Origin of the sequence: Pseudoduganella ginsengisoli (assembly GCF_009720865.1) — a bacterium.
GTDB classification, from domain to species: Bacteria; Pseudomonadota; Gammaproteobacteria; order Burkholderiales; family Burkholderiaceae_D; genus Rugamonas; species Rugamonas ginsengisoli.
Map to the genome: position 1 here is coordinate 114471 of NZ_WNLA01000011.1, position 57671 is coordinate 172141.

53 protein-coding genes (2 of these 53 cut by a window edge) are annotated in these 57671 nt (G+C 60.2%); 40 read left to right on the plus strand and 13 right to left on the minus strand.

Translation table 11 applies throughout. The features are described 5' to 3' along the window. The 6 genes in view from GM668_RS16820 to tssA are tightly spaced (at most 22 nt apart) and all read left to right on the plus strand, a layout consistent with a single transcriptional unit that may run on beyond the window. Positions 1–480, plus strand: the 3' portion of a protein-coding gene (locus GM668_RS16820) for a hypothetical protein (RefSeq protein WP_155440107.1). It extends 21 nt beyond the left edge of the window; the window shows 480 of its 501 coding nt (coding positions 22–501); its start codon lies off the left edge, out of view; its stop codon occupies positions 478–480. A 10-nt stretch (positions 481–490) separates the two neighbouring features. Further along, complete coding sequence (gene tssK / locus GM668_RS16825) at positions 491–1816, plus strand: type VI secretion system baseplate subunit TssK (protein WP_155440108.1); 1326 nt, start codon at positions 491–493, stop codon at positions 1814–1816. Between the two features lie 7 nt (positions 1817–1823). Then, a complete protein-coding gene (locus GM668_RS16830) occupies positions 1824–2591 on the plus strand; it encodes a DotU family type IV/VI secretion system protein (RefSeq protein WP_155440109.1) in 768 nt (255 codons plus the stop codon). Between the two features lie 18 nt (positions 2592–2609). Beyond that, entirely contained in the window at positions 2610–6755 is a 4146-nt protein-coding gene (locus GM668_RS16835; protein ID WP_371868723.1) for a type VI secretion system protein, read from the plus strand. A 22-nt stretch (positions 6756–6777) separates the two neighbouring features. After that, the gene (locus tag GM668_RS16840) at positions 6778–7413 is read left to right on the plus strand and encodes a formyltransferase family protein (RefSeq protein WP_155440110.1); all 636 of its coding nucleotides are present in this window, start codon (positions 6778–6780) and stop codon (positions 7411–7413) included. 12 nt (positions 7414–7425) lie between these two features. Continuing rightward, complete coding sequence (gene tssA, locus GM668_RS16845; RefSeq protein ID WP_155440111.1) at positions 7426–8658, plus strand: type VI secretion system protein TssA; 1233 nt, start codon at positions 7426–7428, stop codon at positions 8656–8658. Between the two features lie 5 nt (positions 8659–8663). Here the strand turns inward: tssA and GM668_RS16850 are convergent, their stop codons facing one another. Further along, positions 8664–9284: a flavin reductase family protein gene (locus GM668_RS16850; protein WP_155440112.1), complete on the minus strand. Its 621-nt coding sequence runs from the start codon at positions 9282–9284 to the stop codon at positions 8664–8666. Between the two features lie 44 nt (positions 9285–9328). Here GM668_RS16850 and GM668_RS16855 point away from each other — a divergent pair, with 44 nt between their 5' ends. From GM668_RS16855 to GM668_RS16865, 3 genes are all read left to right on the plus strand, one after another. Beyond that, positions 9329–9883 carry a hypothetical protein gene (locus GM668_RS16855; protein WP_155440113.1) on the plus strand — a complete coding sequence of 185 codons (555 nt, stop codon included), beginning with the start codon at positions 9329–9331 and terminating at the stop codon, positions 9881–9883. A 90-nt stretch (positions 9884–9973) separates the two neighbouring features. Continuing rightward, positions 9974–10588 carry a DUF2799 domain-containing protein gene (locus GM668_RS16860; protein ID WP_155440114.1) on the plus strand — a complete coding sequence of 205 codons (615 nt, stop codon included), beginning with the start codon at positions 9974–9976 and terminating at the stop codon, positions 10586–10588. Positions 10589–10745: 157 nt separating this feature from the next. Further along, on the plus strand, positions 10746–11783 hold the full coding sequence (locus tag GM668_RS16865; protein WP_155440115.1) for a S41 family peptidase: 1038 nt from the start codon (positions 10746–10748) through the stop codon (positions 11781–11783). Positions 11784–11802: 19 nt separating this feature from the next. On the opposite strand, the gene GM668_RS16870 is transcribed toward GM668_RS16865, so the two are convergent. Together GM668_RS16870 and GM668_RS16875 are read right to left on the minus strand one after the other, a co-directional pair. Next, positions 11803–14061, minus strand: a complete 2259-nt coding sequence (locus GM668_RS16870; protein WP_155440116.1) for an OPT family oligopeptide transporter — start codon at positions 14059–14061, stop codon at positions 11803–11805. A 6-nt stretch (positions 14062–14067) separates the two neighbouring features. Continuing rightward, entirely contained in the window at positions 14068–14499 is a 432-nt protein-coding gene (locus tag GM668_RS16875; RefSeq protein WP_371868724.1) for an acyl-CoA thioesterase, read from the minus strand. Between the two features lie 96 nt (positions 14500–14595). Here GM668_RS16875 and ychF point away from each other — a divergent pair, with 96 nt between their 5' ends. From ychF to GM668_RS16890, 3 genes are all read left to right on the plus strand, one after another. Then, entirely contained in the window at positions 14596–15687 is a 1092-nt protein-coding gene (gene ychF / locus GM668_RS16880; RefSeq protein WP_155440117.1) for a redox-regulated ATPase YchF, read from the plus strand. 132 nt (positions 15688–15819) lie between these two features. Further along, entirely contained in the window at positions 15820–16260 is a 441-nt protein-coding gene (locus tag GM668_RS16885; RefSeq protein ID WP_155440118.1) for a hypothetical protein, read from the plus strand. A gap of 101 nt (positions 16261–16361) precedes the next feature. Then, the gene (locus tag GM668_RS16890; protein ID WP_155440119.1) at positions 16362–16931 is read left to right on the plus strand and encodes an SRPBCC family protein; all 570 of its coding nucleotides are present in this window, start codon (positions 16362–16364) and stop codon (positions 16929–16931) included. Positions 16932–16983: 52 nt separating this feature from the next. Here GM668_RS16890 and GM668_RS16895 read toward each other — a convergent pair whose 3' ends face one another. Both GM668_RS16895 and GM668_RS16900 read right to left on the minus strand, forming a co-directional pair. Beyond that, the gene (locus tag GM668_RS16895) at positions 16984–18099 is read right to left on the minus strand and encodes a WD40/YVTN/BNR-like repeat-containing protein (RefSeq protein ID WP_155440120.1); all 1116 of its coding nucleotides are present in this window, start codon (positions 18097–18099) and stop codon (positions 16984–16986) included. A gap of 42 nt (positions 18100–18141) precedes the next feature. Next, positions 18142–18624, minus strand: coding sequence for a nuclear transport factor 2 family protein (locus tag GM668_RS16900; RefSeq protein WP_155440121.1), 483 nt, complete (start codon positions 18622–18624; stop codon positions 18142–18144). Positions 18625–18741: 117 nt separating this feature from the next. On the opposite strand from GM668_RS16900, the gene GM668_RS16905 reads away from it, so the two are divergent. The 3 genes from GM668_RS16905 (at position 18742) to GM668_RS16915 (ending at position 22656) form a co-directional block, all read left to right on the plus strand. Then, complete coding sequence (locus GM668_RS16905) at positions 18742–20490, plus strand: NYN domain-containing protein (RefSeq protein WP_155440122.1); 1749 nt, start codon at positions 18742–18744, stop codon at positions 20488–20490. 162 nt (positions 20491–20652) lie between these two features. After that, entirely contained in the window at positions 20653–21504 is an 852-nt protein-coding gene (locus GM668_RS16910; protein ID WP_155440123.1) for an MOSC domain-containing protein, read from the plus strand. Positions 21505–21513: 9 nt separating this feature from the next. Next, complete coding sequence (locus GM668_RS16915; protein WP_229499438.1) at positions 21514–22656, plus strand: GGDEF domain-containing protein; 1143 nt, start codon at positions 21514–21516, stop codon at positions 22654–22656. Positions 22657–22660: 4 nt separating this feature from the next. Here GM668_RS16915 and GM668_RS16920 read toward each other — a convergent pair whose 3' ends face one another. Next, complete coding sequence (locus tag GM668_RS16920; protein ID WP_155440125.1) at positions 22661–24640, minus strand: monovalent cation:proton antiporter family protein; 1980 nt, start codon at positions 24638–24640, stop codon at positions 22661–22663. A gap of 110 nt (positions 24641–24750) precedes the next feature. Here GM668_RS16920 and GM668_RS16925 point away from each other — a divergent pair, with 110 nt between their 5' ends. From GM668_RS16925 to hpf, 7 genes are all read left to right on the plus strand, one after another. After that, the gene (locus GM668_RS16925; RefSeq protein ID WP_155440126.1) at positions 24751–25749 is read left to right on the plus strand and encodes a KpsF/GutQ family sugar-phosphate isomerase; all 999 of its coding nucleotides are present in this window, start codon (positions 24751–24753) and stop codon (positions 25747–25749) included. Beyond that, complete coding sequence (locus tag GM668_RS16930; protein ID WP_155440127.1) at positions 25749–26288, plus strand: KdsC family phosphatase; 540 nt, start codon at positions 25749–25751, stop codon at positions 26286–26288. The genes GM668_RS16925 and GM668_RS16930 overlap by 1 nt, the downstream gene beginning before the upstream one ends. 16 nt (positions 26289–26304) lie before the next feature. Then, complete coding sequence (lptC, locus tag GM668_RS16935) at positions 26305–26901, plus strand: LPS export ABC transporter periplasmic protein LptC (protein WP_155440128.1); 597 nt, start codon at positions 26305–26307, stop codon at positions 26899–26901. Positions 26902–26932: 31 nt separating this feature from the next. Next, positions 26933–27511, plus strand: coding sequence for a lipopolysaccharide transport periplasmic protein LptA (lptA, locus tag GM668_RS16940; RefSeq protein WP_155440129.1), 579 nt, complete (start codon positions 26933–26935; stop codon positions 27509–27511). Position 27512: 1 nt separating this feature from the next. Then, on the plus strand, positions 27513–28286 hold the full coding sequence (gene lptB / locus GM668_RS16945; RefSeq protein WP_155440130.1) for an LPS export ABC transporter ATP-binding protein: 774 nt from the start codon (positions 27513–27515) through the stop codon (positions 28284–28286). Positions 28287–28291: 5 nt separating this feature from the next. Continuing rightward, the gene (locus GM668_RS16950) at positions 28292–29791 is read left to right on the plus strand and encodes an RNA polymerase factor sigma-54 (RefSeq protein ID WP_155440131.1); all 1500 of its coding nucleotides are present in this window, start codon (positions 28292–28294) and stop codon (positions 29789–29791) included. Between the two features lie 70 nt (positions 29792–29861). Next, positions 29862–30218, plus strand: a complete 357-nt coding sequence (gene hpf, locus GM668_RS16955; protein ID WP_155440132.1) for a ribosome hibernation-promoting factor, HPF/YfiA family — start codon at positions 29862–29864, stop codon at positions 30216–30218. Between the two features lie 52 nt (positions 30219–30270). Here the strand turns inward: hpf and GM668_RS16960 are convergent, their stop codons facing one another. Then, positions 30271–31236 (minus strand): CE1 family esterase, encoded by a 966-nt coding sequence (locus tag GM668_RS16960; RefSeq protein WP_155440133.1) that lies wholly within the window; start codon positions 31234–31236, stop codon positions 30271–30273. Positions 31237–31350: 114 nt separating this feature from the next. Here GM668_RS16960 and GM668_RS16965 point away from each other — a divergent pair, with 114 nt between their 5' ends. Continuing rightward, entirely contained in the window at positions 31351–32436 is a 1086-nt protein-coding gene (locus GM668_RS16965; RefSeq protein ID WP_155440134.1) for an enoyl-CoA hydratase/isomerase family protein, read from the plus strand. A gap of 32 nt (positions 32437–32468) precedes the next feature. Here GM668_RS16965 and rapZ read toward each other — a convergent pair whose 3' ends face one another. From rapZ to ilvA, 6 genes are all read right to left on the minus strand, one after another. Next, entirely contained in the window at positions 32469–33332 is an 864-nt protein-coding gene (gene rapZ / locus GM668_RS16970; RefSeq protein ID WP_155440135.1) for an RNase adapter RapZ, read from the minus strand. A gap of 53 nt (positions 33333–33385) precedes the next feature. Further along, positions 33386–34321: an HPr(Ser) kinase/phosphatase gene (gene hprK, locus GM668_RS16975; RefSeq protein ID WP_154375133.1), complete on the minus strand. Its 936-nt coding sequence runs from the start codon at positions 34319–34321 to the stop codon at positions 33386–33388. A gap of 33 nt (positions 34322–34354) precedes the next feature. Next, the gene (locus GM668_RS16980) at positions 34355–34837 is read right to left on the minus strand and encodes a PTS sugar transporter subunit IIA (RefSeq protein WP_155440195.1); all 483 of its coding nucleotides are present in this window, start codon (positions 34835–34837) and stop codon (positions 34355–34357) included. Positions 34838–35274: 437 nt separating this feature from the next. Beyond that, the gene (locus tag GM668_RS16985; protein WP_155440136.1) at positions 35275–35787 is read right to left on the minus strand and encodes a hypothetical protein; all 513 of its coding nucleotides are present in this window, start codon (positions 35785–35787) and stop codon (positions 35275–35277) included. Positions 35788–36143: 356 nt separating this feature from the next. Next, complete coding sequence (queF, locus tag GM668_RS16990) at positions 36144–36977, minus strand: NADPH-dependent 7-cyano-7-deazaguanine reductase QueF (protein ID WP_155440137.1); 834 nt, start codon at positions 36975–36977, stop codon at positions 36144–36146. A gap of 132 nt (positions 36978–37109) precedes the next feature. Beyond that, the gene (ilvA, locus tag GM668_RS16995; RefSeq protein ID WP_155440138.1) at positions 37110–38642 is read right to left on the minus strand and encodes a threonine ammonia-lyase, biosynthetic; all 1533 of its coding nucleotides are present in this window, start codon (positions 38640–38642) and stop codon (positions 37110–37112) included. Positions 38643–38828: 186 nt separating this feature from the next. Between ilvA and GM668_RS17000 the strand changes: the two genes are divergently transcribed. The 17 genes from GM668_RS17000 to GM668_RS17080 all read left to right on the plus strand — a co-directional run. Next, complete coding sequence (locus tag GM668_RS17000) at positions 38829–39323, plus strand: YqaA family protein (protein ID WP_155440139.1); 495 nt, start codon at positions 38829–38831, stop codon at positions 39321–39323. 213 nt (positions 39324–39536) lie between these two features. Next, entirely contained in the window at positions 39537–43541 is a 4005-nt protein-coding gene (locus tag GM668_RS17005) for a DUF3683 domain-containing protein (RefSeq protein WP_155440140.1), read from the plus strand. Beyond that, positions 43541–43975, plus strand: coding sequence for an HIT family protein (locus GM668_RS17010; protein WP_155440141.1), 435 nt, complete (start codon positions 43541–43543; stop codon positions 43973–43975). The genes GM668_RS17005 and GM668_RS17010 overlap by 1 nt, the downstream gene beginning before the upstream one ends. Positions 43976–43978: 3 nt before the next feature. Further along, positions 43979–44395: a gamma-butyrobetaine hydroxylase family protein gene (locus tag GM668_RS17015; RefSeq protein ID WP_155440142.1), complete on the plus strand. Its 417-nt coding sequence runs from the start codon at positions 43979–43981 to the stop codon at positions 44393–44395. A 98-nt stretch (positions 44396–44493) separates the two neighbouring features. Beyond that, positions 44494–46950: an ATP-binding protein gene (locus GM668_RS17020; protein WP_155440143.1), complete on the plus strand. Its 2457-nt coding sequence runs from the start codon at positions 44494–44496 to the stop codon at positions 46948–46950. 10 nt (positions 46951–46960) lie between these two features. Further along, entirely contained in the window at positions 46961–47350 is a 390-nt protein-coding gene (locus GM668_RS17025; RefSeq protein WP_155440144.1) for a response regulator, read from the plus strand. Between the two features lie 58 nt (positions 47351–47408). After that, positions 47409–48143, plus strand: a complete 735-nt coding sequence (gene ubiE / locus GM668_RS17030; protein ID WP_155440145.1) for a bifunctional demethylmenaquinone methyltransferase/2-methoxy-6-polyprenyl-1,4-benzoquinol methylase UbiE — start codon at positions 47409–47411, stop codon at positions 48141–48143. A 12-nt stretch (positions 48144–48155) separates the two neighbouring features. Then, positions 48156–49112: a Tim44 domain-containing protein gene (locus GM668_RS17035; protein WP_155440146.1), complete on the plus strand. Its 957-nt coding sequence runs from the start codon at positions 48156–48158 to the stop codon at positions 49110–49112. A 70-nt stretch (positions 49113–49182) separates the two neighbouring features. Further along, positions 49183–49818, plus strand: a complete 636-nt coding sequence (locus tag GM668_RS17040; protein WP_229499440.1) for a ubiquinone biosynthesis accessory factor UbiJ — start codon at positions 49183–49185, stop codon at positions 49816–49818. A 9-nt stretch (positions 49819–49827) separates the two neighbouring features. Then, positions 49828–51393 (plus strand): ubiquinone biosynthesis regulatory protein kinase UbiB, encoded by a 1566-nt coding sequence (ubiB, locus tag GM668_RS17045; RefSeq protein ID WP_155440147.1) that lies wholly within the window; start codon positions 49828–49830, stop codon positions 51391–51393. Then, positions 51393–52013 carry a methyltransferase domain-containing protein gene (locus tag GM668_RS17050; protein ID WP_155440148.1) on the plus strand — a complete coding sequence of 207 codons (621 nt, stop codon included), beginning with the start codon at positions 51393–51395 and terminating at the stop codon, positions 52011–52013. Before ubiB ends, GM668_RS17050 begins: the two co-directional genes overlap by 1 nt. A 53-nt stretch (positions 52014–52066) precedes the next feature. Continuing rightward, on the plus strand, positions 52067–52378 hold the full coding sequence (locus tag GM668_RS17055) for an FmdB family zinc ribbon protein (protein WP_155440149.1): 312 nt from the start codon (positions 52067–52069) through the stop codon (positions 52376–52378). Between the two features lie 16 nt (positions 52379–52394). Next, the gene (locus GM668_RS17060) at positions 52395–52982 is read left to right on the plus strand and encodes a DUF502 domain-containing protein (protein WP_155440150.1); all 588 of its coding nucleotides are present in this window, start codon (positions 52395–52397) and stop codon (positions 52980–52982) included. A gap of 32 nt (positions 52983–53014) precedes the next feature. Continuing rightward, positions 53015–54820, plus strand: a complete 1806-nt coding sequence (gene aspS / locus GM668_RS17065) for an aspartate--tRNA ligase (RefSeq protein ID WP_211923407.1) — start codon at positions 53015–53017, stop codon at positions 54818–54820. A gap of 103 nt (positions 54821–54923) precedes the next feature. Next, on the plus strand, positions 54924–55388 hold the full coding sequence (nudB, locus tag GM668_RS17070) for a dihydroneopterin triphosphate diphosphatase (protein WP_155440151.1): 465 nt from the start codon (positions 54924–54926) through the stop codon (positions 55386–55388). A gap of 109 nt (positions 55389–55497) precedes the next feature. Continuing rightward, positions 55498–57087, plus strand: coding sequence for a methyl-accepting chemotaxis protein (locus GM668_RS31460; RefSeq protein ID WP_308506826.1), 1590 nt, complete (start codon positions 55498–55500; stop codon positions 57085–57087). Positions 57088–57131: 44 nt separating this feature from the next. Next, positions 57132–57671, plus strand: the 5' portion of a protein-coding gene (locus tag GM668_RS17080) for an amino acid ABC transporter substrate-binding protein (protein WP_170305672.1). Its footprint extends 375 nt past the window's final position; only the first 540 of its 915 coding nucleotides appear in the window; the start codon lies at positions 57132–57134; its stop codon lies beyond the right edge, outside the window.

Consider the following 57671-nt stretch of genomic DNA (forward strand, 5'->3'; position numbering starts at 1 on the left):
ATGCTTGGTGTGGTGTGCGTGCTGCCTGGTTGCGGTGTGACCGCGACAATGCGCGGCTTGCTGGGCCTGGATCCGAAGCCAGTTGAGCCGGACTGGAAATCCGTTGCGTTGCGCACGGATGATGATGCCAATGGCAACAGTGCCGTCGCGGTGGACGTGGTGCTGGTCAAGGAAACCGCCATGCTGGAATCGCTGTTGAACATGACAGCCAGCAAATGGTTTGCCACGCGGTCGGATTTGCGTAAAAGCTTCCCGGAAGCCATGACGGTGTTTTCGTATGAACTGGCGCCGTCCCAGTCAATCAAACTCAGTAACAAACTGTGGGACGGCCAAAAAGCCTGGGCCGCGCTGGTATTTGCCAGCTACGGCACGCCCGGCGACCACCGTGCCCGCATGCTCCTCAACACGGCCGGCTATGTCGTTCAGTTGCGCGCCCAGAATTTCAGCGCCAGTGAAATCAAGTCCGGTTCGGCCCAGTAAGTAGACGACAATGACCGCAGCCAAACTTCTCGACCGTATCCAATGGCACGAAGGCATGCTGCTGACGCCGCAGCATTTCCAGCAAGAGGGCGCCCGCGTGGATGCCCAGCTGGCCTGGCAATCGATGGCCACCAACCCTTATGGCTGGGGCGTGCGCAAGCTGGCCATTGATGAAGCATTGCTGGCGACGGGCGTGCTGCGCGTGCGCGAGATCGAAGCGATTTTGCCGAACGGGATGGCGGTCTGCTATGACAGCGCCACGGCGCAGGGACACGGCATTGAAATCGACCTGGCGCCATGGGCCAATGACATGGCGCAGGAAGATTTATCGATTTATCTGGTGCTGGGCAATACGCGCTCGCTGCGCCAGCCGGGCCAGCCGTCGATGTTCCGCGGCATAGAAAGCATGGCCGTGGAAGATGAAGTGTCGCACGCGCTGGCGGCGGATTTGCCGCGCATGGTGGTTAATCTTGGCCTGGCTGCGGGCAAGGTGCCGACGGCGGCCTACACGCATGTGCGCCTGATGACGGTCAACAAGCTCAATGAAATCGTGCGGCGCGGCGCCTTCCTGCCCGCCATGCTGGAAGTGCCGCTTGACTCTGCCGTGCGCCAGCGCGCGCAATTGCTGGCCACGCACATGCGGGCCAAGGCGCTGTTCCTGGCGCGCCAGAGCGCGACGCCGTCGTCGCGCACGGAAGACCGCTTGAATTTGCTGGAACAAAAAGCGCGCCTGAACAGTTTGATCCTGAACTTGCCGCAGCTGGAAGCCGTGCTGCGCTGCCCCGTCGTACAGCCGCTGCCGTTGTACCTGGCGCTGTGCGCGCAACTGGGACCGCTGGCCACGCTGCGTCCCGGCGCTGTGCCATTGCTGCCGCCCGCGTATGACCATGCGGATGCGTGGCCATGTTTCGATGCCGTGTTAAGTGCGCTGTCGGACCTGGTGGCGGAAGTGAGCCAGGAATGGAAGACGTGCACGTTTGGCTTCGATGGCGAAGTGTTTGCGCTGGCGCTGCAGCCGGAATGGGTGGGATCGCGCCTCGTGATCGGCTTGCGCGGCCAGCCGGACCGCGATGCGATCCAGTGGATGGCGGGCGCCGTCATTGGTTCGAAGAATATGTGGATTTCGCTGAGCGACCGCCGCGTGCTGGGGGCGCCCCGCACGCCGATCAGCGAAGCGCCGGAACTGGGCTTGCGCGCCAGCGCCGGCTACACGCTGTTCAGCATTGACGTGTCTGACAGTTTTATCGTGCCCGACCAGCCACTGTTGATCAGCAACGCCAATGAAAGCCTGCAGTCGCAGCGGCCGCAGGAAATCGTCTTGTTCATCAAAGGATGAGGTGCACATGCAAATGAGTCCGGCCGGTCCGGTGTCGCCTCCCGTTGCACCAGGCGGCAGCACCAGTGAAGGCGTGGACCTGGCGTCGACCCAGTTCCGCGATTTTTATGACGTGCTGACGCGTGCGGCGCACGCTGCCACGCAAGTGCCCGATGGTGAAGCCAAGGCGGCAGCGGAAGGCATCAGCCGCCAGCTGTGCCAGCTGATTGAATTGCAAACACTGGAAGCGCGCCGTGTCGGCGGCAAGGTCGGCATTGAAGCGGAAGTGCAGGGGCGGTTTTTAAAAGCCGCGCTGGCCGATGAAGTCATGCTCAATACGGATTGGGCGGGGCGCACGTTTTGGCGCCACGTGCTGATTGAAACGCAGCTGTTCAAGTCCAGCTATGCGGGTGAACGCGTGTTTGATGACCTCGACCAGTTGCTGCGTGAACGGGAAGCGTCGCGCCGCAATGTGGGCAGGTTGTACCTGTACCTGTTGTCGCTGGGTTTCCAGGGCCGCTACCGGGGCCAGAAGCAAGACAAGATTGCCGAATACCGCCGCGAGCTGTTCCAGTTCGTGTACTTGCGCGCTGCGGATTTGCAGGGGCGCGACCGCACGCTGTCGGAACAGGCGTATGCCAGCACGCTGTCGCATTTAACGGCGGCCCGCTTGCCGCGCCTGAACCGTTTTGGCTTGATTGCGCTGGTGGCCTTGCTGATGTTGCTGGGATTGTCGGAATTGCTGTGGTTATGGCAATCGTGGCCGGTGCGCACCGCGCTGGCCGGAACCGTTTAACGCACAGGGCCCTGAATCGTGCTGAACTTCTTATCGGACAATACGGCCATCGTGACACTGCTGCTGCTCACGCTGCTCGTGTTGCTGTTGCTGGGCGTGGTGATCTGGGCGGCCATGAAAGGTGCGCAGGCAGCAGACCGTCCTGCCGCGCAGCAGCCGCGCCTGATCAGTGCCGATACGCTGAAGCAGTCGTTCAAGGTCGCCGTCGAACTGATTGAAAATAACCTGGCGGCGCGTTCCGAGCGCTATAACCTGAACTGGACCCTGATCCTCAACGAAGGGGCGCCGGGGCGGCAACTGCCGCTGGCGCAATCGGGCCTGCAAAGCGCGCTCAGCGCCGACAGCACCCTGACGGCAGGCGGCCAGGGTATCAGCTGGAATTTCTTCGACAAAGGTGTCGTCGTGCAGCTGCAGTCGGGCTATCTGGGTTCGCCCGATCCGGATGCGCCTGATCACAACAAGACGTGGGATGACTTCCTTGGCCTGTGCAGCAATTACCGCCAGGACCGCCCATTTGACGGCATCGTGCTGGCAATTCCCGCCGCCGCCTTTATCCATGGCGATGGTGAAGGACAGATGGAGTTGCTGGCGCGCGCCAAGGCTATCCACCGCCGTCTATGGCTGGCGCAAAACCGCCTGGCCTTGCGCTTCCCGATCTACATCATGCTGTCCGACTGCGAAACCATCCCCGGCTTCGCGCGCTTTGCCAGCGCCTTGCCGGAAGCGCTGCGCCGCTCCATGCTGGGCTGGTCGTCGCCATATGAATTGACGGCGCCATTCCAGTCGAACTGGGTCGACAGTGCGATGAATGAAATCGTGCGCAGCGTGTCGGACAGTTGCGCGGAATTGTGTGCGCTGGAACCGGCCGGTTCCGACAGCAGCGATTACTTCCTGTTGCCGAGCCAGATCGAACGTGTGCGCACCGGTTTGAAAGTGTTTGTCGAAGAATTGATGCGCCCCAGCGCGTATCACGAGCCATTCCTGTTGCGCGGCATGTATTTGACGGGCGATTGCAGCGATGCGGCGGCTTTGCTGAGCGATAACCCGGATGCCGATCCGCTGGCGCTCGACGCACCGGGCAGCGCTACTGCCGGCACGGCATTGGCGCCGGCCGAAGAATTCGCGGAACCTGGCGTGCCGGCTTTGCATGTGGGGCAGGGCAGCAGCGCCGTGCCGGCATTCTTGCGCGATGTCTTTGAACGGAAAGTTTTTGCTGAATCGGGACTGGTGCGTGCTTCGTCCGTGAACCGCATGCGCCGCCCGGCCATGAGCCGCGTGGTGCGCTGGTGCGCGATCGGCGTGCCGGCCGTGTGGGTCATCGGCCTCGTATTTGCCACGGTGCGCCTGCATAACTTGACGGGCCCCGTGGTCAGCTACCTGCACCAGCTGGACCAGGATACCCGCGCCAGCCTGCAGGCGGCGAACAATAACGTAATCGACCCGGCCATCAGCCGCCGCCGCGCGATGGAAGCGCTGCAAAACATTGAGCAAATGGGCGCGGCGCGCCTGGGATCATTCTTCATGCCGGGCTCGTGGTCGTGGTTTGACAGCTTGCACCAGCGCGTCCAGATGCGGCTGGAAAAGGGCTTTGCCGACAATGCGTTCGACCCGCTGCGCCGCGCCGCCTATACGCAGGTCAGCAATTTGACGGGGGTGCCGGTTGAACCGGTGTCCGGCAGCCTGGTCGTGGGTGGGCGCTGTACGTTGCCGGCCAACTGGGCGCAAGCGGCGTCGGTGGGCAACACGGCCCTGAACATGGAAGACTTGCCGGAATTTTCCGCCACGTCGCAATACGTGGCGCGTGTGGAGCAGATGGAAAAGGTGCTGCAAGCGATCATGCGCCTGAAGTCGCCCGCATCCGGTCCCGCGTCTGGCGATGACCTGGCGCTGGTGGTACGCCACTTGCTGGGCGCTGAATTGAATGGCAACTCGGCCCGTACGGCAGGGCTGTTCCGCCAGGTGGCGCAATCGGTGCCATCGCTGACGATGGATCCGCTGCATGATGCGGCTGCCTGCTCGCTGAAACTGGCCGTCAAGGCGACGACGAAACGGCTGTATGCAAACAATGGCTTGCTGCTGGCGGAACGGGCGATCGGCGACAATGCCGCCGCCATCCAGGCCAACGATGCGCGCACGGCCGATCCGGCCGCCATCCTGGCATTGTGGCAAAACCTGCGCGCCGCATTGAAAGCGCAGGAAGCGTACATGGCGCCGGGCAAAGGGGCGTGGATGCGCCGCAATGCGATGGAACTGGGCCCGGCCTGGGATAACTTGCTGCAGAAAGTCCAGACGCTGGCGTTGCTGGGCAAGGCTGCAGCCGATGACGCGCGCAAGCAGGCCGATGATGGGTTCACTGAATTCCTGTCCGCGTGGGATGGCGCGCTGGCGGCCGACAGCCTGGCGGGTGGCATGAATGCGGGCGTCGAATGGTCCGATGCGAATGGCGGCTGGGCCATGTCGCCGGACCGCAAGACCTTGCTGGAAGCACTGAATACCTTGCTGTCGCAGCCTTACATGAAATTCAATGGCGCGCGCCGCTTGCCCGACGTGCCGGTTGAAGCCACGGTCGGCTGGGACCGCGCGCATTTGGACCAGGTGCTGGCGCTGGCCGATGCACGCAAGCGGTTCCAGACCGAGCAAATGAACAAGTTCCCCGCTGCGCTGCAAAACGCGGCGTCCGGGCTGTCCGACGCGGGACTGGTGGCGACGGCGCGCGATTTGCTGTCGCAGGCATTTTACGTGTCGGCCCGCGAAGTGCAGGCGCCGTCCGATGATGGCGACCGTTCGCGCGCCATGCGCGTGCGTGCATGGCTGATCGACATGGGGGCGCCCGGCGCGGCCGATGAACTGGCGTCGGTGCTGGTCAAGGATGCGCTGTCCCGCCTGCAATTGCTGGATGAAACCTTTGCCCGCGCCCAGGTGTTCGTGCCGCGCGACCGCACGTTCCTGAGCTGGGTGGGCGGCAAGGCGCCGCTGATCGATGCGTTTGGCGCGATTGACGCGGGCGGCTTGAATGCTTACGTGTCGCAGCAACAATCGTTTATCGACGCGATCGGCAAGGATGCGGAGTCGCTGCTGCTGCAACTGGGCAGTGGCCACAGCAGCAATCCGCTGGTGGCGCGCTGGCAGGCGACCGTGGCGGACTTGAACCGTTATCGCCTGAAAAGCCCGACCAGCAGCCTGATGGCGCTGGAACAATTCGTGACGATAGGCGCGGCGGACCTGGAACTGGGCAATTGCCTCGACAAGCTGTCTGCCCGCGCGGCGCAGCGCCGTGGTTCCGACATCTTTTCCGAGCGCATGCAACTGCTGCAAGCGGGCCTGTATTCGCGCTGCCGCGACTTGACGCTGAACGTGTACCAGGATAGCTGGACCCGCTTTGCCGACGCGTTCAACCGCGACCTGGCTAACCGCTCGCCATTCCGTACGCTGGCGCTCGACACCGGTGTGCGCGGCGTGCAGGCCGAGCATATTCCCGCCGCGGATGTCGATGAAGTGGGCACCGTGCTGAAACTGTTTGACCGCGCGCATGCGCTGACGGTGGCGTCCGACCGCGACCCTTCGCGTCCGGCGCCGGCGTCGAACTTGCGCAAGGTCGACGACCAGATGCAAAAGGTGCGCGACTTCCTGGCGCCGCTGTATCCGGCCGACGAGGGACAGGCAGCGGGTCTTGACGTGATGGTGGAATTCCGCGCCAATGCGGCGGCGGAATCGGAAGGCAACAAGATTATCGACTGGGCCATGATGATCGGCGGCCAGACCCTGCACCAGCGCGACCCGCAGCGCCCATTGCGCTGGGAGCCAGGCATGCCGGTGGTGCTGTCGCTGCGCTTTGCGCAAGACGGCCTCGTGGTGCCCAAGCCGGAAGCCGGCCGCGCGGGCATGAGCGTGGAAGACCGCACGGTCAGCTACCGCTTCGATGATCCTTGGTCGCTGTTCAGCCTTGTCTCGGCATACCGCGAACCGGAAGGGGCGACGTCAAACGCCGCCCGTTCGCAATTGCTGCGCTTTGACTTCCCCGTGACGGGCACGGGCGGCGACGGCAAGGTTGCCACGCGCGATGGCCGCGCCAAGGTGTTCGTGCGCCTGACTGTCAGCGCGGCCGGCAAGCGCGCGCCGCTGGTGTGGCCCGGCGCGTTCCCTGCAAAGGTGCCGGCCTGGTAAGGCTGGGATGCCGGAGGAACGCATGCCGACTGAGACCACGCCTGTGCGCATTGCCGTATTTGGCAGCTTTTACCGTGGCTTCCATGTATTGAGTGAATTACTCAAGGGGCCGATCGCGCCCCGCGTGCAAGTGGTTGGCGTGGCGACGGACGACGTGGGCGCGCCATTCATCAGCCGCGAGCGGCGCGTGTGGGCGTATCCGCACACGCAGCAGGAAGAAACCATGGTGGAAGAACTGGCGCTGGCGCATGGGCTTGACCTGTACAAGGGCCGCGTCAAGACTGCCGAGTTTTACCGCCGCTATGAAGAACAGTGGCGTCCCGACATCTGCATTGCCGCCACGTTTGGCCAGCGCATCGATGCGCGCCTGTTTCAATTCCCGGCCCGCGGCTTTTACAATTTGCATCCGTGTATCGATGATGGCTGGCCATCGCACTACGCCGGTCCCAATCCGTTCCAGGCTTTGCTGGACAGCCGTTCCGACCACGTCGCCATCGCCATGCATGCGGTTGATGATGGGTTTGATACGGGCCGCCTGGTCGGGCTGTCCGAGAAAATTTATGTTCCCCCCGGCGCGTCCGTGGTCGACTTGCACAAAATATCGTCGCCGCTGGCTGCGAAGTTCTTTGCCCATGAATTGAGCAAAATGCTCACGTAGGTGGATCACTCTATGTCCAGCTTTTCCGGCAATCTCCGCAATTTCGTTGACAAGGCGCGCCAGCTCATTGCTCCCGAGGCTGTCCCTGCCGAGCCACCACCACCGATTGTTCCTATGATTCCAAATCCTATACATCCGCCGACGCCCTATTCGGGAATCACCCAGGCCCAGCAAGATGAACTGGATGCGCTGCTGGCGCCCATTTCCGCCGACGCGCCTTGCGGCCAGGCGTTGCGGTTCGATCCCGTGTTCACGGAAATCCGGCTGGCGCGTGAAGAAGATGATCCGTCGCTGCCGATGGGAGAGTGGGAGCGTCCGCTGAAGCGGGCCGACTGGCCGCTGATTGAAGGGCGCTGCAAGGACATGCTGATGCACCGCTCCAAGGATGTGCAAATTGCCGCCTGGCTGCTGGAAGCGTGGACCCGGCAGTTCGGGCTCGATGGCTTGTACCGGGGCCTGGCGCTGATCGAGCGCCTGCTGCTGCACTACTGGGACGGCGTGTATCCGCTGATTGAAGACGGCGATGCGGATGCCCGCGCCGCACCGCTGGAATGGCTGAACAGTTCCGTCGTGCTGTCGCTGCGCATCCATCTGCCGCTGCTGAAGGTGCCCGGCCGCAAACCGAATGCGCCAACCTTGGCGGACTGGGACAAAATGGTGGCGGCTGAACTGGCGGGCCCCGGCCATACGCCGCCTCTGCCTGCGGGCGAAGAAGCGCCGCTGACGCGGGTCGAAGTCATTGGCTATGCCCAGCGCCATTTGATCCGTGAAATGACGAACAAGCGGGCCGCCATCAAGCGCTGCCTGCATTGCCTGGAATCGCTGTATGCATTCCTGGATTTACAGTTGGGTACCCAGGCGCCTAACCTGTCCAAACTGAAGGCCACGCTGGTTGCCATTGAACGGGTGCTGGCGCAGTTCATTCCAGAACACACAGGTGAAGAAATGGCGCCAGACACTACGCCGATTGACCCCATCCCGCCGGAAAATGGCGACCCGGAACCCGGTACGGAAACGCAGGTGGCGGTATCGGCATCGGTGTGGAAAAACCGCAATGAAGCGTATGCCACGCTGGATGCACTGGCCGATTATCTGAGCCTGGTGGAGCCGCACAGCCCGACGCCGTATTTGCTGCGCCGCGCCGTCAACTGGGGCCGCATGCCGCTGCCGGAATTGATGGCGGAAATCATCCGTGAAGAGGGCGACTTGAACCGCCTCGTCAATATGCTGGGCTTGCGCGAGTAATGCGCTTACGGCGCGGCCTTGTACACGGGCCGGGCCAGGTCGAAACGCTCGCGCGTATTGGCATAGCCATTGCCGCCCATCTTGCCCACGGCATCCAGCAATTGCGGATCGATGACGCCGTTGGCCAGCACGCTGTCCGCTACATGGATGTGCACGACGTCCAGCAGCATCATGGTGCCGCCCGATGGTTCCGGGCTGATTTCAATGACTTCCCGTAAGCGGCATTCAAAGCGCACCGGGGATTCCGCCACGCCATCGGCAGCCACTGCCTGGCCGGGGGCACGGGTGATGCCCACTGCATCGAATTCACTGATGCCGGAAGGGTAATCCGCACACGTGGCATTCATTTGCTCCGCCAGTGCTGCGCTGACGATATTGACTACGCAGGCCCCCGTCGCCCTCAGGTTGGTCAGTGTATCCTTGGCCGGACGGTCGCGCGGATTGACTTGGGTGACGCTGAGGACGGGCGGATTGCAGCTGGCCACCGTAAAGAATGAATAGGGCGCCAGGTTGGCCACGCCATCGGCGCTGACGGTGCTGATCCACGCGATGGGGCGTGGCAGGATGCTGTTGACCATCACGCGGTAGACTGTGTTGGCGTCGAGGGTGGCGGTGTGGTATTCCATGGCGATTAAAGAGAAGCGAGGTAATAGTGAAATTATTCCTGACAATGATGATGTTGGCTATGGGGGCTGCGCTGGCTGCGGAAACGGCGCCAGAACAAGCAATGAAGGAAATGGCCGGTGTGTACAAGCACCGCTTCAGGAATGGCATCATCACGCCTGGCAAAGCGCCAATGGAAGCCGATACGCCCTACGAATCCGAAGATATCGTGGAAATCGTCCCTTACGATGCCACGCATATCTATGTGCGCGCCGAATTGCAGTTCTATAACGGGCATTCCTGTTCGATATCCGGCATGGCCGGCTATGAGCAGGGACGTTTCGTCTACCACGATCCGGAGAAGGCGTACGATGGCGGGCCGCCGTGCACGCTGGCGGTGGCGTCTTCAAAAGATGGCATCACGCTGACGGACCGCCTGACGCCGGATGGCGGCGCGACGTGCCGCAGCTATTGCGGTGCGCGCGGCAGCCTGTCGGACTACACGATAGCCGGCAGCAAGCGGCGGCCCATCCGGTACATGGACCGCCTGCAGAAGTCACGTGAATATCAAAAGGCGGTCGACGATCTCCAGCGCTACGAGGCAGCGCTGCCGAAGCGCTGATGTTGCTGGCTTGAGACATTGAAGGCCCGCTGCCGCCGCAACTGTCAAAGCTGGCTGCTACACTGGCTTATCCCATCACTAGGCGCGCCGATGATGACTAATCTGCTGAAGTTGATTCCTGTGCTTGCCGTGACAGGCGCGCTGCTGTCCGGCTGTGAAACCATGTCCAAGAGTGAATGCGCGACCGCGAACTGGAGCGACGTCGGTCTGCGGGATGGCATGGGCGGCAAAGCCATGTCCGTGCTGGATGACCGCGTGAGCGACTGTTCCAAGGCCGGTGTGAAAGTCGATATGCAGCGCTATATGGCGGGCCGCGAACAGGGCTTGAGGGACTTTTGCAGGCTGGAGAAAGCCGCGCCGCTGGGCTTGAGCGGCACGTCGTATTCCGGCGTGTGCCCGCCGCAAATCGACTTGGAATTCCGCCGCCGCCATCAGATTGGCTACAACGTCTATCAAATGCGCAGCCGCGTCAATGATTTGAACAGCCGCAGCGAACGCTTGCAGCACCGTTTGCGCGAGGCTGACCGCGACGAGGAAAAACAGGTCAAAGCGGCAGACAAAGAAGATGACCGCAAGCGTATCCGCCGCGAATTCGACGACAAGCGCCGCAATTTGCGCAATGAATTGCGCGACGTCGACCGCGATATCCAGCGTGCACGCGATAACCTGCGCGATGCCGAATATGTGCTCGATTCCATGCGCTGAAATGCCGGCATCGCGTTAACCAGCCTGCACCAGCAATACGGCCCGCCCGAAGCGCTGCGGGATGCGTCGTCGCGCCAGCGCCCTTGATTGCAGCATGTGCAACCCCATCTCTGCTGTACCATCGGCCGACGCCGGAACTTCCACTTGAAGGAATTTGATGACGACCTTTTCCCGGCGCGTGGCGCCACTGATCCTTGCCCTCTGCTGCAATGTGCCCGCGCTCGCCGCCACAGAGACCGTAGCTGCGGCCACCGCATCCACGGTATCGGCCAATGCCATCAGCGCGGCGGAACGCAACGAGGCGATCGATACGCTCGTTACGGATTTGACCGGCAATTATGTATTCCCTGATGTCGCAGAAAAAATGGCCGCGTCGATACGGGCCCGCCAGCAGCGGGGCGAATATGACCAGGTGGCAGACGGCAAGGCATTTGCCCAATTGCTGGAGCAGCATTTACGGGAGATCAGCCACGATAAGCATATCCAGATCCGTTACACGCCGGCGCCGGAAGCGGCGGCCCGGCGCGGCAGCGCGGCGCCGGGTGCGTCACAGGCTTCCAATGCATTTGGACGCCGCGTCAATTTTGGCTTTGAAAAATTTGAACGGCTGGAGCCGAATATCGCTTACCTGGAATTGCGCGGATTTGTCGATCCAAGTGGCGGGGCAGAGACGGTTGCGGCAGCCATGGGCATGGCGGCCAATGCGGATGCCTTGATCATCGACTTGCGCCGCAACGGCGGCGGTTCGCCCCGCATGGTGGCGCTGATCAGCAGCTATTTGTTTGACCTGGAACGCGTGCACTTGAATGACTTGTATTGGCGCGACGGGAACCGGACCGAACAATTCTGGACCAACCCGGACGTTGCAGGCCAGCGCCTGGGCAGTAAAAAGCCCGTGTACATCCTGACCAGCAAAGCCACGTTTTCCGCTGCCGAAGAGTTTTCCTATAACCTCAAGCAGTTAAAGCGCGCAGTGATTGTGGGCGAAGTGACTGGCGGCGGCGCCAATCCCGGCGGCGGCTTCAAGTTCAGTGAGCACGTCGGCGGATTTATTCCGACCGGGCGCGCCATCAACCCCATCACCCATACCAACTGGGAAGGAACAGGCGTCCAGCCGGATGTGGTGGTCCCTGCCGATCAGGCACTGCAAACTGCGCTGTCGCTTGCCACGGCGGCGGCGCCGGCGAATCAGTGACGCGCAGTTCACTAGGCCGCTAGACGGATTTGTTTGCAGGCTGCTCGCGCGCGACCCACAGCAGCAAGGCCATGATGACGGCATACGGCAACAGCGACAACCCATCCGATGCGGCGCCTGCAAACAAAGGATTCGCCTGTTCCGCCCACTGCGTGACCATGGTGTCGAAGTCCGTCATGACGCCGGCCGTGATGGCAATGACGATGCCGGCCAGCGCGCCGCCCGCAATATAGCCCGATGCCAGCAGCACACCGGCGCTGCGGTCGCCCGCTGCCTGCAACTGTTCTTCATCGAGGCCCCGGTATTGCGGCAACTGGTTGTTGCGGCGGTCCGCCAGCCAGCGCACCATGCCGCCCAGTGCGACCGGCAATGTGGAGGCGAGCGGCAGGTAGACGCCGACGGCAAATGCCAGCGAACCAATGCCCGACATTTCCAGGATCAGCGCAATCATTACGCCGAACAGCACGAGCGTCCACGGCAACTGCTGGTCCAGGATGCCCTTGATGATGTAAGACATCAGCACAGCCTTGGGCGCATCGTACTTTTTGACTTCCGAACCATCGGGACGCTTGCTGTAGTGGCCATTGATGCCGGGATCGACCAGGTAGGCAATGTGGCCATCGGCAGCCACCAGGTATTTGCCGGCAGGGCCGCCTGCCGTATCCTGTTTTTGCCAGACCCGGTAACTGCCATGATCGCTGGCTGCTTGCGGGCCTTGCAGCTGCACGGGTCCGTCCAGCTGCGCATTGGCGGGTACGCGCAAGTCCGGCGCCACTTGCGCGGCCGGGACGTAAATGGTGCTCGCATCATTGAGTTTGAGCAGGATGGGGCCCAGCAGCAAGGCCGACGCCAGCGAACCGGCGAGGATCGCATATTGCTGCAGGCGGGGCGTGGAGCCGACCAGGTAGCCGGTCTTCAAATCCTGCGACGTGGTGCCCGCGTTGGACGATGCAATGCAAACAATCGCGCCCACGGACAGCGCCGTGACGTAATACTGGCCGCCGGTCCAGCCGATGGCCAGGAAAATCAGGCAGGTAAATAACAGCGTGGCCACCGCCATGCCGGACGTCGGGCTGGACGACGAGCCCACTTCGCCTGTCAGTTGCGATGAGGCGGTGGAAAACAAAAAGCCGAAGACGACTATCAGCACGGCGCCCAGCACGTTCATGTGCAGCGGTGTGGCCAACGTGATGGCGCTAATCAGCGCAAGGCTGCCGATGGCCACCCATTTGAAGGGAATGTCGCGGTCCGTGCGTTTGCCTTCAATGGCCGCGCTGCCTTTGCCCATGCCGGACAGCCCGTCCGTTAAACCGCGCCAGATGGTGGGCAGCGAACGCATCAGGCTGATCAAGCCGCCTGCCGCCACGGCGCCGGCGCCGATATACAGCACGTAGGCGCTGCGCACGTCGTCCGGCGCCATGTCGCGGATCAGCATGGTGCCCGGCGCCACGGGCACCGTCAGGGCATCGCCAAAGAATTTGATCATCGGGATCAACAGCAGATACGACAGCACGCCGCCGCCCGCCATCACCAGCGAAATGCGGGGGCCGATGATATAGCCGACGCCCAGCAATTCCGGCGAAATTTCCGCGCCGATGGAGCCGCCTTTGTAAGGGGCGGAAAACACGAAGTCCACCGTGTCTTTCCACAGTTTCAGCGAAATATTCAACACCTTGTACACGAGCCCGATGCCGAAGCCGCTGAAGATGATCATGGCCCGTGTCTTTGCCTGGCGCGCCGCTTCGGCGTTATCCAGCAGCGATTCGCCCGCTTCCGCGCGCGACGGCTCCGTGGCGGCAGCCTTCAGCACTTCGGCGCACGCGGTGCCCTCCGGGTATTTCAACGTGCGGTGCTGGTCGACAATCATGGTGCGGCGCATGGGGATCATCATCAAAATACCCAGCAGCCCGCCCAGCACACCGACCAGCATGACGCGCGCGATATCGAGGTCGAAGCCGAGAATCATAATCGCGGGCATCGTGACGCCCAGGCCGAATGCAATCGATTCGCCGGCCGATCCGGCCGTCTGCGTGATGCTGTTTTCTAAAATGGATGCATCGGCGCCGCCGGCTTTTTTCGCCAGGCCGAACAGGGTAATGGCAATCACGGCGACGGGAATCGATGCGCTGACCGTCAAGCCGACTTTCAGCACCAGGTACAGCGATGACGCGCCAAACACCATGCCCAGCACGGTTCCCATGATCAGGGCGCGCCACGTCAGCTCGGGCAGGCGGGTGTTGTCGGGGATGTAGGGGCGGAACGCGGAATCGTTGGGCATGGAAACTTAAATGGAATGCTGGATGGATGCCAGTACTGCGCGGGTGGCAGCAGGAATCGGTACGGAACGGTTGCTGCTGCGGTCCACGTAGACGTGCACGAAATGCCCGGCCGCGCAGGGCAGCGGATCGTCGTTGCGGTACAGTGCGATCTCGTAGCGGACACTGGAATTGCCCAGTTTCGCTACGCGGATACCCGCATGGACGATATCCGGAAAGCTGATCGAACTGAAATACGAGCAACCCGAATCCACGACAAAGCCGACCACCTCTCCCAGGTGGATATCAAGCACGCCGCGCTCGATTAAAAACTGGTTCACGGCTGTATCGAAATATGAGTAATAAACAACATTGTTGACATGGCCATAAATGTCATTGTCCATCCAGCGGGTTGGGATGGACAGAAAATGAGGAAATTGCGAACGGCTGGCATCACGCATCGTCAGGAAGCTCCGGTGAATGAGGTACAATGGACCCTTTACGCGCTTGGCAAATACAGCGCAGCAAAACAATACCATCATTAAAGGTTTCCTCCCATGAGTCTCCAATGCGGCATCGTCGGCTTGCCTAACGTCGGCAAGTCCACCCTGTTCAATGCTCTGACCAAGGCCGGCATCCCGGCTGAAAACTATCCGTTCTGCACCATCGAGCCTAACGTCGGCGTAGTGGAAGTGCCGGATCCGCGTATGGCTGCGCTGGCAGAGATCGTCAAGCCGGAGCGTATGGTTAACGCCATCGTGGAATTCGTCGATATCGCCGGTCTGGTGGCAGGCGCGTCGCAGGGTGAAGGCTTGGGCAACCAGTTCTTGTCGCACATCCGCGAAACCGACGCGATCGTCAACGTGGTGCGCTGCTTTGAAGATGAAAACGTGATTCACGTGGCCGGTAAAGTCAGCCCGCTGGACGACATCGAAGTGATCCAGACCGAACTGGCGCTGGCCGACCTGGGTACTGTGGAAAAAGCTATCCACCGCGAAAACAAGAAAGCCCGTTCCGGCGACAAGGATGCTGCCAAGCTGGTGGCCCTGCTGGAAAAAATTGTTCCGCAACTGAACGAAGCCAAGCCGGTGCGCGCCATGGGCCTGGATGCCGACCAGATGGCGCTGATCAAGCCACTGTGCCTGATCACCGCGAAGCCAGCCATGTACGTAGCCAACGTGTCTGACGACGGTTTCACCAACAACCCGCTGCTGGACCAGTTGACCGAATACGCGAAATCGCAAAACGCGCCGATCGTGGCAATTTGCGCCGCCATCGAAGCGGAAATCGCTGACCTGGACGATGCAGACAAAGCCGCCTTCCTGGCTGACATGGGCATGGAAGAGCCGGGTCTGGACCGCTTGATCCGCGCCGGCTACAAACTGCTGGGCCTGCAAACCTACTTCACGGCTGGCGTCAAGGAAGTGCGCGCGTGGACCATCCATATCGGCGACACGGCGCCACAGGCAGCCGGCGTGATCCACACCGACTTCGAACGCGGCTTCATCCGCGCGCAAACCATTGCTTACGACGATTACATCCAGTACAAGGGTGAAGCGGGCGCCAAGGAAGCGGGCAAGATGCGCGCTGAGGGCAAGGACTATGTGGTCAAGGATGGGGATGTGTTGAACTTCTTGTTCAACGTGTAATCTCTGCTGTTTGCAATAAAAAAGCCGCGCCATGCGCGGCTTTTTTTTTGCTCTACTTCAATGGCTGTAACGCTCTGACGGCCTATGCTGACCCTCCCGCCGCAAGTGTTGCGGAGTCCATCAGGAGGCACCATGCGCTATCCTGGCCCTATGCTGTTCGCAATGGCGTTATGCGCCAATAACGCCATTGCGGCTCCTCGCTTTGAAGACTTTCCCGCCACAAAATACACCGGCAAGATTGCCCAGGTCCGCCTGGCGGATGCCAGAAGCCGGCAATATGCCAGTGTGCTGCGTGCTGGCGTAAAAGGAGCGCCTAATTTCGCCGGCCATTATTTCCTTGTTACGTGGGGATGTGGCGCGTCCTGCATAACAGGCGCCGCCATTGATGCCGGGACAGGCAACGTCACATGGCTTCCCTTTACAGTTTGCTGCTGGCCGCTCCAAATTTCCGAACCACTAGCGTTTCGCCGCGACAGCAATTTGCTGGTGACGCATGGCGCATTGAACGAAATGGGGGACAGCAGCGCCATGCATTATCACGTTCTCGAGAACGGAAAATTTTCGGGAAAATGACCATGCAGGACTGTTCCTACACCCCCTGTGCCCGTGTACCGATGCCCCTGTCCTGCTGATCGGCCTACGATGGACAGCCATGCATATGGAAGGAGAGGGTCATGATCAATCGATTTATTGCACTGGGCGCGCTGGCACTGGGCGGCGCTTACCTGGCAAAGAAGTACAGCAGCAAGAATGCCGAGGCACGGTCAGATTCCACCGTGCAGGATTCCATCATCGTCAATGTGCCCGTTCGCACGGCATATGACCAGTGGACCCAGTTTGAAGAGTTTCCAAAATTCATGGACAGCGTCCAGGAAGTCAAACAGCTCGACAACAAACGGCTGCACTGGAAAGCCGAAGTAATGGGCAAGCCCATTGAATGGGATGCGGAAATTACCGAACAATTGCCCGACCAGTGTATTGCGTGGCGCAGCACGTCCGGCAAGCAAAATGATGGCACGGTACGGTTCGACAAGCTGTCGGAAAACCGCACCCGCATTCGTCTGGAAATAGTGTACGTGCCGGAAGGCCCGGTTGAAACCATCGGGGACGCCATGGGGGGCGTGCGCCTGGAAGCACGCAGCAACTTGAAGAAATTCAAGCAAATGATCGAGGGGCGCGGCAAGCAGACAGGCGGTTGGCGCGGTGTCATCCAGGACCAGCCCGCTGGTCATCCCGCGACCTGACAGGCTGGCGGCCGTCGCGGCCCGCGTTATTCGCGCGGCCCGCGCAGGCGTGTCAGGGCTTGCCCACCGCCACAGCCGCTGTCTCCGCCACGGCAGGTTTGAGCGGCGCGGCGCCATAGGCATACACGTCCGCGCCAATGGCATACGCGCGGAAGCTTGCGCCGTCCGGCAAGATGCGGATCTTATTGACGACGCGGCCCAGGTCGACGGCTTGCCACGTCTTGCCGCCATCGCGGGTTTCAAAGCCGCCTTTGCTGGTGCCGACCCAGCCCAGTTGGGGCGTGGCAAAGCCGACGCCGAATTCGCGCACGCCGGCGTCATCGACCAGCGGCAATTCCTGCCATGTCTTGCCGCCATCGGTGGTCTTCGCCACGCGGCGCACGGTTTCATTTTTGTCCGGGTTGTAGTTCTGGATGGTGGCGTAGCCGACGTCGCGCGTGGGGAAGCTGCCTTTCCACGTCAATTCATAAGGACGCGCGGATTCATAGACTTTGCTCCACGTCTTGCCGCCGTCATGCGTTGCCACGATCAGTGCGTGCGAACGTTCGATGTTCGCGTCCGACCCCGCAAACACGATGCCGTTCATTTCGTCAAAGAATTTGACGTCCACGATCATGGCGACCCACGGCGACATGTCGATATTGGTCCACGTGGCGCCGCCGTCGAGCGAACGCAGCAGGAAGGCAGGGCCGCCCACGCGGCCGCCCGCATGCACGACGGTGCGCTGGTCCAGCACGCCCGCATTGATGAATTGCGATTTCAGGATATCGATGGCGCAAATGCCTTTGACGGGTGCGCCGGGCAAGTTTTTCACGGCTTGCCACGTGGCGCCGCCATCGTGCGTCTCATACAGGGGATTGGTGTCGGTGACGCCAGGGAAGTACTCGGTGCCGATATTGCCCGCGAAGCCGTGGCGCGCATCGACCATGCCGATGGCGCGGAAATACGTGCCCGGCTGCTGCAACACGCGGGTCCAGTTTTGGCCGCCGTCGCCGGTACGGTAGATATTGCCCTGGCCATTGACGTAAAAGCCCGTCTGCGTGTCGATGAAATACACATCGTCTTGCTTGCCCTTGTACGCTTCCGTCGGCAGCTTGTGCCATTGCGCGTCTGCTGCATTTGCCGTTGCTGCCATTGCCAGCAATACACTGGCCATCCATGCCCGCATTACCACTCCCGCGATTGCCAAAAAGGCATGAATTATAACTAATTATTTCTGTGTGGATTCAAATTCCGCAATGGTTTTAGTGAATTGATCCATCAATGGATTCGGCACGGCCAGTGACAGTTGATAATGTGCAATTTCCAGCTTGCCGCCCGTGTTATGGATGACGCCGCTGGCTTGGCACACGCCCATTTGCGTCTTCAACTGTTCGTCAAACCATGCATAGCGCTGGTCCGGCGACCAGTACACATTGCGTTTGATGGCCGTGAACGCCCAGGCTTTCTTGCGGTCGAAGAACGGTTTGGCCCACACGCGGAATTGTTCCGTGGTCCACACTTCGGATTTATCCGTGCCGATATAAATGCCGTCTTTTGCCATTTTGTCGAAATACACTGGATCGGCCTTGGCCGCATCCGCATGCCACTGGTCGACAAACGCATTGATGTGCTGGCGGAACACGGCATCGTCCACCGCCCAGGCGGACAAGGTGCTCAGTGACAGGCACAGCGCGGCTAACCAGCGTTTCATAGAATCTCCTTGAAAGCCATTGAGCATACACGATGCGTGCGGGGGGCTGGCTGTATAATCTGCCAACCCGCCTGCCGGCATGTCCGGCAAGCATTCTTCTCACCTCTAAAGAACAACATGGCTTCATCCAACGATAACGTCAGCATGGCGCTGTTCTGCGACTTTGAAAACGTCGCCCTGGGCGTGCGAGACGCCAACTATGAAAAATTCGATATCAAGCCAGTGCTGGAACGGTTGCTGCTGAAGGGCAGCATCGTGGTCAAGAAAGCCTATTGCGACTGGGACCGGTACAAGGGCTTCAAGTCCCCCATGCATGAAGCGAACTTCGAGCTGATTGAAATCCCCCACGTGCGCCAGTCCGGCAAAAATTCCGCCGACATCCGCATGGTCGTCGATGCACTGGACCTGTGCTACACCAAGTCCCATGTCAACACCTTCGTCATCATTTCCGGCGATTCCGACTTTTCGCCGCTGGTGTCGAAATTGCGTGAAAACGCGAAAAAAGTCATTGGCGTGGGCGTCAAGCAATCGACGTCGGATTTGCTGGTGGCGAACTGCGACGAATTTATTTTCTACGATGACCTGGTGCGCGAACGCCGCCGCGCGGACGCCGCCAAGCGCGATACCCGCGAAGGCCAGGGCGCCAAGCGCACGCCGGAAGAAGAAAAGCGCCGCCGCGAAGAAATGGACAAGCGCCGTACGCAGGCCGTGGAAATGGCTGTGGAAACGTTCGATGCGCTGGTGCTGGAACGGGGCGATACGGGCAAGATCTGGGCTTCCGTGCTGAAAGAAGCCATCAAGCGCCGCAAGCCGGACTTCAGCGAGTCGTACTACGGCTTCCGGACATTCGGCAATTTGCTGGAAGAAGCGCGTGCCCGTGGCTTCCTGGAATTCGGCCGCGATGAAAAATCCGGTGCGTATGTGTACCGTGGCACCGGTGTGCCGGTCCCGGTTGCGGAAGGCGCCGTGGCGGCCGACGGCGTGGCGCCGGTGCAGGGCGAAGGCGCCGAGGCGCCACAGGGCCGTAACGAGGGAGGGCGCCGTGGCCGCAACCGTGGCCGCGACCGCCGTCCATTCCCGAATGCGGGCCGTGTGAGTGAAGAAGCCGCGTCGGATTTGCAAGTGGCGCAGGAAGAAAACGCTTACGCGCAGGCGGAAGCGGAACATGCGGCCGATGACGCATCGTTTGTCCAGCACCCGGAAGATGCGGGCCTGGAGCAGGCCGGTGTGGCAGCGGATGAAGTGGCTGATGCCGCCGCCGTGGCGGAAGCAGCCAATACGGACGCGGAAACCGCAGCGGAGGCCGAAGCGGCTGTGCCAGCCGCTGTGGCGCAGCCTGCGGACCACGCCAAGCGCAAACCGCAGAAACTGCCGGCGCGCGCAGCGAAGGCCGCCAAGCTGAAGGCGCAGCAAGCTGCCGCCAAGGCGGGAGCGCAGGCCGTTGCAGCGCCGGCCGAGCAGGATGTTGCGGCGGACGCCGCGCCGCCCGAACCGGCCACCGTGCTGGACGTGACGGCAGCCGTGGTGGCAGACGTGGCGGCTGAAACGTCGGCACAGGATGCGGTGGAGGCGGCACAGGCTGCGGAAGCGGCGCCGCTGGACGAAGCCAAGCCCGCCGCCAAGTCCGGCCGGGGCCGCGCTCCGGCAAAAGGGCGCGGCGGCAAAGGTACGCCGCGTGCGGCCAAGCCCGAAGCTGCCGGCCAGCCTGCACAGGCTGCGCCGGCCGAAACGGCCGCACAGCCGCAAGAGGCTGCGCCTGCGGCGCCAGCCGAAGGCGCGGATGCGGCCCATGCAGCCAAGCCGGCGCGCAAGCCCTCGTCGCGTGGTCCGCGCCGTCCGCGCAAGCCGGACGCCAAACAGGGGTAATTGACCTGCCGCGTCTTGCCAGTCAGGCAAGACGCATGCTGGCGCAGTCTCCTGCCAGCCGGGCGGGCCGTTGTAGCAGCTCGCCACGCACGGCCGTACAGATTTACTGCTGTGCACTTTACTGCCATACTGCCTACTCGTATAAACATTCAGGCAGTGCGCATGGCAATTCTTTCTGAAATCACCCTCTATCCCATTAAATCCTGCGCCGGCATGGCGCTGCGTTCCGCCACCGTGACCCGTGCCGGGCTGATGACGGAACAGATTTATGACCGGGAATGGGTGGTGGTCGATGAAAACGGCATGGCCATGACGCAGCGCGAGCACCCGCGCATGGCGCTGATCGTGCCGAAACTCAAAGCCGATACGCTGGAATTGCGCGCACCCGGCATGCTGCGCCTGGAAATCGAACTGGGTTTGCCCGATCCGGAACTGGCGCCCACGCTGCAAGTGCAGGTGTGGGATGACACGGTGCTCGCTTACGATTGCGATGCGACGACGGCCGCATGGTTCACGAATTTCCTCGGCGTGCCGTGCCGCCTGGCGCGCTTCCACGCGAATGCGCACCGGGCCGTATCGGCCAAGTGGACCAATGGCGTCGAAGCGGTCACGCTGTTTTCCGACGGTTACCCGATACTCGTGGCAGGCAGCGCGTCGCTCGATGACGTCAACGCGAAGCTGGTGGCGGCGGGACGTTCCGCGCTGCCGATGAACCGCTTCCGCCCGAATATCGTCATCGCCGGTATCGAAGCATTTGAAGAAGATTATGCGGAATCGCTGCGCATCGGCGATGTGCTGCTCAAACCCGTCAAGCCGTGCCCGCGCTGCCCGATGCCGTCGATCGACCAGGCCACGGGGGAATTCGGGCCGGATCCGCTCGACGTCATGCAGGGTTACCGGGCCAAGGAAGAAGTGGACGGCGCCATTTGTTTCGGCATGAATGCCATCGTCATGGAAGGCGATGGCCAGCGCTTGCAGGTGGGGCAGGAAATCGAGGTTACGCTGGCGTTTTGAGGGATGGATATGACCCAGACGAAAGTGCCTGAACTGGCGGAAGTGCTGGCGGAAAACCAGGCGCTGCGCTCGCGCATGGCGTATTTGCTGGAACAGGCCGAGCGCAATCATTCGATCATGATGCGGCACCAGGCGTTCGACCTGGATATCGTCAGCGCCGGCACGTTCCAGGAATTGGTCAGCACCATCTTCCGCAACTTGCCGATTATTTCCAGCCTCGATGCCGTCACGTTGACCTTGCTGGACGAAGATGCCGACATCCAGTCCGTGATGGGCAAGCTGGGCGTCAATTTCGCGGAATTCCCGGATTTGCTGTTTGCCGACAGTATCGAAGGACTGGGCATCGACCTGGCCGAGCGCACGGAAGGTGCGAAGCCGCCGAAGCCGCGCCTGTGCATGTACGACCCTTTGCGGCATGCATACGCGTTCCCGAGCCCGTTGCATGGTTTGCAGAGCGTGGCGCTGGTGCCCCTGCTGCGCAACAAGCGCATCATCGGCAGCCTGAATTTGGGCAGCAGCGATCCCACGCGTTTCACGCCCAGCATGGCGACGGATTTCGTCGAACACATGGCGTCCATCATTGCCATTTGCCTGGAAAACGTCATCAGTAATGAAATGCTGAAGTACATCGGGCTGACGGATTCGCTGACGGGTGTGTACAACCGCCGCTATATGGACCGGCGCCTGATCGAAGAAATCTCGCGCGCGCGGCGCCAGGAATACGATATCGCGTTCATGTACATCGACATCGACCACTTCAAGCGCGTCAACGACACGATAGGCCACCAGGGGGGCGATGAAGTGCTGCGTGAAGTGGCGTCCCGTATCAAGAATGAATTGCGCCTGTCGGATTCGCTGGCGCGCTTTGGCGGTGAAGAATTCGTCGTGCTGCTGATTAATGCAAACCTGGACAGTGCGGCATTCGTGGCGGAACGCATCCGCGCCAGCATTGCCGCCAGCATGATCGACGTGTCGCCCAGTGTGCAGATTTCCGTCACGGCGTCGCTGGGTGTTGCTTGCCTGGACCGCAGCGTGCTTGATACGCCGGTGGAAGCGGCTGCGATGGAATTGATTGCGCAGGCCGATGCGGCGCTGTACCAGGCCAAGGATGGCGGGCGTAACCGGGTCATCAGCTATCGCCCCGCAACCTGACGCCCTACGACGCCAGCAACTGGTTCTCCGCCCGCGCCACGGCATCGGCCGATCCGCGCACGACGACCACGTCGCCCGCCTCCAGCTCCGTATCCCCCGTCACATTGACGCCACCCTTGCCACGCCGGATCGACGCCACATCCGCCCCCATGGCGCGCAAGCCCAGGTCGCGGATACGCTTGCCGATGCACGACGCATTTTCGCCCAGTGGAATCGAGTGCAGGCGCACCAGTTCCGCATCCTCACCCGCGTCGCTGGCGCCATGGAACCAGCCCCGCAGCGACGCATAGCGCGCATCCCGCGCCGCCTGCACGCGGTGCACGACGCGCCGCAGCGGCACGCCCAGCATCACCAGCGCATGCGACGCCAGCATCAGGCTGCCCTCCATCAATTCCGGCACGACTTCCGCCGCGCCGGCAGCTTTCAGCCGGTCCAGGTCGGTATCGTCATGGCTGCGCACGATGACTGGTAACGTTGGCGCCAGTTCATGCACGAGGTGCAGCACGCGCAGCGCGGACGGCGTGCTGGCATACGTGATGACGACCGCGCTGGCGCGGTAGATACCGGCCGCCACCAGGCTTTCGCGTCGTCCCGCGTCGCCATATGACACGCTGGCGCCCGCCGATTGTGCTTCCTGCACCCGCTCCGGGTCCAAATCCAGCGCGTGATACGCGATATTTTCGTCCGTCAGCAACGTTGCCAGGCTCTGGCCGCTGCGGCCGAACCCCGCGACGATCACGTGCTTTTGCTGCGCCATTGTGCGGGTCGCGATCTTGGTCAGCGCCAGCGATTGCATCATCCACTCGTTGTTGGAGACTTTCATGACCAGCTGGTCGGACTTGGAAATGATGAATGGCGCGAGCAGCATCGACAGCACCATCGACGCCAGCACGACTTGCACGATGAACGGGTCCATCAGCGACATGCCGCCCGCCAGGTTCAGCAGCACGAAGCCGAATTCTCCGGCCTGCGCCAGCGCCAGCCCGGTGCGCATGGACACGCCGTCCGACGCGCCAAACAGCTTGGCCAGGCCGGCAATCAGCGCGAACTTCAACAGCACGGGACCGGCCAGCAACACCAGCACCAGCCACCAGTTTTCAATGACGAGACGGACGTTGAGCAGCATGCCCACGTTGATAAAGAACAGCCCCAGCAACACGTCGCGGAACGGTTTGATGTCTTCTTCCACCTGGTGCTTGTATTCCGTTTCCGAAATCAGCATGCCGGCCACGAAAGCGCCCAGCGCCATCGACAAGCCGGCTTTTTCCGTGATCCACGCGGCGCCCAGGGTAATTAACAGCAGGTTCAGCATGAACAATTCTTGCGAACGCCGTTTGACGACGACCGTAAACCAGCCCCGCACCAGCTTTTGTCCCACGAACAGCAGCAGCACCAGCACCAGCGTGGCTTTACCGGCTGCCAATGCCAGGGTTTCCGCCAGGTCGTCCGGATTTTTTGCCAGCGAAGGGATCAGAATCAGCAGCGGCACCACGGCCAAATCCTGGAACAGCAGCACGCCGATGATTTTGCGGCCGTGCTCGCTTTCCAGTTCCAGCCGTTCCGTGAGCATTTTCACCACAATGGCAGTCGATGACATGGCCAGCGCACCGCCCAGTGCAAATGATGCCTGCCAGCCGATGTGCAGCGATGGCAATTGCAGCGTCAGGATCCAGCCCAGCCCCATGGCCGCCACGATGGTCAGCGCCACCTGCGCCATGCCCAGGCCAAACACGATGTTGCGCATGGCCATCAATTTGGGCAGCGAGAATTCCAGCCCGATGGAAAACATCAGGAACACGACGCCGAATTCAGCGAAGATATGGCTCGCTTCGTTTTGCTCGGCCAACCCCAGCGCATGGGGGCCGATGACAATGCCGACGGCCAGATAGCCCAGCATCGGGGGCAGGTGCATCATCCTGAACGCGACCACGCCCAGCACAGCGCTGCCTAGCAGCAAGAGGGTCAGTTCAAGCGGAGAAAACATTCAGTCGTCGATCCAGTGGCGGGCGGTTCCGTTGTTATTCAGGACTGGCAAGTTTTTTGCTTACGCAATTCGGATATACTTCCGGCATGAGTGTAACCGATGAAAAACCTATGCTGAAAGCTTTTGACAACAAGACCGCAGAGCGCGCGCTGCAACTGGCCCGCGAAACCCTGCAAATCGAGGGCGATGCCATCGCTGCCCTGCATGCCCGACTGGCCACGGACGATAGCGTGGGCAAGGCGGTCGCTATGTTGCTCAATTGCAAAGGACGCGTTGTCGTGTCCGGCATTGGCAAATCCGGCCACATTGCGCGCAAGATTGCCGCCACCTTGGCGTCCACCGGCACCCCGGCCTTGTTTGTCCACCCGGCCGAAGCGGCGCATGGCGACCTGGGCATGGTGACGGCGGACGACGCCTTCATCGCGATTTCCTATTCCGGCGAAAGCTCGGAATTGATGGCGATTTTGCCCGTCGTGAAACGCATGGGCAGCACCTTGATTTCCATTACCGGCAAACCAGGTTCCAGCCTGGCGCAACTGGCTGACGTGCACCTGGACGTGTCGGTGGAAAAAGAAGCGTGCCCGCTGAACCTGGCGCCGACCGCCAGCACCACCGTCACGCTGGCGCTGGGCGACGCGCTGGCCGTGGCGCTGCTGGATTTGCGCGGTTTCAAGGAAGAAGACTTTGCCCGCTCGCACCCGGGCGGCGCACTGGGCCGCCGTTTGCTGACGCACGTGCGCGACATCATGCGCACGGGCGACGCCGTGCCGGCCGTCAAACCCGATACCCGTTTGCCGGATGCGCTGCTGGAAATCACGCAAAAGGGAATGGGCATGACGGCCATCGTCGATGACGGGAACAAGCCGCTGGGCGTGTTCACGGACGGCGACTTGCGCCGCATGATTGAAAAAGTGCAGGACTTCAGCAAGGTCGTCATCAAAGACGTCATGCATGTGAACCCGCGCAGCATTTCTCCGGACAAGCTGGCCGTGGATGCTGTCGCCATCATGGAACAATTCCGCATCAACCAGATGCTGGTGACGGGCGACGATGGAACATTGGTCGGCGCGCTGCATATCCATGACCTGACCCGTGCCAAGGTGATTTAATGCGTAAGGCTTACGATCTCGGAAACGTGGCGCGCGCCGCGAAAGTCAAACTGTTTATCTTCGACGTCGATGGCGTGCTGACCGATGGCAGCCTGCATTACGGTCCCGAAGGTGAAATGATGAAAACCTTCAACGTGCAAGATGGCCTGGGCATCAAATTGCTGCAGGAAGCGGGCATCAAGACCGCCATTATTAGTGCGCGCCGCTCGGCCGTCGTGGTGGCGCGGGCCCGTGACCTGGGCATTGAATTCGTCCACCAGGGCGGCCACGACAAATTGACGCCTTTTAAAGATTTGCTGAGCAAGACCGGACTGACCGAGGAAGAAGTGGCTTTCATCGGCGATGACGTGGTGGATTTGCCTATCCTGTCGCGCGTGGGGTTTGCCGTGGCCGTGCCGAATGCGCGCGCCGACGTGCTGTCCCGCGTGCACCACGTGACGGAAGCCCATGGCGGCCGGGGCGCCGTGCGCGAAGTGTGTGAATTCGTGCTGCGCGCCACCGGCAACTATGACAAGGTCATGGCCCAGTTCCTCGTATGAATCGAGGTCGATAAGCATGCGCAAGGAAAGAACCGCCCACCGCTGGCGCCTGGGACTGACCATGACGGCCGGGGTGCTGGTTGCCTGCGGCTCGTTCTGGCTGGTGCAACTGCTGAACCGCAGCGGCGACGCCATGCAGGCCGATGCCAAGGCGAACGAGCCGGATTACATCATTGAACACTTTTCCGCCGTACGCATGGGCAAGGATGGCAAGCCTGCGTATATCGTGTCCGGCGACAAGCTGGTGCACCGTCCGGTTGACGATGCGTCCGATATTGAAAAGCCGGTGGTGCGCAACATGGGTGAAGGCCACCCGCCGATGGATATTCATGCCACCCGCGGGCGGGTGGATGAAAACAATACCCGCGTCACGTTGAAAGACAATGTGCGCGTGGACCGCGAAGCGAGCGGCAAATCTGCCGCGATGGTGATGACCACGCAATCGATGACGGTGTATCCGGATGAAGACCGGATGGAGACGGACCAGCCTGTGCAAGTGCTGCAGGGCGGCGCCAGCATGACGGCGCAGGGCATGCGCGCAAATAACGCGACGCGCGAAGTGCACTTGAAAGGCCGTGGCTCCATCGTGTTGCCGCCGAAGGCGCAACCTTAAACAGTGGTAACTGAGAATGGAAGTGGGACGTATGGCGATTAAATACTTTGCGGCGGCAGCCGCGCTGTTGCTGGCGATGGGCGCCAGCCACGCTGAAAAGGCTGACTCGTACAAGAAAACAGAAATTGAGTACGACACGGCCGACCTGGACGACGTCAAGCAAATCCAGACCTTGCGTGGCAATGTCGTGCTGACGCGTGGCACCCTGAAGATGAAGTCGGCCATGGCCGTCGTCACGCAAGATGCGGAAGGCTACCAGTACGTGACGTTGACGGGCGCGCCAGGCAAGCCGGCCACGTTCCGCCAAAAGCGCGATGGCGCCGGTGACCAGTGGGTCGAAGGCGAAGCCGAACGTATTGATTACGATGGCCACATTGAACTGGTCAAACTGTTTTCGAAAGCGAAAATCCGCCGCCTGGAAGGCAGCCGTCCCAGCGATGAAGTGGCCGGCGAATTCATTTCCTATGACAGCCGCAAGGAATACTTCAGCGTGCGCAATACCGTGACGGGCGACAGCAAGCCGGGCGCGGGCCGCGGCACGATGGTGATCCAGCCGTCGTCCAAGCGGGTGCCGCCGGAAGGCGCCGTGCAGCCTGAGGCGGGGAAATAAGATGGCGCAGGCAGAAGTTCAGGCCACGGCCTCCTGCGGCAGCACCTTGCTGGTGCGCGGCCTGCAAAAGTCGTATGGCAAGCGCCAGGTCGTGCATGACGTGTCGCTGCAAGTCGAATGCGGCGAAGTGGTGGGATTGCTGGGGCCAAATGGCGCCGGCAAGACCACGTCGTTTTACATGATTGTGGGCCTGGTGCCGTCCGACGCGGGCAGCATCGACATTGCCGGCACGGACGTGTCGTCGATGCCGATCCATAAGCGCGCGGCGCTGGGCTTGTCGTACCTGCCACAGGAAGCTTCGGTCTTCCGCAAGCTGACAGTGGAAGAAAATATCCGCGCGGTGCTGGAGATCCAAAAGGTCAACGGCAAACCGCTGCCGAAGGCGGACATCGACGAGCGGCTGAACCGGCTGCTGGCGGATCTGCAAATCGAGAAATTACGTGAAAACCCGGCGCTGTCGCTGTCTGGCGGCGAGCGCCGCCGCGTGGAAATCGCGCGGGCACTGGCAACCAATCCCCGCTTCGTGCTGCTGGATGAACCGTTTGCCGGCGTCGATCCGATTGCCGTCATCGAGATCCAGCGCATTGTGCGCTTCCTCAAGGAGCGTGGCATTGGTGTGCTGATCACTGACCACAATGTGCGCGAAACGCTGGGTATCTGCGACCGCGCGTACATCATCAACCAGGGCGCTGTGCTGGCGTCGGGCCGTCCGGACGACATCATTGCCGACGAATCCGTGCGCCGCGTCTACCTGGGTGAACATTTCCGTATGTAGAAGCCATGAAACAGTCACTGCAACTTCGTACTTCGCAGCACCTTGCGCTGACTCCGCAACTACAGCAGTCGATCCGCCTGCTGCAATTGTCCACGCTGGAGCTGCATCAGGAACTGGAACAAATCCTCGGCGAAAATCCGCTGCTGGAACGGCTCGACGATCCGCTTGACCACTCCGTGCGCCTGCTGGCCGATGGCGCCATCAGCGCTCCGGCGCCCAACGGCGCGGAAGCCACGCCGGATACGCTGGCGCCGCCGCAAGATGGCGCCGCGCCCGCCGAAGGCGACACGCCCTATGAAGGCGGCGCGGACGGCGCCGATGGCGGCGACAGCGCCAGCGCTGCCGATGGCGACAGCGACTGGGGCGAAGTGGGCCGCGCCAAGAACCCGGACGACGACGATTCCCGCCCGCAAATCGAAGCCAGCCACTGCACGCTGCGCGAACATTTGCTGGAACAAATGCGCGTGACGGTGACGGAAGAGCGCGACCGCGTATTGATGGAATTGATCATCGATGCGCTGGACGACAATGGTTACCTGGAGGAATCGCTGGAAGAAATCCATGCCCGCTTGCCGGAAGAAGCGGAAGTGGAGCTGGATGAGTTGCGCACGTCGCTGACATTGCTGCAGAGTTTTGATCCTGCCGGCGTGGGGGCGCGCAGCGCGTCCGAATGCCTGGCGTTGCAAATCAAGCAACTTCCTGGTATTCCGCTGGTGACGCGCCGCATGGCGCTGCTCATCGTCGACAAATACCTGACGTGGTTTGCCCAGCGTGAATTCAACAAGTTGAAAAAAGCGCTGGATTGCGATGACGAAGACTTGCGTGAAGCGCAAGCCGTGATTCGCCAGTGCAATCCGCACCCGGGCGCGGAATTCGCGTCGGACGTGTCGGATTACGTGGTGCCGGACGTGATCGTCAAGAAAGTGCGCAATGGCTGGCAAGTATCGCTGAACAATGACGTGATGCCGAAGCTGCGCGTCAACGCCATGTACGCCAACTTGCTGAAGCAGGGCAGGGGGGAATCCGCCATGGGCGCGCAGTTGCAGGAGGCCAAGTGGCTGATTAAAAACATGCGCCAGCGCTTCGACACCATCTTGCGCGTGGCGGAAGCCATCGTCGAGCGCCAAAAGAATTTCTTCTCCCACGGCGCGGTTGCCATGCGCCCCCTTGTGTTGCGTGAAATTGCTGATACACTGGGTCTACACGAGAGCACTATTTCTCGCGTAACAACTCAAAAATACATGCTGACGCCTCATGGCATGTTTGAGTTGAAATATTTCTTTGGCAGCCACGTCGCGACAGAAGCAGGAGGAGAGGCGTCCTCCACGGCGATACGGGCGCTGATAGTGCAATTGACAGGAGCTGAAGACCCGAAAAATCCATTATCCGACAGTAAGATTGCGGACATGCTGGGGGAACAAGGCATGGTAATTGCGCGACGGACTGTTGCCAAATATCGCGAAGCATTGAAAATCCCGCCTGTAAGTCTGCGAAAAGCTCTGTAGTGTTATTGGGTTCCCCTGCGCGCCACAGCATAACTGCGATGCGTACGAACCCTCATCTTTAGGAGTGTGTATGAATCTCACCATCAGTGGACATCATCTCGAAGTGACCCCCGCGATTCGCGAATACGTTCAGAACAAACTGGAGCGCGTAAAACGTCACTTTGATCAAGTAATTGATATTGCTGTCATCCTGACTGTAGATAACCTCACCGAGAAAGAGAAAAGGCAGAAGGCCGAGATCAACCTACGAATGTCCGGCAAGACCGTGTACGTGGAAAGCCTGTCGCAAGACCTGTACGCTGCCATCGATACGCTGGTCGACAAACTGGATCGCCAGGTTATGAAATACAAATCCAAAGTACAAGATCATAACCACACGGCCATCAAACACATCCCGGATAATTACGAGCCTGCCACCACCGCATAAGACGGTCCCTGGCACACGGACGAAAAGGGCGCATCGGCGCCCTTTTTTGCGCTTATTTTCCGCCGCGCTTGTCCTTGAAGAAATTCCACATTTCATCGGCCATATCGACATCGTGGTTCATGTTGCCCAGCAGCTTGCGCAGTACCCACGGTAATTCTTCGGTTTTGGATGCGTGGACGTGGCCGCCGCCGTCGACGCGCACAAAGGCCACTTGCACAGCGGACGGATCGGTCCCCCACACATAGCGCGTGGCGGACGTCTTATCGTCGGCTTTCAAGTGCGGATAATGGTAAGTGGCCGGCGTATCCGGCAGCCCTGCATTCTTGCGCCATAGCATGACAGTCTCATCCATGCTGACGCCCGTGCCCCGGCCAGTCATCAGCCAGTGGCCCAGTTTGCCGCCTTGGTAGGGAATGATTTCATCAGCCGTCCCATGCAGCATGAACACGGATAGCGGCCGCGATGGCGCCTTGCAACTGCTATGCGCGGCCATCACGGAACCGGAAACGCCGATGGCGGCCAGGCGCGGCGCGAGTTCAATACCAAGACGGTAAGCCATACCACCACCATTCGAGGCGCCGTAGATATAAATGCGTGCAGGGTCGGCGTGGTGTTCGGTGATGGCTCTGTCGATCAGCTCGGACAAGAAGCCGACGTCGTCGGACGTGGCATTGGTCTCCGTATCGCCACGGCAATCGTTCCACGCCCGTTTTCCGTCGCTGGCTTTGACGCCATCCGGTGCGATCAGCAAGATTTTTTCCCGTTCCGCCAGGCGCAACCAGTCTTGTGACCGGTATCCCATAAAGGATGACAGGCCGAGCATGGACGCAGCTGACGCGCCATGGCCGTGCAACAAGATAATGGTAGGGCGTTTTTCCGGCGGCAGGCTAGCCGGTTCCATCACAATGTAATGGCGGCTGCCTTCGGGCCGGGCCAGTGCCTTATCCGCCACGGTGGCGTTGGCAGTATGAATCGCCGATGAAGCCAGCAGTAATGCACAGATGGAGCGCAGTTGCATGCAAAGCCTTGAGGTATGTATGAAATACCAATGCTGGCATGGAATTTCCATATGATCAACGCTTTCGTGGCCGCGTTAGAATAAGCGCCTCTCAACCTTTACAAAGTTCTTGCCATGAGCGAACACGTTCTTACCCAAGTCAGCAACGGTACTGGTTTCATTACGCTGGACCGTCCCAAGGCGCTGAATTCGCTGTCGCTGGACATGGTGCGCGCAATGACGGAAACCTTGCTGGCGTGGCGCGACGATGCGCAAGTGGCGGCCGTGGTCTTGCGCAGCAGCAGTGAAAAAGCGCTGTGTGCAGGCGGCGATATCCGTTTCTTCCATGACGTGGGCAAAGCCACGCCCCAGGGCGGCAGCGCCTTGCTGGAAGATTTCTTCACGGAAGAATATGCGCTGAACCATTTGATTCACTTTTATCCGAAACCGTATATCGCGCTCATGGATGGCGTGGTAATGGGCGGCGGCATGGGCGTCGCGCAAGGCGGCCCCGGATGCGGCGTGCGCATCGTGACGGAACGCACGAAGATGGCCATGCCGGAAGTCAACATCGGCTTGTTCCCGGATGTGGGTGGCAGCCATTTCCTGTCGCATGCGCCGGGCCGCCTGGGGCGCTACCTGGGCGTCACCGGGGTGACGGTGGGCGCAGCCGATGCGCTGTACGTGGGCCTGGCGGACCATTTTGTGCCGGTGGCGCAATTGCCGGCATTGTCTGCGTTGATGGAGACGACGCCGGGCGCCCGGTTGGCGCAAGCCATTGCGGACTTTGCCGCGCCATTCCGCGCACAGGCCGGCGTGGCTGTGATGGAAACGCAGCGCGATGCGATCGAACGCCATTTCGCGGCGGATACCGTGGCGGGCATGATGGCGTCGCTGGCCGGCGATAGCGGTGAATTTGCGCAAAAGACGCTGCACATCATGCAGGGCCGTTCGCCGCTGATGATGTGCGTGACCCTGTCACTGCTGGACCGCGGCGCTGCCATGGATGTGGCAGATTGCCTGCGCATGGAGCGCAACGTGGTTCGCCGCAATTTCGAACATGGCGAAGTGCTGGAAGGCGTACGCGCGCTGGTGATCGACAAGGATAATGCGCCGAAGTGGTCGCCTGCAACACTGGATGAGGTGACGGCTCAGATGGTGGAGCGCTTCTTTGAGCCGGCGTGGCCGGCGTGGGCGCATCCGCTGCGCCATTTGGCGTAAACAAACAAGGGCCTGCAATGCAGGCCCTTGTTTTACGACTGTTCGCGGTGCCGCAGCACGACACGTTCGGACTGGTGGAAATGCTTCGCCAGCCGTTCCGCCATGTACACGGAGCGGTGCTGTCCGCCCGTGCAGCCAATGGCGACCGTCAGATAGCTGCGGTTATCGCCTTTGAACGATGGCAGCCACTTGGTAATGAAATCGCGGATATCCTTGAACATTTCGTCGGCGCTTGGCTGCGCGTCGAGAAATGCAATCACGGGCGCATCGCGGCCATTCAGTGGGCGCAGCGACAGGTCATAGTAGGGATTGGGAATGGCGCGCACGTCAAACACGAAGTCCGCATCGAGCGGCACGCCCAGTTTGAATGCAAACGATTCAAAGAACACGGTCAGCGGCGCGTTTTCACTTTGCACCAGGTCCTTGACCCACGCGCGCAGCTTGTTCGCGCTCAATTCCGACGTGTCAATCACGTGTCCCAGCTGTTCAATCGTCGACAGGCGTTCCCGTTCTTCCAGGATGCATTCAATTAACGTGCGGCGTGCAGCCGGGTTGTGACCCGGTTTTAATTCATGCGACAGCGGGTGGCTGCGGCGCGTTTCCGAAAAGCGGGCCACGAGGGAATGGGTATTCGCTGTCAGGAACATGATTTTTACGTCATGGCCCTGCACGCGCAGGTCGCTGACGACACCAGGCAAGCTGGCCAGCGATTGGGAACTGCGCGCATCCACGGCCACGGCCAGCGCTTGCGTACCTTCGTCGGTCAACTGGGTGACCAGCTGGGCCAGCAAGGCTGGCGGCAAATTGTCCACGCAGTAGAAGCCTGTGTCCTCCAGGACATTCAGGGCAACGGATTTTCCAGAGCCGGATATACCGGTAATGAGCACGATTCGCATAGGTATTGATAATACCTCAATGACTACTGATAGTGCTCACCGGTGCAAGAAACTTAATCGCCCGACATCGCCTGGCGCTGGCGCTCCATGAATTCCTGTAAGGTATCGATGCCGCGCAGTTGAAGGATGGTATTGCGCACGGCGGCTTCCAGCAGCACCGCAATGTTGCGGCCGGCTGCCACGGGGATGACGACTTTGCGGATCGGCAAGCCCAGCACATCTTCCGTTGGGAATTGGAATGGCAAGCGTTCCACTTCTTCTTCCAGCGCGGAGCGGCGCACCAGATGCACGATCAATTTCAGGCGCATTTTGCGGCGCACGGCGGTTTCGCCAAAGATGGCTTTAATGTCCAGCAAGCCCAGTCCGCGCACTTCCAGCAAGTTTTGCAGCAGGGCAGGGCAGCGGCCTTCAATCATGTTCGGCGCAATGCGGGCAAATTCCACGGCATCGTCCGCCACCAGGCCGTGGCTGCGGGAAATCAATTCCAGGCCCAATTCCGATTTGCCGAGGCCCGAATCGCCGGTAATCAATACCCCCACACCCAGCACGTCCATAAACACGCCGTGCATGATGATGCGCTGCGCCAGCTTCTTCGACAGGTACACGCGCAAGAAGTCGATCACCTGGGCGGCAGGCAGCGGCGTGGAAAACAGGGGGATATTTTTCTCGTCGCAAATGGCGAGAATGTCTGGCGGCGTTTCCAAACCCTGCGCAATGATCAGCGCGGGCGGCCCGCCAGCAATCAGCTCGCCGATCACGTGGGCGCGCGTCAGCGATTTCAAGCGCTGGTAATAATTGATTTCCTGGTGCCCGAACACCTGGATACGGCCCGGGTGGATGGTATTCAAGTGGCCGACCTGGTCGGCGGCAGAGGCGACGTCGCCGGAAATCAGGCGTTCGCCGCCGGGAAACCCGGCAAACCACCCCAGTTGCAAACTTTCACGATTGTCGTCATACAGGCGTTGGATCGTCAGTGGCGTTTGCAGCATGGTTGGTCAATTCAGGGTGGCAACCCCGACAGTTTAACCTGCTGCTTGCAACGTGGGTTGCCAATTCACGATACGCGAATATACGGATTGCGGATCGGGATCGGTCGCCAGGGCGGTGCGGAACGCGTCGTCCGAGAACATTTCCGCGATTTCCGACAGGATTTCCAAGTGTTGCTGCGTGACGTGGTCGGGAATCAACAGGAAGAACAGCAGGCTGACTGGCTTGCCGTCGGGCGACTCAAATGGAATCGGCTCAGCCAGCCGGACAAATGCCGCCAGCGGCGACTTCAAGCTCTTCATGCCTTTAATGCGCCCGTGCGGAACCGCCACGCCATGCCCCAGACCCGTCGACCCCAGGCGCTCGCGCGCGAACAGGTTGTCGGAGACGGTCGAGCGGGCAATGCCGCAATTGTTTTCGAAGATCAGACCGGCTTGCTCGAAAGCGCGCTTCTTGCTGGACACTTCTAAGTCCAGTTGAACGTTTTCGAGTGAAAGGATTTTGCTCAGGTTATTCATAACGCGACGTGGAATGGTGCGGCGCACAAAGATGGCATGCGAGCAGAATTATAGGCTTGTTTTACAGCCGTGTAACATGAATTCGCTTGCGCCGGCGCAGGCCGTAGCATTGTTAAAAATACAAACTGGCTCGGTTGAGCTCTCCGCACGCACTTTTCAGCGTAAACGCCAGATTTTTACCTGAGAGAATGCGGTTTCGCCAATTTTTCAACGTCTATTAGAGTTAACGGCAGCAGCTTTGAAAACTGCAATACTTCTTGACTCATTGTAAGACAATTTTGAGGCAGGTGATACACGGCGGGATAGACATGCGCTAAAAACTGACACATTCCGGGTAGTGGAATGGACAGTGTTGCATGCAATGATGGAGCGGATATGGAGGCAGCACGGCTGTGCCGCAAGAGTGGCGCAGGAACATTCCTGCGCCGGAGGGTGTGCTAGCGGCCCCGTGCGTACTTGGCCCAGAAGCCACGTGGCTCCTTGCTGGTATCGTCGCCGTGTTCTTGCCGCGCGCCGTGCTCCAGTTCATGGACTTTACTTTCCAGCATCTTAATTAGCTGGTCTTTATCGTCCAGGCGGGAGCGCATTTCATCGGTGACCTGGTCTTTGACTTTCCGCAATTCTGCTTCCAGTGCAATGATGCGCTCCAGCGAATGGATGCGTTCCTCCATGATACGGAACAAGCTGTCATCCTTGGGTACGTCGTGGAAGTTCGACGTGCCGTGCGTGTCCAGGTTGACCGGCGATGAAATCAACGGGGCGCCATGCGCATCGTTGTTTGTTCCGTGGAGGAATAATTGACCGTAGACGCGGATCAATTCCGCTGTGTCGAGCACGGATTCGCCATTGGGCGAAACGGCTTTGTGCAAACGGCCCCGGTCGATATCGCGATACAGCGTTGCCCGGCCTCGCCGTACCATGCGGGCAGCTTCAGAAATGGAAACCAGCATCAGAATCCCTGTCAATAAGAGTGGCCATGATGAAAACGGCGTCGAAGTGACGCCAGCGGTTTTACCAAAGAATTTGCAATGTTGCCTTAAAAGCCATTGCGGCCGGCATTCGACCTGCGCCGGTGAATTGATAGTACTCCCGAAGTTCGGCGCTTTTCAAGCACTTTGTTGCTGAGTTAAAACAGTGAATTCTCACAGAAAATCACGCAAAGAATATATGTCCAGGACACATTCGATATGTTGTTTTTAAATCGAAATAATATGCCAATTAAAAATATTTAAATTGGAAGGCTGAAATGAAAAACGCCGCTGCCGGGGTGGTGGTCCCGGCAGCGGCGTTGAATGAGTGTATGGATTTACTGGCGGGCGTTGCGCAAATTCGATGGCTTTTGGCCGCTCGTATAATTGCTGCGCCATGGATTAATATCCAGGCCGCCACGGCGCGTGTAGCGCGCATACACAGACAATTGCTGGGGCTTGCACTGGCGCAGGATGTCCGTAAAGATGCGTTCAACGCATTGTTCGTGGAATTCATTATGCTCGCGGAATCCAATCAAGTATTTCAGCAAGCTCTCTTGATCAATTTGCGGACCATAATATTGAATTTGTACGCTGCCCCAATCCGGCTGTCCCGTCACCAGGCAATTGGATTTCAATAAATGGGAAATAAAAACTTCCTCGACAGGCTGTTCGTCGAAATTGGCTTTTAATATTTCTGGCTGCGGTGAATAATTATCGACTTCGATATCGAGGCGGTCCAATAACACGCCTTCCAATTCGCCCATGGCCAAGGTGTGGAAATCCTGCTGCTCGGTAATGGTAACGTGGACCGTTGCACCAACTGCGGAAGATAAATCCTGCACCAATAAAATCTTTAACGCATCGGCGTCGGCAATTTTCGTTTGATTAAACGAATTCAAATACAGCTTGAATGATTTGGACTCGATAATATTGGGAGAATCCGCCGGCACGGTGATTTTCGCCACAGCCACTTGCGGCTTGCCGCGCATGTTGAGCCACGACAATTCATAAGCATTCCAAATGTCGACGCCGAAGAACGGCATCGTGCCCGTCAATCCCAGCTCATCGCGCTTGCCCTGGCGCGGGATGGGAAACAACAGTTCAGGCGCGTAATCCGTGCGGTACGCGGAAGATTTCCCCAGCGGGGACTGGTCGGCGGTATTGGTCATGGTAAGCGTCAAAAGCTGAGAGCGAAGGACGAATGGTAACGCATATGCCGCATTGCGGCATATGCGTCTGCGTGATGGGGAACTTGAATCAAATGCATACGGGCGGACCGCAAAGCCTGCCCGTCGCGAGGCTTACAGGAACAGCTTATAGACCGGGTTGGCGCTTTCATCCCAGTAGCGATAGCCGAGGCCCGCCAGGAATTGGGCGAATTCACTCATTTCATCTTGCGGTACCTGCAAGCCGATCAAAATGCGGCCCACGTCGCCGCCTTGCGAGCGGTAGTGGCACAGTGAAATGTTCCAGTTGGGCGCCATGCTGTCCAGGAAGCGCATCAGCGCGCCCGGGCGTTCCGGGAACTCGAAGCGGTACAGCAATTCATCTTGCGCCAGCGTGCTCTTGCCGCCCACCAGGTGGCGCAAGTGCGATTTCGCCAATTCATCGTGCGTCAAATCCAGTGTCTTGAATTCATTGGCTTCAAAACTGCGGGCCAGGACCGATGATTCGCCCCGGTCGGAAATTTGTACGCCGACAAAGACGTGCGCTTCATTCGCATCGCTGATACGGTAGTTAAACTCCGTCACGTTGCGCGGACCCACCAGCGAGCAGAAGCGCTTGAAGCTGCCGCGCTGTTCCGGCAACGTCACGGCAAACACGGCTTCACGGGCTTCACCCAGTTCCGCGCGTTCCGCCACGAAGCGCAGGCGGTCGAAATTCATGTTGGCGCCGCTGGCCACGCAAATCAGCGTTTCATTCTTGACCGGTTCCTTGGTCAGCGCGGCGCGTTCCACATAGGCTTTGGCGCCGGCAATCGACAGTGCGCCGGACGGTTCCAGGATCGAACGGGTATCCGTGAAGACATCCTTGATGGCGGCGCACAGGGCGTCCGTATCCACAATGATGACTTCGTCAACAAATTGTTGCGCAATGCGGAAAGTTTCCTGGCCGCACAGGCGCACGGCCGTGCCGTCCGCAAACAGGCCGACGTCCGGCAACGTCACGCGTTCGCCAGCTTTCAGGCTGCGGCCCATGGCGTCGGAATCAAAGGTTTGCACGCCGATGATTTTGATGTCCGGGCGGATTTGCTTGACGTAAGCGGCAATACCGGCAATCAGGCCGCCGCCGCCGATCGGCACAAAGATCGCGTGGATCGGGCCCGCGTGCTGGCGCAGGATTTCCATGCCGATCGTACCCTGGCCGGCAATCACGTCCGGATCGTCGAACGGGTGGACAAACGTAAGCTTTTGCTCATTTTCCAGTTGCAGCGCGTGGTTATACGCGTCCGTGTACGACTCGCCATGCAGCACCACTTCGACACCAGCGCCGCCACGGGCGCGCACGGCATCGACTTTGACTTGCGGCGTGGTGGTCGGCATCACGATAACGGCACGGCAACCCATCTTGGCAGCAGACAGTGCGACACCCTGTGCGTGGTTGCCTGCGGAAGCGCAAATCACGCCGCGTTTCAGCTGAGCTTCGCTCAGGTGCGCCATCTTGTTATAGGCGCCGCGAATCTTGAAGCTGAATACGTCCTGCATGTCTTCGCGCTTGAAGTAAATTCGGTTCTGGAAGCGCTGCGACAGGGTCGGCGCCAGTTCAAGCGGCGTTTCGTGGGCCACGTCATAGACGCGGGCGGTCAGGGTTTTCTTCAGGTAGTCGATAGTCATAGTCTGCTTGGGTAGTAGTAGCCAGCAATCTGGCAAGGCAAGGACATGCTTTTCAACGGCGGGTAACCGAGATGAGGCTGTGCATCGGGCGCGGCGCGGGTAACGCTTGCCCCATGAGGTAATGTACTGCTTGGATGGTAAATCATATGCGAAATCGATAATTCGCCATTTCATTATAATGGCAAGATGATTGAAACCTCCATCCGCTGGCTGCTGAATCTGCTGGCTGCCCCTGAAGTCGGCCTGACTTCCGTCTTTCTCGTCAGTTTTGTCTCCGCCACGTTGCTGCCTTTGGGCTCGGAACCGGCGGTATTTGCCACCATCAAAGCCAATCCTGAACTGTTCTGGCCGGCCATCATCGTGGCGACCGGCGGCAATACGCTGGGCGGCGCCGTCGATTACTGGATGGGCTACAAGGCCAAGAGCGCGTTTGCGAAAGAGCGTGAAAGCCGCTGGTTCGCGTGGCTGGCCCGGTATGGCGCGAAAACCATGCTGCTGTCATGGGTGCCGGGCATCGGCGATCCGCTGTGCACGCTGGGCGGCTGGCTAAAGCTGCCGTTCTGGCCCTGTATTGCATATATGGCAATGGGGAAATTCCTCCGCTACGTCATGATGACGTCGGTTTTGCTGTACGTTCCGGACGGCGCGTGGAAATCCCTGGCCCACATGCTGGGCGGCTAAACGGTTTAGTCTGTTTTGCCTAAATAGCTTTATTGCAAACCTTGTTTTGCCTAGGATTAATAATTGGCATCAAATTGCGGTAAGATGCTGGTTTTTCAAATTAATTTTGGTCAATTGACGCATACGTTACCCTTCGCGGGGCTAAGGCTGTTCCGGCGTGGTGCGGCGCAATAGGCTAGAATGGCCATCCGGTCTGTCTGCAGTACATCCATCATGAACGCCCCAGCACAAATCCAAGCATTGCTCGCCGAATCGCCAAATGGTCACGCTCCCACCCGGTTGCGTGAAATTCCTTACAACTACACGTCGTTTTCCGATCGCGAGATCGTGATCCGTCTGTTGGGCGAAGATTCCTGGCGCTTGCTCGATGAATTGCGCGCGGCGCGCCAGACGGGCCGCTCGGCCCGCATGCTGTATGAAGTGCTGGGCGATATCTGGGCCGTGCGCCGCAACCCGTACCTGCAAGATGACTTGCTGGACAACCCGAAGCGCCGCCAGGAATTGATCGATGCGCTGCATCACCGCCTGGCCGAAGTCGACAAGCGCCGCATGGCCGTCGACGCGGGCGCCGGCGGTGATCCGTCGCGCAGCGCGGCGGTTGAACAATTGCTGAAAGCCGCCAGCCAGGCCGTGGAAAAGTTTGGCGAAGAATTCCGCCAAATGTATGACTTGCGCAAGCGCGCCACCAAGGTATTGGGCCGCTACACGGAAAAGCACAATATCTGCTTCGACGGCATGAAGCGTATTTCTCACGTGACGGACGCCACCGACTGGCGCGTGGAATATCCGTTTGTCGTCATCACGCCGGACACGGAAGATGAAATGGCCGGCCTCGTTAAAGGCTGTATCGAACTGGGCTTGACCATCATCCCGCGCGGCGGCGGCACCGGCTATACGGGCGGCGCCATTCCATTGACGCCGCTGTCGGCCGTCATCAACACGGAAAAGCTGCTGGACATGGGCGCCGTGAAGATGGAACAACTGCCTGGCGTGGACCGCGAATACGCGACGATTTATACGGGCGCCGGCGTCATTACCAATAAAGTGTCGGAAGCGGCTGAAAAGGCAGGTTTCGTGTTTGCCGTGGACCCGACGTCGGCCCACGCGTCGTGCATCGGCGGCAATATCGCGATGAATGCAGGCGGCAAGAAAGCCGTGCTGTGGGGCACGGCGCTGGATAACCTGGCGTCGTGGAAGATGGTTGACCCGCAAGGCGACTGGCTGGAAGTCACACGCCTGGACCACAACCTGTCGAAAATCCACGATACGCCGCTGGCCCGCTTCAAGCTGGAGTGGACGCACCCGAATGCCAAAGGCGAAGCCAAGGGTACCCCATTTAAAACGGAAATCCTGGAAATCGCCGGCCGCGTGTTCCGCAAGGAAGGGCTGGGCAAGGACGTGACCGATAAATTCCTGGCCGGCCTGCCAGGCATCCAGAAAGAAGGTTGCGACGGCTTGATCACGTCGGCGCGCTGGATTTTGCATAAGATGCCGAAATTTACGCGCACCGTGTGCCTGGAATTCTTTGGCCAGGCCCGCGATGCGATTCCTTCGATCGTGGAAATCAAGGATTACCTGGACGGCTTGCCAGCCAAAGGCGAAGAATTCAAGACCTTGCGTCTCGCGGGCCTCGAGCATTTGGACGAGCGCTACCTGCGCGCTGTCGGCTACGCCACCAAATCCAAGCGCGGCGTGTTGCCGAAAATGGCGCTGTTCGGCGACATCGTCGGCGATGATGAAAACGCCGTGGCGCTGGCCGCATCGGAAGTGGTGCGCCTGGCCAATACCCGCGTCGGTGAAGGCTTTGTCGCCGTCAGCCCTGAAGCACGCAAGAAATTCTGGCTGGACCGTGCCCGTACCGCTGCCATTGCGAAACATACCAACGCGTTCAAGATCAATGAAGACGTGGTGATTCCGCTGAACCGCATGGGCGAGTACACGGACGGCATCGAGCGTATCAACGTCGAACTGTCGATCACCAACAAGCTGCAATTGGCAGCCGAACTGCGCGAATTCTTCGAAGCCGGCAATCTGCCGATCGGCAAGAGCGATGATGCGGCCGACGACAAGGTTGGCGATGCGGAAATGCTGGGCGACCGCCCGCAGCAGGCGCAAGCGTTGCTGGCGCTGGTGCAAAAGCGCTGGCAAACCATTATCGACAAGCTGGACCAGCCGGTCGCTTCGCTGCGCGACGAATTGCGCGAGCTGGGTCTCGGCCACCTGGATGCGGCGCTCGATGCGCGCCTGGAGCGCCAGCCGAACGCCATCCTGTTTGAAGTGGTGCAAGACCACACGGTACGCGTCAGCTGGAAGCAGGAAATCCGCGCGCAGCTGCGGCAGATTTTCAATGGCGCCGCCTATAAACTGATCCTCGACGAATGCGCCGTGATCCACAAGCGCGTGCTGCGTGGCCGCGTGTTTGTCGCGCTGCACATGCACGCCGGCGACGGCAACGTGCACACGAACTTGCCGGTGAACTCGGACCACTATGAAATGCTGCAACTGGCGCATAAAGCCGTGGCGCGCATCATGGTGCTGGCCCGTTCGCTCAATGGCGTGATTTCGGGCGAGCACGGCATCGGTATCACGAAGCTGGAATTCCTGACCGAAGAAGAAATCGGCGACTTCCGCAAATACAAGGAACGCGTCGATCCGGAAGGCCGCTTCAACAAGGGCAAGCTGTTGAACTTGCCTGGCATGGAAGCGGACTTGCGCAATGCATACACGCCATCGTTCGGCCTGATGGGCCACGAATCGCTGATCATGCAGCAAAGCGATATTGGCGCCATTGCCAACAGCGTCAAGGATTGCCTGCGCTGCGGCAAGTGCAAACCCGTGTGCTCGACGCACGTGCCGCGCGCGAACTTGCTGTACTCGCCGCGTGACAAGATCCTGGCCACGTCGTCGCTGATTGAAGCGTTCCTGTACGAAGAACAGACGCGCCGCGGCATTTCGATCCGCCACTGGGAAGAATTCGAAGACGTGGCGGACCACTGCACGGTCTGCCATAAATGCGAAACGCCGTGCCCGGTCAATATCGACTTTGGCGACGTGTCGATGAACATGCGCAATTTGCTGCGCAAGATGGACAAGCGCAGCTTCAATCCGGGCAAGAAGGCCGCCATGTTCTTCCTGAACACGACGGACCCGACCACGATCAATACTGTGCGTACCGGCATGGAGATTGCCTATAAAGCGCAGCGTCTGGGCAATGACGTGTTGAAGGCGTTTGCCAAGGAACAGACCAAGGCGCCGCCTCCGACGGTCGGCAAGCCGCCGATCAAGGAACAGGTGATCCACTTCATCAACAAAAAGATGCCGGGCAACTTGCCGAAGAAAACCGCGCGCGGCTTGCTGGACATTGAAGACAACAAGGTCATCCCGATCATCCGCGATCCGAAGAAGACCACGGCGGATTCGGAAGCCGTGTTCTACTTCCCGGGCTGCGGTTCGGAGCGCCTGTTCTCGCAAGTGGGCCTGGCCACGCAAGCCATGCTGTGGAATGTCGGCGTGCAAACCGTGCTGCCGCCGGGCTACCTGTGCTGCGGTTATCCGCAGCGGGGCGCAGGCGACTTCGACAAAGCCGACAAGATGGTGACGGACAACCGCGTGCTGTTCCACCGCATGGCCAATACGCTCAATTACCTGGACATCAAGACGGTCGTCGTATCGTGCGGCACGTGCTATGACCAGCTGGCCGGCTATGAATTCGACAAGATCTTCCCTGGCTGCCGCATCATGGATATCCATGAATACTTGCTGGAAAAAGGCGTCAAATTGGAAGGCGTGGCGGGGACGCGCTACATGTACCACGACCCTTGCCACACGCCGATGAAGATGCAGGATCCGCTGAAAACGGTCAATGGCTTGATTACCACCGTGGACGCCACGAAGATCGAGAAAAACGACCGCTGCTGCGGCGACTCGGGCACGCTGATGGCGGCCCGTCCGGATATCTCGACGCAGGTGCGCTTCCGCAAGGAACAGGAAATGGTCAAAGGCGCGGACAAGCTGCGCGCCGATGGCTTCACGGGCGAAGTCAAAGTGTTGACCAGCTGCCCGGCCTGCCTGGGCGGCGTGTCGCGCTACAGTGAAGATGCGGGCACCACGGCCGACTACATCGTCGTGGAAATCGCCAAGCGCTTGCTGGGCGAGAACTGGATGCCGGAATATGTGGCGCAAGCCAATAACGGCGGTATTGAACGGGTGCTGGTGTAATGGCTTGCGACCTGTGTCATTTGCTATCCGCGCCGCCAGCCGATGTGCTGGTGTGGCAAGACGCGCAATTGTCCGTCGTGCTGGCCGATGAGCCGAACTATCCTGGCTTTGCGCGTGTTGTGTGGAATGCGCACGTCAAGGAAATGACGGACCTCGAACCTGCCGAACGCGATCACGTGATGTGGGCTGTATGGCAAGTGGAAGCAGCGCAGCGCGCCGTCATGGCGCCCGATAAAATCAATGTGGCCAGCTTTGGCAATATGACGCCGCACGTGCACTGGCACGTGATTCCCCGTTTTGCCACGGACGTGCATTTCCCTCAACCGACCTGGGGCCCGGCCCAGCGCGAGCCGAATCCACAAGATTTGGCCGCGCGCCGTGCCCTGCTGCCGCAATTGCGCGCCGCTATCGTTGCCAACCTTAACGATAATTAAGTCATGAAAAACCCGACCGGCCTGACCGTCCACAGCAAATCCCGCATCCTCGAAGTCGCCTTCGATGATGGCGCCTCGTTCAACATCCCCTTTGAGTTGCTGCGCGTGTATTCGCCGTCGGCGGAAGTCAAAGGCCATGGCCCGGGCCAGGAAATCCTGCAAGTGGGCCAGCGCGACGTGGGTGTGACGGCGCTGGACCCGGTCGGCAATTATGCAGTGAAGCCGACGTTTACCGATGGCCACAATTCCGGCCTGTACACGTGGGATTACCTGTACAAGCTGGGCGCCGAGCAGGAACAGCTGTGGTCCGCCTACATGGACAAGCTGCACGCGGCAGGTTTCGAAGGCGATTCCGGCCGCGAACCTGGCACCGTGTTGCCTTCCGCGCCGAAAGCCCACGGCTGCGGCCACAAGCACTGATTGCCTGTGCTGCGTGGATGCGACGCAGGCATCATGTCCTGAACAGTCCAGCAGTTAACATGCTATCGTAGGCACTTGTTTCCCTGAAACGTGTGCCTATGCGCCAGTTCATCCGTTCCAGCCGTTTGATCATCTTGCTGGGGTGCTGCCTTGTGGCAGCCATACTTGGCGCACTGAGCTTTGCATTGTGGTCGTCGCGCGAACAATCCATTGCTGAATGGCAGCGCCATTTATCCAACCTGTCGCTGGTCATTGCCGAACAGACGGCGCAGGAAGTCGCGTCGGGCTACCTGATCCTGGGCAGCATCGTGGAATCCGTGCAGGCAGCCGGCATCAGCAATGATGCACAATTACGCGAACAAATGGGCACGGCCGCCACGTTCCAGCGCATGCGCGACAAGGTGGAAGGCTTGCCGCAAGTCGAGGTCGTGACCATCGTCGCTGCCAATGGCGACGTGGTGAATTTCACGCGCAAGCATCCGGCGCCCCCCATCAACTTGTCCGACCGCGATTATTTCAAGGCGCATTTGAACGACCCGAAACTGGGCGTCTTTGTCAGTGCTCCCGTGCGCAACAAGGGCAACCAGCAATGGACCTTTTACTTGAGCCGCCGCCTGATGGGGCCGAAAGGGCAATTCCTGGGGCTGGCGCTGGTGGGTTTTTCGAGTACTTTCCTCAGCGATTTTTACCGCAAGATCAGCCTGGGCGATGGCGCGTCGGTGACCTTGTACCGGCGCGATTTCATGTTGCTGGCGCGCTCGCCGCATGACGATGCGCTGATGGGAAAAGTCAATCGCACCGGCACGTCACACAAGGTCATCGAGCAGATGGGCAAGACGGAAGGCGTGCTGCTGACGGACGCGCCGCGTTTTTCCGAAGGCGGCAACCGCGTGCAGCGCCTGGGCGCCGTGCGGCAGGTCGGGCAATATCCGCTGGTGGTCAATATCACCGTGACGGAAGACTTATTCCTGGCCCAATGGCGCAGCTATGCGCAAGTATTGACGGGCGTGGTAATGGCCAGCGCGGTGGCAATGGCGCTGGCGTTTACCGGGCTGGTAAGGGCGCTGCGCAAGCGTGAACACGATATGGCCAGGATGCAGGCGCTGGCCACAGCGGCAGAAGCAGCCAGCCGGGCCAAGTCGGAATTTCTCGCCATGATGAGCCATGAAATCCGCACCCCGCTGACGTCCATCATTGGCTTCGCTGAAACACTGACGCCGTCCCAGGGGGAACAGAGCGCAGAAGCTGGCGAAATCATCGTGCGCAATGGCCAGCACTTGCTGACGATCATTAACGATATTCTCGATATTTCCAAGATTGAAGCGGGGCGGCTGATATTGGAAGACGTCCGTTATTCCCCGCTGGAAGTGGTGGATGGCTTATTGCCAACGATCGCAGCGCAAGCCCATGGCAAGGGCATTGCATTTCATTTTTCCGCAGTGTTTCCTTTCCCATCCCACGTGATGGGCGACCCGACGCGGTGGCGGCAAATCCTGTTCAACCTGTGCGGCAATGCCGTCAAGTTCACGGAAGAGGGCAGTGTGGAACTGACCTTGCATTACCTGCCGGAGCTGGGACGGCTGCAATGCCGGGTTGCCGATACGGGCATCGGCATGACGGACGAAGAACAGGCCAGGCTGTTCCAGCCGTTTTCACAAGCGGACAGTTCCGTAGCGCGGCGCTATGGCGGAACGGGATTGGGTTTGCACCTGGTGCACCAGCTGGCGGTCCGCATGGGAGGCACGGTGCGGGTGCACAGCGCGCCGGGCCAGGGCTCTATTTTTGAAGTCGACATTGCTGCACCGCCGGCGCCGGATGTGCAATGGCTGGCCGCCATGCCGGACTTCCCCAGGCACGAGGCGAAGGTGCCGTTAGCCAAGCTCAGCGGGGCTGTACTGCTGGCGGAAGATGGCCCGGACAACCGCCGCCTGATCAGTGCATGGCTGGAACAGCTGGGATTGCAAGTGGATACGGCGCCCGATGGCGCCCGCGCGGTTGAGCTGGCGCTGGTGGGACACTACGATGTGGTGCTGATGGATATCCAGATGCCGGCGATGGATGGCGTGCAAGCGGCCAAGCTGTTGCGCGGCGCGGGCTTTGCCGCTCCCATCGTGGCGCTGACAGCCAATGTGATGCCGGAAGACCGCGAACGGTACAAACTGGCTGGCTGCACGGCTTGCATCGCCAAACCCGTGGATTTTGATGAGCTGGGGCGGCTGCTGGCGGGGATGCTGCCGCACGCAGGTGCGGCGGCGCTGCTTTCATATACGGAACTGGAAGGCTACGATGATATGCGCCGCCACTTCGAAGCGCGTTTGCGGGAAGAGCTGGAATTACTGCGGGGCGCCATTGTGCAGCAAGATTTTGCCAGCGGCCGTGAAGTGGCCCATGTCGTCAAAGGCAGCGCGGGAAGCTTTGGCTACCCCCGCGTGACGGAACTGGCGGCAGAACTCGAAAAAGCCTTCGTCGCGGGCGATCGTGGCGCCGCTGCGGCGCTGCTGGACGCGATACAACAACTCGATGAAGTACAGCGCCTGATGGCGCAGCCAGTGTGAAAGGAAAGCCATGGCAGACAAGAACCATATCAGCGTACTGATTGCGGACGATGAATCGGCCATGCGCAATTTGCTGGCAGCGGTCTTGAAAAGCTGTGGCTATGCCAATCTGGTTCACGCGGCCAATGGCCAGCAAGCCATGGACTTGCTACGCGGAACGGATCCATCGCTGAAGCTGGCCTTTCTTGACATCGATATGCCGGGCTTCTCCGGGCTGGAAGTGCTGGAACTGGCGCGGCAGGCCCGGCCCGACTGCGCGTACGTGATTGTCAGTGGCCATAGCGGTATCGATAATGTCATTTCTGCAATGAATCGTGGCGCGGCAGGGTTTGTCGTCAAGCCGTATACTCCGCAAAAGATCGCCGATGTGCTGGCCAAGTTCGAGCGGGAAGCAAGCTGATAGGGGCAGTGCTGCGTTGGCGCTTGTATAATGCAGGCACTACAACCGGCTCCACACTATGACCAATACTACCCATTTCGGCTACAAAACCGTCAACGAAGAAGATAAAGTCAAGGAAGTCGCCAAGGTATTCCATTCCGTGGCGGCCAAGTACGACGTCATGAATGACTTGATGTCGGCTGGCCTGCACCGTCTGTGGAAGACTTTTACGATTGCCAATGCTGCCGTGCGCCCCGGCTTTAAATGCCTGGATATCGCAGGCGGCACGGGCGACCTGGCCAAAGCCTTTGCGAAACAGGCGGGCCCGACGGGCGAAGTGTGGCTGACCGATATTAACGAATCCATGCTGCGCGTGGGCCGCGACCGCCTCTTGAACAAAGGCCTGGTGACCCCCACGTTGCTGTGTGACGCAGAGAAATTGCCATTCCCGGACAATTACTTTGACCGCGTCAGCGTGGCTTTTGGCTTGCGCAACATGACGCACAAGGATGTGGCGCTGTCGGAAATGCGCCGCGTATTGAAACCGGGCGGCAAATTGCTGGTGCTGGAGTTTTCCAAAGTCGCCGAACCGTTGCAAAAGCCGTACGACTTGTATTCGTTCTCGGTATTGCCATGGCTGGGCCAGAAAATCGCCAATGACGCGGAAAGCTACCGGTATCTGGCGGAATCAATCCGCATGCATCCGGACCAGGAAACCCTGAAGTCCATGATGCAGGATGCGGGCCTGGAGCGGGTCCAGTATTACAACCTGACGGCGGGTGTGGCCGCGTTGCACACCGGTATCAAATTGTAAGAAGGTATCCTCATGAACATGAAAAAAATTCTGATCAGTGTGACGCTGGCCTTGTCGGCCGCCAGCCTGATCGGCGACGCGCTGGCCCGTCCGATGGGCGGCGGCCGGTCGATTGGCCGCCAGTCGCAAAGCGTCAGCAACATGCCGCGCCAGGCGACGCCGCCCGCCGCGCCGCCAGCCAACCAGGCTACGCAGCCGGCCCGTTCGCCGGTTGCCGCACCGGCGCCGGCGCCCGTACAGCAGCCTAAGCCTGCGAGCCGCTGGAAGGGGATCCTGGGCGGCGCGCTGCTGGGCCTGGGCCTGGGCGCACTGCTGTCGCACTTTGGTTTGGGCGGCGCGCTGGCCAGCGCGATTTCGTCGATGCTGATGATAGCCTTGCTGGTGGGCGGCGCCTTGCTGATCTGGCGCTTGATCCGCAGCAAGTCGTCGCCACAGCAGCCGCAGCCGGCCGGTTTCAGCAACAACGCATGGCAACAGCCTGCGTCGCCTGCGCCGGACTATAACTTGCCGCCGCTGCAGCCTGTTCAGCCAGCCGCCGGCGGCTTGAACCTGGCCAAGGCGGACGACGCGCCAGCCGCGCACACCCCGTGGGGCGTGCCGGCTGACTTCGACACGGCAACGTTCCTGCGCCATGCGAAAAGCAATTTCATCCGCCTGCAAGCGGCGTGGGATAAAGGCGACGTGGCCGATATCCGCGAATTCACGACGCCGGAAGTCTTTGCCGAGCTGAAAATGCAAATCACGGAGCGCGGCGCCCAGGCTGATTACACGGATGTCGTTACGATTGAAGCGGAATTGCTGGGCATAGAAAACGATGGCCGCGATTACCTGGCCAGCGTGAAGTTTTACGGCACCATCAAGCCGTCGCCCACGGCGCTGGCTGAGCCATTCCAGGAAGTGTGGAACCTGGTCAAGCCTGTCAGCGGCAATGCCGGCTGGCTGCTGGCTGGTATCCAGCAACTGGCTTGATCGCACGCCTACTGTAGTAAGATCGAGACCGCCCGATTATTCGGGCGGTTTTTTGTTTTTTAATGCCTCCATGTTCGAACGCATGCCATCGCCGATCCCACCGAATTTGCCCTCTCCGCTGGCGCCTGTCGCCGCCACCATCAACCACTTGCTGGCCCAGGAACCGTGGGCGCGCGATGCCTTGCGGGCGAATGCCGGCAAGATAGCGTGCATCGCCGCCAGCCCGGTCGTGGTGCGCCTGCAAGCGACTACCGATGGTTACGTGGAATCCGTGCAAGGCGATGCGCCGGCCAACGTCACGATCAAAGTCAAACTGTCTGACTTGCCGCTGATTGCGCAAAACCGCGACCGCGCGTTTTCATATGTGCAGCTGGAAGGCGATGCGGATTTCGCCAACACGATTTCGCAGCTGGTGAAGTCGCTGCGCTGGGAAGCGGAACATGACCTGGAAAAAATGTTTGGTCCGGTGGCTGCCGTGCGCATGGTGGAAGGGGCGAAATCGCTGTTCAGCGCCTTCCTGAACACCAACCGCAAACTGGCGGAAAACACGGCGGAATATCTGCTGGAAGAAAATCCTGTGCTGGTGCGTCCGGAAGTGACGGACGGCTTTGGCGCCGATGTGACGAAGTTGCGCGATGACGTTGAGCGCTTCGCCAAGCGCCTCGCCAACCTGGAAAAGAAACTCGCACAACGCGGCGCCGCTTAAGGACTCCTGATGATCTTGAAATTCCTGCGGCTGCTGAAAATCCTGCGCGTCGCCATCCGCTACGGCCTCGATGAAATTGCGATTTCCGGCCTGGACGTGCCGCGCACGTCGCGTCTGATGGATGTGCTGTTCTTTTGGCGCGATATCAGTGCGCCGCGTGGCGTGCGCCTGCGCATGGCGCTGGAAGAACTGGGCCCGATCTTCGTCAAGTTTGGCCAGGTGCTGTCGACGCGGCGCGATTTGATTCCTGCCGATATCGTGGAAGAGCTGGCGCTGCTGCAAGACCGCGTGCCGCCATTTGATTCCAATCTCGCCATTGCCCAGATTGAGCGTTCGCTGGGCGGCCACCCGGACCGCCTGTTTGCCACGTTTGAGCGCACCCCGGTCGCCTCGGCCTCGATTGCCCAGGTCCACTTCGCGACCCTGAAAGATGGCAAGCAAGTGGCCGTCAAAGTGCTGCGCCCCGGCATGCGCCAGTCCATTGATAAAGACGTGGCCCTGATGCACCTGGCGGCCGACGTGGCGAGCCGCCTGTGGGAAGACGCCAAGCGCTTGAAGCCCAAGGAAGTGGTGGCGGAATTCGACAAGCACTTGCACGACGAGCTGGACTTGATGCGCGAAGCCGCCAACGCCAGCCAGTTGCGCCGCAATTTTGCCGATGGCAATTTGCTGCTGGTGCCGGAAATGTTTTGGGATTATTGCTCGTCCAACGTCATCACGATGGAGCGCATGCACGGCATTCCCGTGTCGCAGACGGAACGCTTGATCGAAGCCGGTGTGGATTTGAAAAAGCTGTCGTCCGACGGCGTGGAAATCTTCTTCACGCAAGTATTCCGCGACGGCTTTTTCCATGCCGATATGCACCCCGGCAACATCCTCGTGTCCATCGATCCCGCCACGTTTGGGCGCTACATCGCGCTGGACTTCGGCATCGTCGGCACGTTGAATGATTTCGACAAGGATTATTTGTCGCAAAACTTCCTCGCCTTTTTCCGCCGCGACTATAAGCGCGTGGCGGAAGCGCACATTGAGTCCGGCTGGGCGCCCAAGGAAACCCGCGTCGATGAATTGGAATCGGCCGTGCGCGCCTGCTGCGAACCGATTTTCGACCGCCCGCTGAAAGATATTTCGTTTGGCCAGATTTTGCTGCGCCTGTTCCAGACGTCGCGCCGCTTCAACGTGGAAGTGCAGCCACAACTGGTGCTGCTGCAAAAAACCATGCTCAATATTGAGGGCCTGGGCCGCCAGCTGGACCCGGACCTGGATTTGTGGAAAACCGCGAAACCGTACCTGGAGCGCTGGATGGCGGAACAGGTGGGCTGGCAAGGCATGCTGGAGCGCCTGAAAGCCGAAGCGCCCCGGTATACGCACGTGCTGCCGCAATTGCCGCGCCTCGTGCACCGCGCGCTGTCCGTGGCCAGCGAGCCGGATCACAATGATGAATTGCTGCGCACACTGATCGATGAACAGCAGCGCACCAACCGCTTGCTGAGTTTTATTGTGTATTTTGCCGGCGCCTTCATCATCGGCGCAGTGGGATTGCGCGCGTATATGCACTGGCGTGGAGTGATGTAATGGATTTCAATAGCCGTGACCCATTGTCGCCTGCCTTCTGGGATGAGCGTTTTGACAAGGCATTCACGCCGTGGGACCGGGGCGGGGTGCCGGAACGCTTGCGCCAGTTCGTCCACGATACGGCCCATGGCGCCGCTGCGGCCGGGGTGCCGTTGCCAACAACCTTGATTCCGGGTTGCGGTTCCGCCTATGAACTGGCGTATTTGTCGGAAGCCGGCTGGGATGCGACAGCGATTGACTTCTCGCCAGCCGCTGTGGCTGCGGGCAAAGAAGCCGTCGGGCCGGAATGGCAAGACCGTGTCATGGAAGCGGATTTCTTTGCGTGGCAGCCTGCCGCGCCGCTGCAATGCATTTATGAGCGGGCTTTCCTGTGCGCAATGCCACGTCACCTGTGGCCGCAAGTGGTGGAGCGCTGGGCGCAATTGCTGGCGCCGGGCGGCATGCTGGCTGGATTTTTCTTTTTTGATAACAATCCCAAGGGGCCGCCGTTCGGCATTGCCCGCGCGGAGCTGGATTTGTTGTTAAAACCCTACTTTACGTGCGTCACGGATGAGCCAGTGTTTGATTCCATCCCTGTTTTTGCCGGGAAGGAACGCTGGATGAGCTGGTTCCGGCTCTAAGCCGCAAAAAGGCTTTATAATTCAGGGTTTTTGATGTTTTTTGCGGAGTAAAGATGCCTATCTATGCTTACCGCTGCGAGGAATGTGGTCACGCCGATGAGGTGCTGCAAAAGATTTCCGATCCGCAGCTGACGGATTGCCCTGCTTGCAGCAAATCCAGTTTCAAGAAGCAGCTGACTGCCGCTGGTTTCCAATTGAAGGGAACCGGCTGGTATGTGACGGACTTCCGTGGCGGTTCCGCGCCAGCCACCGGTGTGGCCAGCGCGCCGAAGACCGATGCGGCCGCTGCCGCGCCGGCAGCCGAGCCGTCGCCAGCCGCCGCTGCACCGGCGGCGCCGGCAGCTGACACCAAACCCGCAGCCTGAAGGCGAAAGGACCCCGATGCGCAAGTATTTCATTACCGGTTTGCTGATTCTTGTCCCGCTGGCGATTACCGCCTGGGTCTTGAATTTGGTGATCGGCACGCTGGACCAGTCGCTGTTGCTGGTGCCGGAACGCTGGCAGCCGCGCACGCTGATCGGTTTTGATATCCCGGGCCTGGGCACGATTTTGACGTTCATCATCGTGTTCCTGACCGGCTTGCTGACCAATAACCTGGTCGGCAATTACGTTGTGCGCATGTGGGAAAAGCTGCTGCACCGCATTCCCGTGGTGAGTTCGCTGTACGGCAGCGTCAAGCAAGTGTCGGACACCTTGTTTTCTTCGTCCGGCAATGCATTCCGCAAAGCGGTGCTGATTCCTTATCCGCACCAGGATTCCCGCACGATCGCCTTCCTGACCGGTGTGCCGGGCGGCGACGTGAAGAATCACCTGGATGGCGAGTACGTCAGTGTGTACGTACCGACCACGCCGAACCCAACGTCGGGATTTTTCCTGATGATGGCAAAAAAAGATGTCATCGAGCTCGACATGAGCGTTGATGCCGCCCTGAAATACATTGTTTCCATGGGCGTGGTTGCGCCTGAATGAACTGAACAAATTAACCTGAACTGAGAAATAACATGTCTATGCGCACTCATTACTGCGGCCTCACCACTGAAGCCCAGCTCGGCCAAACCGTCAGCCTGTGCGGCTGGGTACACCGTCGCCGTGACCACGGCGGCGTGATTTTCATCGACTTGCGCGACCGCGAGGGTCTGGTTCAGGTGGTCTGCAATCCAGAGCAGGCTGAAGTTTTCAAAGTCGCTGAATCGGTTCGTAACGAATACTGCCTGCGCGTGACCGGCCTGGTGAAAGACCGTCTGGCCGGCACCGTCAACGCCAACCTGAAATCCGGCAAGATCGAAGTCGTCGCGTCGCAAGTCGAAGTGCTGAACGCTTCCGTGGCCGTGCCATTCCAGCTGGATGACGACAACCTGTCGGAAACCACCCGCCTGACGCACCGCGTGCTGGACCTGCGCCGTCCGCAAATGCAAAACAACCTGCGCCTGCGCTACAAAGTCACGATGGAAGTGCGCAAGTACCTGGATTCGCTGGGCTTCATCGATATCGAAACCCCAACCCTGACCAAGTCGACGCCGGAAGGCGCGCGCGACTACCTGGTGCCATCGCGTGTCAACGCCGGCAATTTCTTCGCGCTGCCGCAATCGCCACAGCTGTTCAAGCAGCTGCTGATGGTGGCCAACTTCGACCGCTACTACCAGATCACCAAGTGTTTCCGCGACGAAGACTTGCGCGCTGACCGCCAGCCTGAATTCACGCAGATCGACTGCGAAACGTCGTTCCTGACCGAGCAGGAAATCCGTGACCTGTTCGAAGACATGATCCGCAAAGTGTTCAAGAACACGATGGATGTCGACTTGCCTAACCCATTCCCGGTCATGGACTTCGCCGAAGCCATGGGCAAATACGGTTCGGACAAGCCGGACATGCGCGTCAAGCTGGAATTCACCGAACTGACCGACGTCATGAAAGACGTGGACTTCAAAGTGTTCTCCGGCGCCGCCAACATGAAGAACGGCCGCGTGGTCGGTATGCGCGTGCCGAAAGGCGCGGACATGCCGCGTTCGGAAATCGACGCGTACACGCAATTCGTTGCCATCTATGGCGCGAAGGGCCTGGCGTACATCAAGGTCAATGAAAAAGCCAAAGGCCGTGACGGCCTGCAGTCGCCGATCGTGAAAAACATCCACGACGCGGCACTGGCCAAGATCCTGGAATTGACGGGCGCGCAAGACGGCGACCTGATCTTCTTCGGCGCGGACAAAGCCAAAGTCGTCAACGACGCGATCGGCGCGCTGCGCGTGAAGATCGGCCACTCCGAGTTCGGCAAGGCCAACGGCCTGTTCGACGACGTGTGGGCGCCGCTGTGGGTGATCGACTTCCCAATGTTCGAGTACGACGAAGAAGACGACCGCTGGACCGCGACGCACCACCCATTCACGGCGCCAAAAGACGGCCACGAAGACATGCTGGAAACCAATCCAGGCGCGTGCATCGCCAAGGCGTACGACATGGTGCTGAACGGCTGGGAACTGGGCGGCGGCTCGATCCGTATCCACCGCGAAGAAGTGCAGTCGAAAGTGTTCCGCGCGCTGAAGATCGATGCCGACGAAGCCCGCCTGAAGTTCGGCTTCCTGCTGGACGCGCTGCAATACGGCGCGCCTCCGCACGGCGGCCTGGCATTTGGCCTGGACCGTATCGTGACCCTGATGACCAAGTCCGATTCGATCCGCGACGTGATCGCCTTCCCGAAAACCCAGCGCGCCCAGTGCCTGCTGACCCAGGCGCCGTCCGAAGTGGACGAGAAACAGCTGCGCGAGCTGCATATCCGCCTGCGTGCGACCGAGCCGAAAGTGGCTGGTTAAGTAGGGCGGATTAGCCGGCGCAGCCGGCGTAATCCGCCATGCCTGCGTCCCGCCGGCGCATGCATGGCGGATCACGATCCGCCCTACAGTCGCTGCCTACTGCATGGATAAGCCTTACAAAATCCCTGAATCCGTCCTGGTCGTGATCCATACGGCCGACTTGCAAGTGCTGCTGATCGAGCGTGCCGACCGGCCCGGCTATTGGCAATCGGTGACCGGCTCGCTGGATGCGCCGGACGAGCCGCTGTTGACGACGGCCACGCGTGAATTGTTTGAAGAAACCGGCATCGTCGCCGATGGCGAAAAGATCGTGCTGCGCGACTGGCAACTGTCGAACATTTACGAAATTTATCCCGTGTGGCGCCACCGCTATGCGCCGGGCGTGACGCAGAATACGGAACACGTGTTTTCCGTTGAAGTGCCGCGCGATATTCCCATCCTGTTGAGTCCCCGTGAACACGTGAACCACGTGTGGCTGCCGTACCTGGAAGCGGCGGACAAATGTTTTTCGCCATCGAATGCGGAAGCTGTGCTGTTGTTGCCGAGGCAGGCCGCAGCCCGGCATTGATTCCTGCGCTGCCTGCACCAGTGCAGTGCATGCGATTTTTGCATAAGGTTTGCCGTTCACAATTCCCCATGGGACCATGATTCGTCATCGGTCTCTGCAGGGAAATGGCATGCCTACCTTCACCAGCTTCATGATCGGCCAGCGCCTGGCCCTGGGATTCTGCATTGTCCAGCTGTGCGCCATGGCGCTGCTGGGGCTGGGCATCTGGTGCATGAGCCAGATGCAGGCGCAGACCGATGCCATCGTTGACGACAAGGCCGCCAGCCTGGTTGACGCCACCGGCATGCGCGAGAATGGCGAGGGGCTGGCGCTGATCTTGCGTAAAGTCAGCGCGCCCACGGACGTGGCAGAACTGGCGCAGCAGCGCGAAAAACTTGCGGCGGCACTGGCCCGCTATGGCACGGCGATGCACAGGATGCGGCAGCGTACCGCCACGCCAGAAGGCAAGCAATTGCTGGAGCAGGTATGGGCGCGGCAAGCGGTGGTCTTGCCGCTGGTGGAACAAATCCAGCGCGATGCGGCGGAGGGCAATTTCTTCGACGCTGCATTGAAATTGAAAGCGCTCACGGAACCCCACGAACAATGGATGGCGGCGCTGGCGGCACTGGCCGGCTACCAGCACAAGGCCATGAAGGAGGCAGCGGCCGAGTCGCGCCGCCGCTATCAGGCCGCGGTGCTGGGCATGTGGTCGCTGGGTGGGCTGGCGTTGACGTTGGGCGCCTTCATTGCGTGGCGCACCACGCGCACCATCACGGTCCCGCTGGGCAAGGCAGGCCGTATTGCCAGCGCGATCGCCACTGGCGACTTGAGCCAGGAAATCGGCCCCGCAGCCAACGATGAAGCTGGCGCGCTGGTGCGCTCGCTGCACACGATGCAACGGCAATTGACCGGTGCGGTACGGCAGATCCAGGACGGCGCCGCCAATATCGCCATGGCGGCGCGGGAAATTGCCACCGGCAATGCGGACTTGTCGGCGCGCACGGAAATGCAGGCGGGGTCGCTGGAGCATACGGCCAGCGCCATGGAGACGCTGACAGAAACCGTGCGGCAAAATGCGGGCCATGCGCGGCAAGCCAATGAACTGGTCAGGGATGCGGCACAGGTCGCGGAACGGGGCGGGCAAGTGATGGACCAGGTCGTCACCACCATGGGCGCGATCCAGGGCAGCGCGCGCCGCATTGCCGATATCACCGGCGTCATCGATGGGATTGCTTTTCAGACCAATATCCTCGCGCTCAACGCCGCCGTGGAAGCGGCGCGCGCCGGGGAACAGGGCAGGGGATTTGCCGTGGTGGCGTCCGAAGTGCGCAATTTGGCGCAACGCAGCGCGGCAGCCGCAAGGGAAATCAAGCTGTTGATCGGCGATTCCGTGGCGCGCACCGATGACGGCGGCAAACTGGTCGACGATGCCGGCCAGACCATGGCGCGTATCGTGCGATCGGTGCAGTCAGTTGCCGCCATCATGGCCGATATCGCTGCCGCCAGCGAATCGCAAAGCGTGGGTTTGCAGGAAATCAACCATGCCGTCACGCGCATGGATGACATGACGCAGCAAAACGCGGCGCTGGTCGAGCAAGCCGCCGCTGCCGCCGACAGCCTGCAGCACCAGGCGCAGCGGCTGGAACAGGCTGTCGGCATGTTCACGCTGTCGCCTGGCGGCACACATCCATCCACTGAAGCCCGATTGGCGCTACCATGAGCGTAAATTCCCTACTAGCAATGAAACCTGTACCCACCACTGTTATGAAAAAAGCACGTTTGCCGCTCGCCATGCTGGCAGTCGTGACAGTCCTGGCGCTACCGGCCGGCAGCGCATGGGCGCAGGACTCTGCCACCCTCAGGAAAATCAAGGAAACCGGCGTCATCACCATTGGTTTCCGCGACAAGTCGATTCCCTTTTCCTTCCTCGACAAACAGCAGCGGCCGATCGGCTATTCCATCGAACTGTGCGAGCGCGTGGCCGCCGCCGTGAAAAACCGGCTGAAATTGCCTGTGCTGGAAATCATGTACCGTCCCGTGACGGCGGCCAACCGCATGGCCTTCGTGGCCAACGATATCGTCGACATCGAGTGCGGCTCCACGTCCAATACGCTGGAGCGGCAAAAGGAAGTCGCGTTTTCCGTGACGACGTTTGTGTCGGCCAGCAGCCTGCTGTCCCGCAAGGCCAACAATTACCAGAGCCTGGCGGAACTGCGGGGACGCACCGTGGTTTCCACTGCCGGCACCACGACAGTGAGGACGCTGCAGGAATCAAGCCGCGCGCAAGAGCTGGATTTGCGCATC

Bases quoted from the DNA above. Each gene is read 5' to 3' on its own strand.
- GM668_RS16905 (WP_155440122.1), top strand. From the start codon at position 18,742: ATGGCTTCATCCAACGATAACGTCAGCATGGCGCTGTTCTGCGACTTT.
- GM668_RS17000 (WP_155440139.1), top strand. From the start codon at position 38,829: ATGATTGAAACCTCCATCCGCTGGCTGCTGAATCTGCTGGCTGCCCCT.
- GM668_RS17055 (WP_155440149.1), top strand. From the start codon at position 52,067: ATGCCTATCTATGCTTACCGCTGCGAGGAATGTGGTCACGCCGATGAG.
- GM668_RS16875 (WP_371868724.1), bottom strand. From the start codon at position 14,499: ATGCGTGATGCCAGCCGTTCGCAATTTCCTCATTTTCTGTCCATCCCA.
- GM668_RS17005 (WP_155440140.1), top strand. From the start codon at position 39,537: ATGAACGCCCCAGCACAAATCCAAGCATTGCTCGCCGAATCGCCAAAT.
- ubiB (WP_155440147.1), top strand. From the start codon at position 49,828: ATGATCTTGAAATTCCTGCGGCTGCTGAAAATCCTGCGCGTCGCCATC.
- tssK (WP_155440108.1), top strand. From the start codon at position 491: ATGACCGCAGCCAAACTTCTCGACCGTATCCAATGGCACGAAGGCATG.
- GM668_RS17010 (WP_155440141.1), top strand. From the start codon at position 43,541: ATGGCTTGCGACCTGTGTCATTTGCTATCCGCGCCGCCAGCCGATGTG.
- hpf (WP_155440132.1), top strand. From the start codon at position 29,862: ATGAATCTCACCATCAGTGGACATCATCTCGAAGTGACCCCCGCGATT.
- GM668_RS17050 (WP_155440148.1), top strand. From the start codon at position 51,393: ATGGATTTCAATAGCCGTGACCCATTGTCGCCTGCCTTCTGGGATGAG.
- lptC (WP_155440128.1), top strand. From the start codon at position 26,305: ATGCGCAAGGAAAGAACCGCCCACCGCTGGCGCCTGGGACTGACCATG.
- GM668_RS16870 (WP_155440116.1), bottom strand. From the start codon at position 14,061: ATGCCCAACGATTCCGCGTTCCGCCCCTACATCCCCGACAACACCCGC.
- GM668_RS17015 (WP_155440142.1), top strand. From the start codon at position 43,979: ATGAAAAACCCGACCGGCCTGACCGTCCACAGCAAATCCCGCATCCTC.
- GM668_RS16920 (WP_155440125.1), bottom strand. From the start codon at position 24,640: ATGTTTTCTCCGCTTGAACTGACCCTCTTGCTGCTAGGCAGCGCTGTG.
- ubiE (WP_155440145.1), top strand. From the start codon at position 47,409: ATGACCAATACTACCCATTTCGGCTACAAAACCGTCAACGAAGAAGAT.
- GM668_RS16930 (WP_155440127.1), top strand. From the start codon at position 25,749: ATGCGTAAGGCTTACGATCTCGGAAACGTGGCGCGCGCCGCGAAAGTC.
- GM668_RS17020 (WP_155440143.1), top strand. From the start codon at position 44,494: ATGCGCCAGTTCATCCGTTCCAGCCGTTTGATCATCTTGCTGGGGTGC.
- GM668_RS16900 (WP_155440121.1), bottom strand. From the start codon at position 18,624: ATGAAACGCTGGTTAGCCGCGCTGTGCCTGTCACTGAGCACCTTGTCC.
- aspS (WP_211923407.1), top strand. From the start codon at position 53,015: ATGTCTATGCGCACTCATTACTGCGGCCTCACCACTGAAGCCCAGCTC.
- tssA (WP_155440111.1), top strand. From the start codon at position 7,426: ATGTCCAGCTTTTCCGGCAATCTCCGCAATTTCGTTGACAAGGCGCGC.
- GM668_RS17040 (WP_229499440.1), top strand. From the start codon at position 49,183: ATGTTCGAACGCATGCCATCGCCGATCCCACCGAATTTGCCCTCTCCG.
- GM668_RS16830 (WP_155440109.1), top strand. From the start codon at position 1,824: ATGCAAATGAGTCCGGCCGGTCCGGTGTCGCCTCCCGTTGCACCAGGC.
- GM668_RS16855 (WP_155440113.1), top strand. From the start codon at position 9,329: ATGATGATGTTGGCTATGGGGGCTGCGCTGGCTGCGGAAACGGCGCCA.
- GM668_RS16865 (WP_155440115.1), top strand. From the start codon at position 10,746: ATGACGACCTTTTCCCGGCGCGTGGCGCCACTGATCCTTGCCCTCTGC.
- ychF (WP_155440117.1), top strand. From the start codon at position 14,596: ATGAGTCTCCAATGCGGCATCGTCGGCTTGCCTAACGTCGGCAAGTCC.
- nudB (WP_155440151.1), top strand. From the start codon at position 54,924: ATGGATAAGCCTTACAAAATCCCTGAATCCGTCCTGGTCGTGATCCAT.
- rapZ (WP_155440135.1), bottom strand. From the start codon at position 33,332: ATGCGAATCGTGCTCATTACCGGTATATCCGGCTCTGGAAAATCCGTT.
- GM668_RS16850 (WP_155440112.1), bottom strand. From the start codon at position 9,284: ATGGAATACCACACCGCCACCCTCGACGCCAACACAGTCTACCGCGTG.
- queF (WP_155440137.1), bottom strand. From the start codon at position 36,977: ATGACCAATACCGCCGACCAGTCCCCGCTGGGGAAATCTTCCGCGTAC.
- GM668_RS31460 (WP_308506826.1), top strand. From the start codon at position 55,498: ATGCCTACCTTCACCAGCTTCATGATCGGCCAGCGCCTGGCCCTGGGA.
- GM668_RS16885 (WP_155440118.1), top strand. From the start codon at position 15,820: ATGCGCTATCCTGGCCCTATGCTGTTCGCAATGGCGTTATGCGCCAAT.
- hprK (WP_154375133.1), bottom strand. From the start codon at position 34,321: ATGCTGCAAACGCCACTGACGATCCAACGCCTGTATGACGACAATCGT.
- GM668_RS16890 (WP_155440119.1), top strand. From the start codon at position 16,362: ATGATCAATCGATTTATTGCACTGGGCGCGCTGGCACTGGGCGGCGCT.
- ilvA (WP_155440138.1), bottom strand. From the start codon at position 38,642: ATGACTATCGACTACCTGAAGAAAACCCTGACCGCCCGCGTCTATGAC.
- lptB (WP_155440130.1), top strand. From the start codon at position 27,513: ATGGCGCAGGCAGAAGTTCAGGCCACGGCCTCCTGCGGCAGCACCTTG.
- GM668_RS17060 (WP_155440150.1), top strand. From the start codon at position 52,395: ATGCGCAAGTATTTCATTACCGGTTTGCTGATTCTTGTCCCGCTGGCG.
- lptA (WP_155440129.1), top strand. From the start codon at position 26,933: ATGGCGATTAAATACTTTGCGGCGGCAGCCGCGCTGTTGCTGGCGATG.
- GM668_RS16965 (WP_155440134.1), top strand. From the start codon at position 31,351: ATGAGCGAACACGTTCTTACCCAAGTCAGCAACGGTACTGGTTTCATT.
- GM668_RS16915 (WP_229499438.1), top strand. From the start codon at position 21,514: ATGACCCAGACGAAAGTGCCTGAACTGGCGGAAGTGCTGGCGGAAAAC.
- GM668_RS17025 (WP_155440144.1), top strand. From the start codon at position 46,961: ATGGCAGACAAGAACCATATCAGCGTACTGATTGCGGACGATGAATCG.
- GM668_RS17035 (WP_155440146.1), top strand. From the start codon at position 48,156: ATGAACATGAAAAAAATTCTGATCAGTGTGACGCTGGCCTTGTCGGCC.
- GM668_RS16860 (WP_155440114.1), top strand. From the start codon at position 9,974: ATGATGACTAATCTGCTGAAGTTGATTCCTGTGCTTGCCGTGACAGGC.
- GM668_RS16950 (WP_155440131.1), top strand. From the start codon at position 28,292: ATGAAACAGTCACTGCAACTTCGTACTTCGCAGCACCTTGCGCTGACT.
- GM668_RS16925 (WP_155440126.1), top strand. From the start codon at position 24,751: ATGCTGAAAGCTTTTGACAACAAGACCGCAGAGCGCGCGCTGCAACTG.
- GM668_RS16910 (WP_155440123.1), top strand. From the start codon at position 20,653: ATGGCAATTCTTTCTGAAATCACCCTCTATCCCATTAAATCCTGCGCC.
- GM668_RS16985 (WP_155440136.1), bottom strand. From the start codon at position 35,787: ATGCTGGTTTCCATTTCTGAAGCTGCCCGCATGGTACGGCGAGGCCGG.
- GM668_RS16895 (WP_155440120.1), bottom strand. From the start codon at position 18,099: ATGCGGGCATGGATGGCCAGTGTATTGCTGGCAATGGCAGCAACGGCA.
- GM668_RS16980 (WP_155440195.1), bottom strand. From the start codon at position 34,837: ATGAATAACCTGAGCAAAATCCTTTCACTCGAAAACGTTCAACTGGAC.
- GM668_RS16960 (WP_155440133.1), bottom strand. From the start codon at position 31,236: ATGCAACTGCGCTCCATCTGTGCATTACTGCTGGCTTCATCGGCGATT.
- GM668_RS16840 (WP_155440110.1), top strand. From the start codon at position 6,778: ATGCCGACTGAGACCACGCCTGTGCGCATTGCCGTATTTGGCAGCTTT.